Annotated in this window: 55 protein-coding genes (2 of these 55 cut by a window edge); 22 read left to right on the forward strand and 33 right to left on the reverse strand. The window is 59.7% G+C overall.

Translation table 11 applies throughout. From position 1 onward, the window contains the following. The 3 genes from I6G90_RS11950 to I6G90_RS11960 form a co-directional block, all read right to left on the reverse strand. Positions 1-1,030 carry the 5' portion of an NAD(P)H-dependent flavin oxidoreductase gene (locus tag I6G90_RS11950; protein WP_197927656.1) on the reverse strand. It extends 17 nt beyond the left edge of the window, so only the first 1,030 of its 1,047 coding nucleotides appear in the window; the start codon lies at positions 1,028-1,030; the stop codon falls past the left edge of the window. Next, entirely contained in the window at positions 1,027-1,305 is a 279-nt protein-coding gene (locus I6G90_RS11955; protein WP_197927657.1) for a helix-hairpin-helix domain-containing protein, read from the reverse strand. The genes I6G90_RS11950 and I6G90_RS11955 overlap by 4 nt, the downstream gene beginning before the upstream one ends. A 70-nt stretch (positions 1,306-1,375) precedes the next feature. Further along, positions 1,376-2,017, reverse strand: coding sequence for a ribonuclease T2 family protein (locus I6G90_RS11960; RefSeq protein WP_197927658.1), 642 nt, complete (start codon positions 2,015-2,017; stop codon positions 1,376-1,378). Positions 2,018-2,220: 203 nt separating this feature from the next. On the opposite strand from I6G90_RS11960, the gene I6G90_RS11965 reads away from it, so the two are divergent. Beyond that, positions 2,221-2,781, forward strand: coding sequence for a gamma carbonic anhydrase family protein (locus I6G90_RS11965; protein WP_005343397.1), 561 nt, complete (start codon positions 2,221-2,223; stop codon positions 2,779-2,781). A gap of 182 nt (positions 2,782-2,963) precedes the next feature. On the opposite strand, the gene I6G90_RS11970 is transcribed toward I6G90_RS11965, so the two are convergent. Both I6G90_RS11970 and I6G90_RS11975 read right to left on the reverse strand, forming a co-directional pair. Further along, complete coding sequence (locus I6G90_RS11970; protein WP_197927659.1) at positions 2,964-6,002, reverse strand: cytochrome c peroxidase; 3,039 nt, start codon at positions 6,000-6,002, stop codon at positions 2,964-2,966. 191 nt (positions 6,003-6,193) lie between these two features. Continuing rightward, positions 6,194-7,102, reverse strand: a complete 909-nt coding sequence (locus I6G90_RS11975) for an SAM hydrolase/SAM-dependent halogenase family protein (protein ID WP_058053288.1) — start codon at positions 7,100-7,102, stop codon at positions 6,194-6,196. Between the two features lie 198 nt (positions 7,103-7,300). On the opposite strand from I6G90_RS11975, the gene I6G90_RS11980 reads away from it, so the two are divergent. The 3 genes from I6G90_RS11980 to I6G90_RS11990 all read left to right on the forward strand — a co-directional run bounded on the left by I6G90_RS11980 (position 7,301) and on the right by I6G90_RS11990 (position 10,780). Continuing rightward, the gene (locus I6G90_RS11980) at positions 7,301-7,765 is read left to right on the forward strand and encodes a hypothetical protein (protein ID WP_058053289.1); all 465 of its coding nucleotides are present in this window, start codon (positions 7,301-7,303) and stop codon (positions 7,763-7,765) included. A 190-nt stretch (positions 7,766-7,955) separates the two neighbouring features. After that, positions 7,956-9,431, forward strand: coding sequence for a GGDEF domain-containing protein (locus tag I6G90_RS11985; protein ID WP_139409823.1), 1,476 nt, complete (start codon positions 7,956-7,958; stop codon positions 9,429-9,431). A gap of 98 nt (positions 9,432-9,529) precedes the next feature. Next, positions 9,530-10,780: a DEAD/DEAH box helicase gene (locus I6G90_RS11990; protein ID WP_197927660.1), complete on the forward strand. Its 1,251-nt coding sequence runs from the start codon at positions 9,530-9,532 to the stop codon at positions 10,778-10,780. A 296-nt stretch (positions 10,781-11,076) separates the two neighbouring features. On the opposite strand, the gene I6G90_RS11995 is transcribed toward I6G90_RS11990, so the two are convergent. Together I6G90_RS11995 and cphA are read right to left on the reverse strand one after the other, a co-directional pair. Further along, positions 11,077-12,351 carry a lipopolysaccharide biosynthesis protein gene (locus I6G90_RS11995; RefSeq protein WP_197927661.1) on the reverse strand — a complete coding sequence of 425 codons (1,275 nt, stop codon included), beginning with the start codon at positions 12,349-12,351 and terminating at the stop codon, positions 11,077-11,079. 228 nt (positions 12,352-12,579) lie between these two features. Beyond that, positions 12,580-13,344: a CphA family subclass B2 metallo-beta-lactamase gene (cphA, locus tag I6G90_RS12000; protein WP_197927663.1), complete on the reverse strand. Its 765-nt coding sequence runs from the start codon at positions 13,342-13,344 to the stop codon at positions 12,580-12,582. A gap of 657 nt (positions 13,345-14,001) precedes the next feature. On the opposite strand from cphA, the gene I6G90_RS12005 reads away from it, so the two are divergent. The 4 genes from I6G90_RS12005 (at position 14,002) to I6G90_RS12020 (ending at position 17,079) form a co-directional block, all read left to right on the forward strand. Continuing rightward, entirely contained in the window at positions 14,002-14,889 is an 888-nt protein-coding gene (locus I6G90_RS12005) for a hypothetical protein (RefSeq protein ID WP_197927664.1), read from the forward strand. Then, the gene (locus I6G90_RS12010; protein WP_197927665.1) at positions 14,879-15,322 is read left to right on the forward strand and encodes a hypothetical protein; all 444 of its coding nucleotides are present in this window, start codon (positions 14,879-14,881) and stop codon (positions 15,320-15,322) included. Before I6G90_RS12005 ends, I6G90_RS12010 begins: the two co-directional genes overlap by 11 nt. 275 nt (positions 15,323-15,597) lie before the next feature. After that, positions 15,598-16,506, forward strand: coding sequence for a hypothetical protein (locus I6G90_RS12015; protein ID WP_197927666.1), 909 nt, complete (start codon positions 15,598-15,600; stop codon positions 16,504-16,506). A 108-nt stretch (positions 16,507-16,614) separates the two neighbouring features. Beyond that, positions 16,615-17,079 carry a CesT family type III secretion system chaperone gene (locus I6G90_RS12020; protein WP_232254358.1) on the forward strand — a complete coding sequence of 155 codons (465 nt, stop codon included), beginning with the start codon at positions 16,615-16,617 and terminating at the stop codon, positions 17,077-17,079. 96 nt (positions 17,080-17,175) lie between these two features. On the opposite strand, the gene I6G90_RS12025 is transcribed toward I6G90_RS12020, so the two are convergent. Both I6G90_RS12025 and aguA read right to left on the reverse strand, forming a co-directional pair. After that, positions 17,176-18,879 (reverse strand): amidase, encoded by a 1,704-nt coding sequence (locus tag I6G90_RS12025; protein ID WP_197927668.1) that lies wholly within the window; start codon positions 18,877-18,879, stop codon positions 17,176-17,178. 269 nt (positions 18,880-19,148) lie between these two features. Then, complete coding sequence (gene aguA / locus I6G90_RS12030) at positions 19,149-20,246, reverse strand: agmatine deiminase (protein WP_197927669.1); 1,098 nt, start codon at positions 20,244-20,246, stop codon at positions 19,149-19,151. 155 nt (positions 20,247-20,401) lie between these two features. Between aguA and I6G90_RS12035 the strand changes: the two genes are divergently transcribed. Further along, the gene (locus I6G90_RS12035; RefSeq protein WP_197927670.1) at positions 20,402-21,355 is read left to right on the forward strand and encodes a LysR family transcriptional regulator; all 954 of its coding nucleotides are present in this window, start codon (positions 20,402-20,404) and stop codon (positions 21,353-21,355) included. Between the two features lie 106 nt (positions 21,356-21,461). Here the strand turns inward: I6G90_RS12035 and I6G90_RS12040 are convergent, their stop codons facing one another. After that, positions 21,462-22,028: a TetR/AcrR family transcriptional regulator gene (locus I6G90_RS12040; RefSeq protein WP_197927671.1), complete on the reverse strand. Its 567-nt coding sequence runs from the start codon at positions 22,026-22,028 to the stop codon at positions 21,462-21,464. A gap of 198 nt (positions 22,029-22,226) precedes the next feature. On the opposite strand from I6G90_RS12040, the gene I6G90_RS12045 reads away from it, so the two are divergent. Continuing rightward, on the forward strand, positions 22,227-23,264 hold the full coding sequence (locus I6G90_RS12045) for an alkene reductase (RefSeq protein WP_197927672.1): 1,038 nt from the start codon (positions 22,227-22,229) through the stop codon (positions 23,262-23,264). Between the two features lie 108 nt (positions 23,265-23,372). On the opposite strand, the gene rpoS is transcribed toward I6G90_RS12045, so the two are convergent. The 10 genes from rpoS to putP form a co-directional block, all read right to left on the reverse strand. Further along, positions 23,373-24,359, reverse strand: a complete 987-nt coding sequence (rpoS, locus tag I6G90_RS12050) for an RNA polymerase sigma factor RpoS (protein WP_111807174.1) — start codon at positions 24,357-24,359, stop codon at positions 23,373-23,375. A 45-nt stretch (positions 24,360-24,404) separates the two neighbouring features. Then, positions 24,405-25,475, reverse strand: a complete 1,071-nt coding sequence (locus I6G90_RS12055; protein ID WP_197927674.1) for a peptidoglycan DD-metalloendopeptidase family protein — start codon at positions 25,473-25,475, stop codon at positions 24,405-24,407. Between the two features lie 9 nt (positions 25,476-25,484). After that, complete coding sequence (locus tag I6G90_RS12060) at positions 25,485-26,066, reverse strand: YqaA family protein (protein ID WP_042656469.1); 582 nt, start codon at positions 26,064-26,066, stop codon at positions 25,485-25,487. Then, positions 26,063-26,680, reverse strand: coding sequence for a protein-L-isoaspartate(D-aspartate) O-methyltransferase (locus tag I6G90_RS12065; RefSeq protein ID WP_033138377.1), 618 nt, complete (start codon positions 26,678-26,680; stop codon positions 26,063-26,065). The genes I6G90_RS12060 and I6G90_RS12065 overlap by 4 nt, the downstream gene beginning before the upstream one ends. A gap of 7 nt (positions 26,681-26,687) precedes the next feature. After that, positions 26,688-27,434 (reverse strand): 5'/3'-nucleotidase SurE, encoded by a 747-nt coding sequence (gene surE, locus I6G90_RS12070; RefSeq protein ID WP_042656468.1) that lies wholly within the window; start codon positions 27,432-27,434, stop codon positions 26,688-26,690. Continuing rightward, complete coding sequence (truD, locus tag I6G90_RS12075; protein WP_197927675.1) at positions 27,415-28,473, reverse strand: tRNA pseudouridine(13) synthase TruD; 1,059 nt, start codon at positions 28,471-28,473, stop codon at positions 27,415-27,417. The genes surE and truD overlap by 20 nt, the downstream gene beginning before the upstream one ends. Further along, positions 28,473-28,949, reverse strand: coding sequence for a 2-C-methyl-D-erythritol 2,4-cyclodiphosphate synthase (gene ispF, locus I6G90_RS12080; protein ID WP_040097825.1), 477 nt, complete (start codon positions 28,947-28,949; stop codon positions 28,473-28,475). Before ispF ends, truD begins: the two co-directional genes overlap by 1 nt. A gap of 146 nt (positions 28,950-29,095) precedes the next feature. Next, positions 29,096-29,788 carry a 2-C-methyl-D-erythritol 4-phosphate cytidylyltransferase gene (gene ispD / locus I6G90_RS12085; protein ID WP_197927676.1) on the reverse strand — a complete coding sequence of 231 codons (693 nt, stop codon included), beginning with the start codon at positions 29,786-29,788 and terminating at the stop codon, positions 29,096-29,098. Next, the gene (gene ftsB, locus I6G90_RS12090; protein ID WP_058053304.1) at positions 29,781-30,098 is read right to left on the reverse strand and encodes a cell division protein FtsB; all 318 of its coding nucleotides are present in this window, start codon (positions 30,096-30,098) and stop codon (positions 29,781-29,783) included. Before ftsB ends, ispD begins: the two co-directional genes overlap by 8 nt. Positions 30,099-30,306: 208 nt before the next feature. Continuing rightward, positions 30,307-31,824 carry a sodium/proline symporter PutP gene (gene putP, locus I6G90_RS12095; protein ID WP_197927677.1) on the reverse strand — a complete coding sequence of 506 codons (1,518 nt, stop codon included), beginning with the start codon at positions 31,822-31,824 and terminating at the stop codon, positions 30,307-30,309. A gap of 325 nt (positions 31,825-32,149) precedes the next feature. On the opposite strand from putP, the gene I6G90_RS12100 reads away from it, so the two are divergent. After that, complete coding sequence (locus I6G90_RS12100) at positions 32,150-33,043, forward strand: VirK/YbjX family protein (RefSeq protein ID WP_197927678.1); 894 nt, start codon at positions 32,150-32,152, stop codon at positions 33,041-33,043. Between the two features lie 69 nt (positions 33,044-33,112). On the opposite strand, the gene I6G90_RS12105 is transcribed toward I6G90_RS12100, so the two are convergent. From I6G90_RS12105 to I6G90_RS12140, 8 genes are all read right to left on the reverse strand, one after another. Further along, a complete protein-coding gene (locus I6G90_RS12105) occupies positions 33,113-34,039 on the reverse strand; it encodes a L,D-transpeptidase family protein (protein ID WP_197927679.1) in 927 nt (308 codons plus the stop codon). Positions 34,040-34,225: 186 nt separating this feature from the next. Then, entirely contained in the window at positions 34,226-35,467 is a 1,242-nt protein-coding gene (locus I6G90_RS12110) for a mechanosensitive ion channel family protein (protein WP_197927680.1), read from the reverse strand. 143 nt (positions 35,468-35,610) lie between these two features. Further along, positions 35,611-36,810, reverse strand: coding sequence for an acetate kinase (locus tag I6G90_RS12115; RefSeq protein WP_042059110.1), 1,200 nt, complete (start codon positions 36,808-36,810; stop codon positions 35,611-35,613). Between the two features lie 318 nt (positions 36,811-37,128). Beyond that, entirely contained in the window at positions 37,129-37,599 is a 471-nt protein-coding gene (locus tag I6G90_RS12120) for a YhcH/YjgK/YiaL family protein (RefSeq protein WP_197927681.1), read from the reverse strand. A 314-nt stretch (positions 37,600-37,913) separates the two neighbouring features. Beyond that, the gene (locus I6G90_RS12125; protein WP_197927682.1) at positions 37,914-39,020 is read right to left on the reverse strand and encodes a 1-acyl-sn-glycerol-3-phosphate acyltransferase; all 1,107 of its coding nucleotides are present in this window, start codon (positions 39,018-39,020) and stop codon (positions 37,914-37,916) included. Between the two features lie 130 nt (positions 39,021-39,150). Next, positions 39,151-39,849 (reverse strand): aspartate/glutamate racemase family protein, encoded by a 699-nt coding sequence (locus I6G90_RS12130; RefSeq protein WP_042059117.1) that lies wholly within the window; start codon positions 39,847-39,849, stop codon positions 39,151-39,153. A gap of 125 nt (positions 39,850-39,974) precedes the next feature. After that, positions 39,975-40,565 carry a LysE family translocator gene (locus tag I6G90_RS12135; RefSeq protein WP_005335534.1) on the reverse strand — a complete coding sequence of 197 codons (591 nt, stop codon included), beginning with the start codon at positions 40,563-40,565 and terminating at the stop codon, positions 39,975-39,977. Positions 40,566-40,689: 124 nt separating this feature from the next. After that, complete coding sequence (locus I6G90_RS12140; protein ID WP_058052491.1) at positions 40,690-41,286, reverse strand: LysE family translocator; 597 nt, start codon at positions 41,284-41,286, stop codon at positions 40,690-40,692. 116 nt (positions 41,287-41,402) lie between these two features. Here I6G90_RS12140 and I6G90_RS12145 point away from each other — a divergent pair, with 116 nt between their 5' ends. The 3 genes from I6G90_RS12145 (at position 41,403) to I6G90_RS12155 (ending at position 45,108) form a co-directional block, all read left to right on the forward strand. Next, on the forward strand, positions 41,403-42,794 hold the full coding sequence (locus I6G90_RS12145) for an aminotransferase-like domain-containing protein (RefSeq protein WP_197927683.1): 1,392 nt from the start codon (positions 41,403-41,405) through the stop codon (positions 42,792-42,794). Between the two features lie 54 nt (positions 42,795-42,848). Next, on the forward strand, positions 42,849-43,316 hold the full coding sequence (locus I6G90_RS12150) for a hypothetical protein (RefSeq protein WP_182969718.1): 468 nt from the start codon (positions 42,849-42,851) through the stop codon (positions 43,314-43,316). A gap of 127 nt (positions 43,317-43,443) precedes the next feature. Further along, positions 43,444-45,108 carry a response regulator gene (locus tag I6G90_RS12155; RefSeq protein WP_197927685.1) on the forward strand — a complete coding sequence of 555 codons (1,665 nt, stop codon included), beginning with the start codon at positions 43,444-43,446 and terminating at the stop codon, positions 45,106-45,108. A 128-nt stretch (positions 45,109-45,236) separates the two neighbouring features. Here the strand turns inward: I6G90_RS12155 and I6G90_RS12160 are convergent, their stop codons facing one another. Further along, complete coding sequence (locus I6G90_RS12160) at positions 45,237-45,650, reverse strand: CBS domain-containing protein (protein WP_042059128.1); 414 nt, start codon at positions 45,648-45,650, stop codon at positions 45,237-45,239. A 154-nt stretch (positions 45,651-45,804) separates the two neighbouring features. Between I6G90_RS12160 and I6G90_RS12165 the strand changes: the two genes are divergently transcribed. The 3 genes from I6G90_RS12165 to I6G90_RS12175 are packed head-to-tail and all read left to right on the forward strand — an operon-like array spanning position 45,805 to position 49,017. Next, positions 45,805-47,715: an ABC transporter ATP-binding protein gene (locus tag I6G90_RS12165; RefSeq protein WP_182969720.1), complete on the forward strand. Its 1,911-nt coding sequence runs from the start codon at positions 45,805-45,807 to the stop codon at positions 47,713-47,715. Further along, positions 47,708-48,169, forward strand: a complete 462-nt coding sequence (locus I6G90_RS12170) for a DUF2390 domain-containing protein (RefSeq protein WP_042656454.1) — start codon at positions 47,708-47,710, stop codon at positions 48,167-48,169. The genes I6G90_RS12165 and I6G90_RS12170 overlap by 8 nt, the downstream gene beginning before the upstream one ends. After that, complete coding sequence (locus tag I6G90_RS12175) at positions 48,163-49,017, forward strand: 23S rRNA (adenine(2030)-N(6))-methyltransferase RlmJ (RefSeq protein ID WP_197927687.1); 855 nt, start codon at positions 48,163-48,165, stop codon at positions 49,015-49,017. The genes I6G90_RS12170 and I6G90_RS12175 overlap by 7 nt, the downstream gene beginning before the upstream one ends. A gap of 103 nt (positions 49,018-49,120) precedes the next feature. Here I6G90_RS12175 and I6G90_RS12180 read toward each other — a convergent pair whose 3' ends face one another. Continuing rightward, entirely contained in the window at positions 49,121-49,327 is a 207-nt protein-coding gene (locus I6G90_RS12180; protein ID WP_042059132.1) for a hypothetical protein, read from the reverse strand. Positions 49,328-49,518: 191 nt separating this feature from the next. On the opposite strand from I6G90_RS12180, the gene I6G90_RS12185 reads away from it, so the two are divergent. From I6G90_RS12185 to I6G90_RS12205, 5 genes are all read left to right on the forward strand, one after another. After that, positions 49,519-49,884, forward strand: a complete 366-nt coding sequence (locus I6G90_RS12185; RefSeq protein WP_197927689.1) for a DUF2061 domain-containing protein — start codon at positions 49,519-49,521, stop codon at positions 49,882-49,884. A gap of 188 nt (positions 49,885-50,072) precedes the next feature. Beyond that, on the forward strand, positions 50,073-50,669 hold the full coding sequence (locus I6G90_RS12190; RefSeq protein WP_197927691.1) for an MliC family protein: 597 nt from the start codon (positions 50,073-50,075) through the stop codon (positions 50,667-50,669). A 574-nt stretch (positions 50,670-51,243) separates the two neighbouring features. Further along, complete coding sequence (locus tag I6G90_RS12195; protein WP_197927693.1) at positions 51,244-51,600, forward strand: hypothetical protein; 357 nt, start codon at positions 51,244-51,246, stop codon at positions 51,598-51,600. A 142-nt stretch (positions 51,601-51,742) separates the two neighbouring features. Further along, on the forward strand, positions 51,743-52,576 hold the full coding sequence (locus I6G90_RS12200; protein WP_197927694.1) for a DUF2806 domain-containing protein: 834 nt from the start codon (positions 51,743-51,745) through the stop codon (positions 52,574-52,576). 172 nt (positions 52,577-52,748) lie between these two features. Further along, positions 52,749-53,234, forward strand: coding sequence for a GNAT family N-acetyltransferase (locus tag I6G90_RS12205; RefSeq protein WP_197927695.1), 486 nt, complete (start codon positions 52,749-52,751; stop codon positions 53,232-53,234). A gap of 124 nt (positions 53,235-53,358) precedes the next feature. On the opposite strand, the gene eno is transcribed toward I6G90_RS12205, so the two are convergent. From eno to mazG, 3 genes are all read right to left on the reverse strand, one after another. Further along, a complete protein-coding gene (eno, locus tag I6G90_RS12210) occupies positions 53,359-54,660 on the reverse strand; it encodes a phosphopyruvate hydratase (protein ID WP_042063085.1) in 1,302 nt (433 codons plus the stop codon). 88 nt (positions 54,661-54,748) lie between these two features. Further along, positions 54,749-56,386 (reverse strand): glutamine hydrolyzing CTP synthase, encoded by a 1,638-nt coding sequence (pyrG, locus tag I6G90_RS12215; protein ID WP_058052499.1) that lies wholly within the window; start codon positions 56,384-56,386, stop codon positions 54,749-54,751. Between the two features lie 141 nt (positions 56,387-56,527). Next, positions 56,528-56,804, reverse strand: partial view of a nucleoside triphosphate pyrophosphohydrolase gene (gene mazG / locus I6G90_RS12220; protein WP_197927696.1) — the final stretch only. 521 nt of this gene lie beyond the right edge of the window; the window shows 277 of its 798 coding nt (coding positions 522-798); its start codon lies beyond the right edge, outside the window — the gene reads right to left on this strand; it ends in the stop codon at positions 56,528-56,530.

Below are 56,804 nucleotides of genomic sequence, written 5' to 3' on the forward strand. Positions count from 1 at the left end.
CTTTGATCCAGCACGCCATCAGCTCGCTGGCGGGAAGATCCCGGCAACCCGATACATTCTGCCCAGCCCAGAGCGGAGAGAAGCCGCTGTCACCTGTTTTTTCGGCGGCAGCACGCAGCGGTGCCAGTGCGCCACTTGCATAGGGGAAGTGAGGGGCAAACTCCGAGAGCAGGCCCAGCTCACGCATCAGGCGGTTGACGATACCCCGCGCAGGGCGGCCACTGAACAGATTGGTCAGTGCCGTCTGCTGGCCTTGGGGCGAGTGGAGGACGGTGCGATGGAACGCCGAGGTGGTCGCTTCATGGCAGCAGAGAAAGGCGGTGCCTATCTGTACGGCACTGGCCCCCAGCGCCAGCGCGTTGGCGATCCCCTTGCCATCGACGATACCGCCAGCGGCAATCACCGGCAAATCGGTTGCCGCGAGGATCTGTGCCAGCAGGGTCAAGGTGCTCTGCTGCAAGGCGAGATCATCAGAGAGGAAGTGGCCGCGATGACCACCCGCCTCCAAGCCCTGGGCGATGATGGCGTCGGCGCCGTGGTGAGCGAGCCAAATAGCCTCCGCTACCGTGGTGGCGCTGGCAAATACCTTGGCCCCCGCCGCTTTCACTTGGGCAAGCAGCTCGGGAGCAGGCAGGCCGAAGTGAAAGCTGACCACCGCTGGTCTGAACTCGGCCACCATGGCGGCATGTTCCTCATTGAAGGGGGCACGACTTGGCGCCGTCGTAATAGCTGGGGGAGGTACGCCGAACTCGGCGTAGTAGGGTGCAAGGCGCAGCTGCCAGCTGGCCAGCGCAACGGGATCCGGCTCCCGTTGCTGATGACAGAAGAAGTTGATGTTAAATGACCCAAGGCCGCTTTGGGAAAGATGCTCCAGTTCGCTGCGCAGCTCCGATGACGTGAGCATGGCGGCAGGCAAGGAGCCCAAACCGCCGGCTCCGGTCACAGCCAGCGCCAGCTCGCTGCCTTGCACACCGGCCATCGGCGCCTGAATGATGGGATAACGCATTCCCAGCTCGGTAAAAAGGCTCATCCATTCACCCCGTTTGTCGCGTCCGCTGCCAGATGTGCGCGGGCCAGCGCAATGGCGCCGTCGATGGCACTGCGCGCCTGCTGGCTATTCTGCCAACAGGTCGAGCCCACTATGCTGGCCACCAGCTGGACGATATGGGTAGTATCGGCCTCGGCCAAGCTGGCCAGGGTATGGTAGCCAAGCTGTTCTAGCCGCCCGATAACGGTCGGCCCCACCCCTTTCACCCCGAGCAGCAGGGCCCGCTCTGTCGGGCCAAACCGGTTGTTGCCATCCATCTGTCAGACTCCTTTCCGATAGCCGTGCTTGTACATCAGGCCCACAAGGGGCCCGATGGTGAGTGAAGACTTAACGCACGCTGCGCAGCAGGAAGTCCGGCTGACCACAGGAGCGGCGCTCGCGCTTTTGCATCTCGGCGGAGCAGGTGACCGCATCCGACCCCTCTTTATTGACGCAGATGTAGATCTCCCGCAGAAAACGGCCACCATCGGCGCAAGCCACCGTAATGTTGTCGGGGGCCAGCCACTCGTTGGCGCTCGCCAGATCGGCCTTGAGCTGGAAGCTGCTTTTGCGCAGCGGCTCTTCCGGGGATTGATAGGCTGCCGGGAGCTTCACCTTCTGGTGCAAATCGCTAGCCAACTGATGGAAGGCCTGCTGGCTCAGGCCGGAGCAGGTGCCGTGCTTCTCCCACTCATGGCGATAGAGGAAACGACTGGGGTAGAGGTCGGCAAACTCGCTCTCCATATCGGGATCGAGCCGTTCGCGGGTGCAGTTGCTGGGGTAACCACGCTCGTACTGGGGCCAGAGACCGTGCAGCACAAAGCCCAGCTTGCGGGAACACTGGTCACGATCGGCCGGTTTGACGGCGCAATGCTCGGGCGACCAGGAGAGCGCCATGGCGTAATAGTCAAACTCCCCCGCCTCCCCTTTGGCCTGCACGGCCGAGGAGAGCAACAAACCACCCGCCAACAGGGCAATTATCTTCTTCATCTATATATGTCCATCTAATGCGACTCGGGATGACAGCCATGCTCCCATATTCTGACGGCGGGAAACAGCCATGCCGAGACGGCGCGCGACAAGGGTCAGACCAGTCAGGGGGTTTCACCAGAGGGCGAGCGGGGGTAAGCTGACCGACCGGTAGGCTCCTCGCCCACCACCAGATAATCCTCTTGGCAACCACAGGATGTAACATGATCCGCAAGAATCCCTCCGGCCATCTGCCTGTCATCGACGAATCCGCCTATATCGACAAGACCGCCATCATCTGCGGCAAGGTGATCATCAAAGAGAATGTTTTTGTCGGCCCCTATGCGGTGATCCGCGCCGACGAAGTGGATGCCAACGGCGAGATGGAACCCATCGTCATCGGCGCCAACTCCAACATCCAGGATGGCGTGGTGATCCACTCCAAATCCGGCGCTGCCGTCACCATCGGCGAATACACCTCCATCGCCCATCGCTCTATCGTCCACGGGCCGTGCGAAGTGGGGAACCGGGTCTTTATCGGTTTCAACAGTGTGCTGTTCAACTGCCATATCGGCGATGGTGCCGTAGTGCGTCACAACTCGGTGATCGATGGCTGCGATCTGCCGCCGGAGTTCTACGTCCCCTCCACCACCCGCATCAACCAGCAGAGCGATCTGACCCATATCCCGCGGGTTTCGGTCGATGCCGCCGAATTCTCCGAAGACGTGGCTCACACCAACATCGATCTGGTTAAAGGGTACAAGGCGCTCTCCAACGAGTTCTGATCCCTCTATTTCCAGCGGGTTTCGGTGGATGCCGCCGAATTCTCCGAGGACGTGGCTCACACCAATATCGATCTGGTCAAAGGATACAAGGCGCTATCCAACGAGTTCTAATCCCTTTCTTTATTACCAGAGAACAAAACGGGCGCCGAGGCGCCCGTTTTTCATCTGACTATATATGAAGGCTAGATGGCCCTGACGCAGGTGGCGGCATGGGCCTCATCCGCCAGATCCCACAGCGGGTCGCCAGTGCTCAGATCGAGCAGCGGCAGCTCACCAGTCTCGTTAGCAGTAGCATCGCTGCTCCAGTAGCGGTTGTAGAGCGGCCACCCCTGCTGCTGGAGCAACTGATCCGTCGTTCCATCCTTGTTGTAGGCGGCAAACAGCACCTCCAACTCGGCCCGGGTCGGCAGACGCCAGTCATCATGACCGCGCGCCACCAGCTGCTGGCAGTAATCCCGCGCCCGCGCCTGCCCCATGGTCACATACTCCAGCGGGAAGGGGTTGTAGTCGCCATCGCTGTCACTGCTCACACCGTCATAGGAGATGGACAGACGCTCCGCCTCGTCCTTGGTCAACTGGCAGACAAAGGCAAGCTTGCCCGCCACCAGCTCGGGTTGACGGCAGCCCCGGGCAAAATCGGGCTGGGCATCCACCACCTGCACCGTCACGGTCAACGTGTGACGAGCCGTGGTCGCCACCAGTCGTGCCGTACCGACCGCCACACCGCGTACCTCGCCCTGCGGACTCACGGTGGCGAACTCCGGCTGTTCGCTGCGCCACTCAACAGGCGCATCGAGCAGGCCGAGAGAGCCATCGCTCAGTTGCCACTGCAGTTGCAGAGGGAGTGAGCGCCCCACTTCCAACTGAGGCTGAGCAGGCAGCACCGCCAATCCGGTGATCACGGCTCCCACCGGGGTCGGATCATCCGCCTCACTCACCCCCAGCTCAGCGACCGTGGCCGGGGTGCGACGCGGCTCGGCCGAGGCGCTGCGCAAAAACTCGCCAATGGCATCGAGCTCGTCATTGCTGAGGCCAAGAGCATGCAGGTGATCGGAGGCTTTGGGGAAGAAGGGATCATATTGATCCGCACCGGTCGGGAAGCCGACCCCGCTGCTCCACTTGGTCACACCAAAGTTATACATGGCCACCACCCCCTGCACCGAGCCGCCGATACGCTGGGCCAAGATCGGGAAGATGCCGTTGTGCATATAGGGGCCGGTGAAGGCGACATCCCGCAAGCTGGGAGTCTTGAAGCGGCCGATGTCTGCCTTGTCGTGGGTCTGCAGGAAACGACCGCGATCTTCCAGCTTGCCGCGACCGTAATAGGTAAGCCCCACACTCTCGAACCCGTGCTGACTAAGCAGCGGGCCGGAGTGGCAGTTCATGCAGCGGCCATCGGTACGGTAGAGGTGCATCCCCCACAGCGCCTTGTCACTGAGCGCCTGACTATCCTCTTTGACGAAACGCTCAAAATCGCTGTCGCGGCTGATGATGGTGCGCTCGAAGGTGGCGATCGCCTTGGCGATCCGCTCCAGCGTGATCCCCTGATCGCCAAAGGCGGTGGTAAAAGCAGCCTGATAGTCGGGGCTGGCCTGCAAGCGGGCCAGCAGCTCGTCATGGCTCAGTGCCATTTCGATGGGGTTCTGGATCGGATGAAGCGACTGCTCCTCCAGCGTGGCGACCCGCCCGTCCCAGAACTGAGTCGAGCTGAAGGCGCTGTTGAGGATGGAGGGGGCGTTGCGATTGCCCTTCTGACCCAGATGACCGACCGATACGCTCAGGCCGTCGCTCCACCCCTTTTGCGGATCGTGGCAACTGGCACAGCTGATGTCCCGCTCCCTGGAGAGCTGCTTGTCGAAAAAGAGCTGCTGACCCAGCACCACCTTGGCCCGGCTATAGGGGTTGTCGACCGGGAAAGGCACCGCCGGCAGCGGCCCCAGTTCCTGCCATTCCACCCCGTCATCCACCCGGGCGGCAGGCCATTGGGACGATGAGCCGCTGTATTGGGCGCGCAGAGTCGCCATGTCTGGCATGCTGCTGTCGCGTACCACAGAGGGTCGCACCGGATAGGGTGCAAGCGCATACCAGAGCAGACTGCCCTCTCCCTCATCCAGCCAGGTTCGGGTCGCCAGCTGATAGAGACGGGGCAGACCCGCACCATCCTGCAGCCAGAGCTGGGTGGGCAGGGTGACAGCAAAGGTATTGGGATAGCGCCATGCCGACTGGTCACTGCTCAGCAGCCGCTCGAATTCGGTGAGGGTCGGCAGGCGCCAGTCGCTACGGCCACAACCGCTCGGCACCGCCGCCAGTTGTGCTTGGCTGGCAACCGTCAACGCACCGGTGTCACTGCCATAAAGCCAGTATTGGCTGCCCTTGACCCCGCTGACTGTGCGCACATCGTGCAGGCACTGCCAGGGACCGCGTGCCACCAGCTGTCCCAGCTCATCGAGGCGCAGCAGATCAGCCGTCTCCGGCTCGTCCGGCTGGCTGGGATTGGCGGGATAGAGCTGGGTGCGGGCGGACTGGATCTGGGCGCTGTTGCTGCGCTGATACCAGCTGCGTGCCTGCTTGTCATCGCGCAGGGCCAACAGCATCTGCCAGCTGTCGGCATAGTCGAGCACGGCACCCGGCTGGCGCTGGGCCAGCAGGAAAGCGGCGTAATCCTCAATGGCCGCCTGTTGTTGTACACGGATCTCCTCTGCCCTGCCCCACTCGGCCTGACTGAGGGAACCATCCCCGCTCTGATCCGCCAGCAGGAAGAGCGCTGTCTCCTCCTCGTTCAATCCCAGCCGCGGCACGCTGTTGCGGCGCGCCAGAGTGATCCCGGCCGAGAGATCCGCCACCCGCACCGATACCGCACGCAGCAGATAGCCCTCGTCGCTGCCAAGCAGCTCCAGCGGCTGATCCAGTTGCAGACCTTCAGGCAAGGTGATGCGGGTGAGCTGGCCCGGTTCGATGGCCTGTTGCACGCGGATCCCGGTGGCGACCTGTCTCACCTCGAGCTGTGCACCCGCCCCCAGCCGATCCGCCACATTGACCTCTATGGTCAGGGGCACCCGGGTATGGGTTTCTGGCGGAACTATGGGTGGCGTGACGGGCGGGTCGGTCGGCTTGACGACCGGCGGGGTCACCTCGGGTGAGGGGGCCACCGACGTATTGCTGTGATTGTCATTGCATGCGGTCAGGGCCAGCAGGCTGAGCAGTAAAAGGCTGGTTTTCATTCGTTATGGTTAGGTGGTCAGACAAGTGCGCGATTATCCAACCAAATACCAATCATTATCAATTGCATTCAATTAATATGCTTTTTGACAACAACTCCTTATCCGCAACTCCTTATCAGCCAATGAGAGAGGGCAGCCTCCTTAGCTGCCCTCTCTTGCTTCAAACCCGCTTGTCGAAAGCCCGACAATCTTCAGGAGCACTTCTTCAGGCTGATATGCCAGTTGGCGCCGGATTGCACCTGATGCTTGGCGGCGAAGCTGTCCATGTTCAGCGCCACCGACACCTGCAGCAGGCTGTTGAGGTAGACCAGCGGCTGGCCTTCCGGCACATCGCCGAAGCTGCTGACGTAAGGTGCCTTGCCGTCATATTTGACCGCATCCCCTTCGCTGATCTTGATACAGGCGTTATCCCCCTTGTTGATCCCTGCCTTGGTCAGCAGCGCATCGTCGATATTGGTCCAGACGTTGCCGTACTGCACATCGAGGATCGGGATGGTGCCCTTGAGGGTGCCATCTTTCTCGGCGACCGCAGGCTGATAGGGGATCTTCACCACCTCAGCGGGCAGCAGCGGGCCGACCTGCTCGTAGCTGATGGCACCGGAGGCGAGCCGTGCGCCGGTATAGGCGTACACATCGCGGCCGTGGAAGGTGTAGGACTTCTCGGAGCCCTTGAGGCGATTGCGCTTCTCGTCGATCTGGCGCACCGCCTCGATGCCAAAGTGCTCGGCCACCAGAGTCAGGGTGCCGTTATCCGGGGTGACGATGTAGTGGCCGCTCTTGGTCTTGAGCACCACAGAGTGGCGATCGGTGCCCACGCCGGGATCCACCACGCTGACAAACACGGTCCCCTTGGGCCAATACTGCAGGGTCTGGTAGAGGCGGTAGGAGGCTTCCCAGATGTTGTAGGCCGGGATCTCGTGGGTCAGATCATAGAGCGGCAGGGTGCGATCCACCCCGAAGGCGACCCCTTTCATGGCCGATACGGCGCCATCTTTGAGGCCGAAATCGGTCTGGATCACCAGCGCTTCGTTGGCGGCGGCGATGCCGCTGGCCAGCATGAGGGCGAGCGCGATGGCGCGGGGAGCGGTGCGAATATCCATATCTGAACTCCTGAATCATCTGAGGATAAGGAAACGGCAACAGCCATTTAGACATCCAGACTGCCATTGATAAATTTTTTTGCAAGGAGTTTGCACCAAAGTGAGGGGCGACTCGCAGAAATTGTGCTCGCCAAACGGCGACAGCGGGGGTATCAAAGGCAGAATGGGAAAACGTTTACAATACAGGAGCCCGGCACCATGACACAACCCGTACCCGAGATGATGACACTGCTGCTGGAGATTGGTGAACAGAGCAGTCAGGTCTGGCTGAGCCAGCCAGATGGGGCCCCGTCACACTACCCGCTGGCCTTTGGCACCCACGCCATCCAGCCCGGGCCGTTTCGCCATGCGCCGCCCACCCCGCTCGAACTGGAACGGGCCATCATGGTGGTGGAAGATGAGCTGATGCGCATCGCCCCGCAGATCCCGCCCGGCTTGCAGCTGACCCTGCGCAGCCAGCCGTCACTGGCCGAAGTGCTGGGGGATAACCAGCTCGACCGGGATCTGGTGGAGCAGGCCTTTGGCCAGCTCGCCGCCATGGCGGAAGGAGATCCCCTCGCCGCCAGCTTGCTGCCCCGCGACGAGCACGTTGCCGCCGTATTGCTGATTGTCAGGGAGTGGCTGCACCATCTGGCGAGCGAAAGCGTGCTGATCGTCGAATAGCTGACTGCGCCGCCACTCACCAGCGTATCCCCCTCGGGAGCAACTATCCGCCCATTGCCGCTGGCGACCCCGCAGTCGGCGATGAACGGCAGCGGCGGACTCTTCCGGACTTGCTTTGACGTATACTCCAGCTAATCTGGCAACCAGCCAGCAATATCACATCCCTTTCACTCTGGAGACGCCCCTCGCCATGGCTTGGCATAAGGTTAGAATCGAACACCCCAAACTGACGCTGCTGGGGGTAACCCTGCTAATACTGACCGGATTGGGCTGCGTGTTCTATTACACCTATCAGAGCCTGCGGCACGACATGAACCTCATCACCGCCAAGCAGAAGAACGTGTTCGACGTGTTCTACCAGCGGGCCAAGATCCTCGAGGTGGAGAACATCACCAGCTATCTCGCCTACCAGCGGTCGCTGGAGACTCCCGCTCACCTCGTTCGCAACGAGTCGAACACCAACTACCTCTATGGCTACGACCTGAGAAGCAAGCACCGCTTTGCCGATGTGCCGCTGCAATACCCGGCCGCCAATATCCTCAATACCTTCCGCTATGCCCTCTCCTATCCGGAGGTGATCAACATCTACACCATCTGGAACGACTACCGGCTGATCGGCATGGTGGCCGACAACAAGCTGCTGCCCGCCAGACTGGCGCCGATCAAGGTGGATCTGATGACACTGCCCGCCTGGTATCACTACTTCGGTTGCGCCAGCTTTGCACCCGGCCGCCCCTTCTGCAGCGCCGATGAGGCCTTTGTCTCCGATATCGGTATCGACAGCTTCAGCATGCGCAAAACCATAGTGATGAGCTTCCCCTTCATTCATCAGTCGGGGCGCAGCGGCTACAAGTACGGGCTGCTTAGCATCGACATCGCTGTCGATGAGGCGTTTCGGGATGTGCTGCACCCCTTCGATGCCGTCAACCCGACTCGTACCGACATCTCGTTTGAGGCTGCCGAGCCCTGCCTCCCCTGGCAGATCTGCCTGAGCAAACCCTTTATGCGCACCAAGGCAGGGGAAGATCTCTATCTGAGGTGGTCCTACTCCTGGCTCGATTTCATCCAGCTGGCCTTTCACGGCCCAGCGTTCAAGATCTATCTCATCATCATTTTGCTGGTGATGGTGGCATGGAAGCAGATCTATCAGCGGCTGCGCACCCTGGCCCATACCGATCACCTGACCCGCTTGCCACGGCGGGACATTCTCACCCAGAGACTGCTGCACGAGCACGACTACCTGATGATCCTCGACATCGACAATTTCAAGTCGATCAACGATCTGCATGGTCATAGCATCGGCGATGCCGCGCTCATCGCCTTTGCCCGCCACCTCAAGGGCAGCATTCGCAAGATCGATACCGCCATCCGCTGGGGCGGCGAGGAGTTTATCGTGCTGTTTCAGGGGATGGAGGATGACGAGATGATGATCCATTCGGCCGAGCGGCTGTTAAACGCCCCCTTGCAGATCCCCGAACTGCCGACCCCCATCACCTTCTCCGCCGGGGTGATCCGCATTCGCGACTACCTCACCGTCACCGAGGCGGTGCATCTGGCCGACGAGCTGCTCTACCACGTCAAACAGCACGGCAAACACAACATCGCCTGCTACGAGGGCAAAACGATCCGACTGATCCGCCCGTTGCCGGACGACGCAGAGGCATAGCCGCCTTCTGCCGATCCCCCTGCTTCTGTTACCATCGCGGCCACGATGATTGTGTCGTTGTGGCCGCTGGCCGCGATAACCCCCTACTGGTGCCTTCTATGTCCATTGCCTCCTTTGCCGAACTGGCCCTCTCCCCCCGTCTGCAGCAGACCCTGAGCGAGCTCGGCTATGCCGCCCCCACCCCCATTCAGGCTCGCGCCATCCCCGTCATTCTGGCGGGGCGGGATCTGATGGCGGGCGCCCAGACCGGCACTGGCAAAACCGCCGCCTTTGTGCTGCCGCTGCTGGAGCAACTGATGCAACACCCGGCAAGCGACACCGCCCGCCCGATCCGCGCACTGGTACTGGTGCCGACCCGCGAGCTGGCGGTGCAGGTCGCCGAGAGTGTGGCGCGTTACGGCCAAGGCACCGGCCTCACCAGCACCCTGGTCTATGGCGGGGTGAGTATTGCAGCGCAGGTCGACGCGCTTCAAGCCGGGGTGGATCTGCTGATCGCCACCCCGGGCCGCCTGCTCGACCATCTGCGGCAAGGGGCTTTAAGTCTGGCGGCGCTGCGCCATCTGGTGTTTGACGAGGCGGATCGGATGCTCGACATGGGCTTTATGGACGAGATCAAAGCCCTGCTCAAACAGATCCCGGCGGATCGCCAGACCCTGCTCTTCTCCGCCACCTGCGACGACAACCTGTTTGCCCTCTGCAAGGTGCTGCTGCGCGACCCGGAATTGATTGAAGTGGCGCCGCGCAACACCACGGCGGCCGAGGTGGAGCAACGGGTCTATACCGTGGACAGTGATCGCAAGCTGGCGCTGGTCGAACACATGCTGAAAGTAAAAGGCTGGGCACCGGCGCTGATCTTCAGCCGCACCCGTCAGGGAGCTGACAAGCTGGCCCAGCAGCTCGGCAAGGCGGGCATCAATTCGCTGGCCTTCCACGGCGATCTGTCGCAAAGCGCACGGGAAAAAGTGCTGCTGGAATTTCGCGCTGGCACCCTGCAGGCGCTGGTCGCCACCGACGTGGCAGCCCGTGGCCTCGATATCACGGACCTCAACTACGTGATTAACCTCGAATTCCCGTTTGTGGCCGAGGATTACGTCCACCGCATCGGTCGTACCGGCCGCGCGGGCAACAAGGGGCTCGCCATCACCCTGTTCAGCCCGGAAGATGCGCCGCTGCTGGAAAAGGTGGAAGCAGTGCTCGACACCCGCTTGCCCCAGCAGTGGTTCCCGGGCTTTGAGCCGGATCTCACCCGCTTTGAGCCCGAGCCGCGCCGCAACAGCAAGGCGGCCCAGAAGCAGCGCGCCAGAAAGCAGGCGCTGGCGGGCAATAAAGGTAGCAAGGGGAAGCGCTAACCCCAGCGCCAACCCCCAGGATCGGAAGATCCCCTGATGGGGTCTCTCTTGGCCACTGACAGGGTTCGCCAGCGGGAAAATGGTCACTATAAGCTGAATTTATGAGTTTTCCCGAAATGACCCAACTTTAGCTTATACCACTGCCCCCAAGGCCCATCTGACGGCCAAGAGCCAGATCCAGGCCGCCAGAGGCCATAAAAAGAGCACGCCCGATCGGGCGTGCTCTTTTTCTCAGGCGGTTCACTCCGACCGCTGGTTCCAGCCATTGTCACGCCAGCCAACAGGCGCAGCCAAACCTAGGGCGCCGCCGCCAGCTCCGGTGGCAAATCACGCAGGATCTGCCGCTCCGCCATAGTCGAGAGGATAAACATCACCAGATAACCGAGCCCCAGCGCCACGATAATCGCCACCACGTTGGCGGTGAACTCGGCCACCAGATAGTAGGCGGCGACCAGCGCCACTATGCCCGCCAGCCGGATCAGCAGGCTCTGGGTAAAGTGGCCATGAGCCTTGATATAGGCGAGCTGATAGCCGTTGAGCATCATAAAGATAAAGAAGATGGAGAAGTGGAACAGCACAGGCACCGCCCCCACGTAGTCGGCGGGGAAGAACAGCAGCACCAGCGGTTTGCCCGCCAGCAGCATCAGGCCAAAGAATGCCAGACTGACGATGGCGGAGAGGCGGAAGATCCAGCGCCGGATAAGCCTTATCTGATGGTGATCGCCATTGCGCAGATTGACCGCCAGCTCCGGCAGCACAAAGCGGTAGATGGGGAAGACAAACAAGGTGGTCATATAGGTGAAGATGGGGCGCACCACCACCTGAAAATCCCCCAGCTCATCGATGCTGAAGTGGCGGATGGTGAGCAGCACTGTGATGTAAATCATCAGGATGCTGGCCCCCGCCTCCAGCGAGGCGGTAAAGCTCTTCTTCACATAGCTCACCATCTCGGGGCCGAGCGCCACTTTGGCGAGCGGCTTGGTGGCGATGGCCCGGCGCCGCGAGACATACATATAACCGGCGATGGCGAGCGACGAGAAGGTCAGCCCGTAGAAAAGCGAAGGGAGCGCATCCATCCCCAGCCCGAAATAGCAGGCCATAAACAGCAGGCCATTGGCCAGCGGCTCCAGCCAGGTGACCCGGTTGGAGAGCTCATACATCCGGTACATGGCCACCAGATTGGTAAAATAGACCTTGAGCCCCAGCCCGAAGATCACCCCCACCAGTTGCAGATACTCCACCCGGATATGAAGCCCGTGCTTGATATAGGGGATCACCGCCCCCCAGGTGAGCAGCACGATGCCGATGAGGAAGTAGCGAAAGATATTGATGATGTCCCGATCGTTCTTGGTCTGGGAGTAGCTCACCACCATGGAGGAGCGAAAACCGGTCATCAGGATAAAAGAGAGGGAGATCAAATCCACCACGCTGTTGAACAGCGCCAGCTCCCCCTTGGCGACCCACTGCGCCAGCCACACCTTGAAGGCGAAGCCGATAACGATGCTGACCAGCGAGGCCCACATCCCGGTGATAAAGGCCTGCTTGAGGCGCGCGAGAGAGGCGTATTGCATAACGAAAATGGATAACTTTCAGGGAAAAGAGAGAAGGCCATCTTATGAAAGCCTCCCTCCCTTGAACAGCCTTAATCTCGACGCCCCCACGCCCGCAACAAGTGGCCGCAGAAAAGTCGCAACCACAAAACCCCCGCTCATTCCCTGCAAGCGGGCGTTTTGTGGTGTGCCGTTATGGCCGCTGCTTGCAGCAATGGCAAGGCTTGCAGGCGGTCTGTCATGCGGCGGTTATGACTGCGGCGCCGCCTTGATCAGCGCCTCGTAGTGATCAATCAGATCGGGGCCGTGCAGCGGCGAGTCGTGGCCGCCTACCACCGTCTTGATCGGCAACTTCATCGCTTTGAGTCGCTCAATGGTCTGCGGGTAGGCCTTCACATTGGCAAAGCTCAGGTTGCCCAGCTTCTCCTTGAGGATGCAGTTGCCATAGAGCACCTGCTCATCGGGGAAGTAGACAAAGATGCCGTCCGGCGTGTGGGCCGGGCCCGCGTAGAAGGCACGCACCTTGCCCTCTTGCAGCGTGAAGTCGCCATCGTGCACCACGTTCGGCAGCACCAGCGGCAGATCCGGATACTCCGGCAGCCCCTTGCGGGTAAAGGCGACAATCTCGGCCCAGTCGCTCTTCATCAGATCCCGGGTCTGGCGCGTCGCCACCACCTTGGCCCCGATGGACTTCCAGTAGGCGTTACCGCCCGCCCGGTCGGTGTGGTAGTTGGTGTTGATCACCTCCAGCACCGGCTTGCTGCTGACCCGTTTAATCAGCTTGTGCAGCTCGCGGGCGGTATCCGGCGTCCAGGTCGCCCCCACCACCGTCACCCCCTTGGCCCCGAAATAGACCATGGAGTTCTCTTTGACGTAGTAGTTATCCTCCACCACATAGACAGGGCCGCTCACCTGCTTGAGTTCGATCCCCGCCGCCCGCACGCTGCCACCCCAGAAACTCGCCATCAGCACCACGGCCCCGGCCAATCCGCACTTTATCCAACCTTTCATCATCTTGCTCCCTCGAACCAACCGCCCCTCGCCACCCCTGTGGCAAGCCGGGCCTTTTAAGCAGTGAGCAGAAGATACGGGGGATTTGTGAGGGGAAAATGAGGTTGTGTGAAGTCTGGGTGAAGTCAGGGGAAGGTCCGGAGAAATCAGCTGTGGCCTCCTATTCGCGAACGTCCGAATACACTTCGCTATTCGAACCTGCAACACAGATAGCGACCCCTCACCCTAACCCTCTCCCGGGGGAGAGGGGATGGCCCGTGCCAATTCCACGCTACTCATATTCACCCGCACCACAGAGCCAACACACAACCAGCGGAGCATATTTGCTCCCTTCTCCCACTCTTGATCACAGACAAGGGGAGAAAGGCCGGGGATGAGGGGGAGGTAACAATAAGCTCCATCATGTAGGGTCGATTAGCACAGCGTAATCGTCCGTTTACCGTGAAAATGATGATGGCAAGACTAGCAGGACACCATGGATATCAACGGCATTTCGGTAATCTTATTTCACGCTGGCCCAAGTACGCTTAGTAGCTATTCGCACTGAAGACCCTCTTGTTCTCCTCTCCACAATACCTCATTATGGCTACCGTGCTCATCCGGGTATCAATGTTTGGTCGTTGTTCATGTATACATCTAATGCTGAAATGGATTACGTTTATGCAAATAGAAAGTTCATACAAAAATAATATATGCTTGAAAATTGATTTTCAAAAAAACTCTGAAAAACCTCAACGGGTTTTTGACTCCATGAGTCTTCTAATTAGTAGCGTTGAAGAGTTCCACGAAAGTGTCTTACACGCAGTAGATACAGAAATCAGACCTTTCCTTCTATTATCAGATATTAATGAAGGATCCATAAAATCTTGGCTCACCATCAATATAGACGGTGAAATCCCTAATGAAAAGCAAAGTAAATTCATTGGGTTCATGAACTATTGTACAGAACGATTAATCACCTTTATAAAAGACAAAGATACTATAACAAATGTAGATGAATTAGACCCTCTTATAAATGAACTTCATAGAAAAGCCGATGAGCTTAGACTCGAAGAATTCCCGAATGTCTTTGACCTTAACAGATATCGATTGTTGAAATCTTATACATCCATCAGTGATGCATCAGGAAAACTTAATGCTCATGATGATATATATGTTTTAGCAAATGGGCATACTGTAAAGCTTAATAAAAATTTCAAACTGACAAAGGATGACATTGATTTACTAATCGTGGATTCAACTCGAAGCAATATAACAAAAGAAACTCTCATCATTAAAAAAGCAGATTTCATTGGTAACTCCATGTGGGATTTTATTAAAGGGAAAACAAAAATATCAGCTAAGATGCGTGTTCCTGAATGGTTGACAGAGTTTCATAATCGGAAGGTATTAGTGGCACCTGGAGATGGCCTATTATGCGATTTAGTTACTATTGTATTTTATGATAAATATGACAAACCTGTAGAGACAAAATATGAAGTAATCAAGGTGCACAACCCTGTAGAAATGCGGTTTTATAAACAGGGGAATTTTGACTATGAAGAATAATGTCTACTCAAATGCAAGAATAACATTGCTTTCCGAGTATTTGTTTATACTTTTGCCATTTATTGTTATTGGAATGGTAAAATTATACAAATCAAGTATGGGTGACTTTTTTGCTGCTGCAGATTGGAGTTTTGCATCTGCAATCCTATTCGGCCAAGCAATAGTGAAAATTGTTAGCGCTGGTGTTATCAATAAAAACTCCGCTTCGCCAAGAATAGTTTTGATAATTACGTTGCTTTTTATAATGGGGGTCACGCCATGCTTAATTCTTATTGCGATAATTTTATTGAACGATGCCAATTCAATTTACATAATGACCATTCAAGTAATCCTCTACATTGTTGCGACCTCTATATTCTTTTGGATTGGTTCAGCTGCACATGTAATGATTGATGAAGTATTCGAACAGAAGAAAGAAAACCCACCAGCATAGCGGGTGGGTTTGTTTTTGTTATTACCTGTCAAACTCGGAATATGTAACTCACAGCGGCAATCCCCCCAACAGCGGCCTCCGTGGCGGCACCATACGCTTGCTGCCATGGACTCAAAATCTGAGGCCACACTGCAACCGGCTCTCCTCTCACACACGCCAGCGCAGGCCAACCCCAAACTAAAATAGTGCAACCATGGCTAATAAACGGCGTTTTTACTGACGGGTATGATGCAGGCCAGATGTATCGCTTGTTAGTGAGATAAGGAACCAAGGTCATGGCTATTCATGGAGCTACCCCGGTGATGTTGAAGGCTATCGACAGTCTGCAGCTCGCCGACGTCAATCCCGGCAACAATCAGAAGCTTGCCCTTCATCTGGGTGAAGGCAAGGAGTACACCATTCATATCGGCAAGAGTGGGGATGTCTCCGTACAACGGGACCTGGCCCATTTAAGCACGCTGGGCCGCATCAAAAATGCGGTGATCGATTTCTTTAGCCGAGCCGCCACCAAGGGGGAGAGTGCACTCACCACCCGGGCCACTCAAATTCAGTCCGAGGTGCAGCGGCAGCTGACTGAGCTTGGCCAGATCAAGAAGCTTGTGCAGCAAGCCTTTAACCAGCCCATCAGCGAGTTCAAAAACGATGCCCAATATCTGAAGCCGGGCAGCGATCCCAAGACCGCGACTCTGGCGGATGTGACCGACTCAAACAAGAATCGGCTGGGTCTTGAGACCATGAGTGATTCCTCCCGGGAATTTGCCATGGAGCACTTCTCCAGTTTTATCAACGGGAGAGACGCCATCTTCGGCCTGCTGAGTTCCCGTGCCATCGAGCAGACCACTACGTTGTTCGCCTCGCTGAGCAACGATCCCAAGGCATTGCAAGAGGCATTGAAGGTGCAGAGTCAGGAGTCTGAGGTGTTCAACGCCAAGGTCAATGCCGAGTTCAATCGCAGCTTCGTCCAGCTGTTTGAGCAAAGAGCCAACGCCGAGCTGGACGCCCTGACCAAGGCAAACACCCGCGCCAACAAGACCTCACCGCTGGTCGAAGAGCGCACTGGCTCATCGGACGGGGAGAACGTCGCCGCCAAGATGAAGAAAAGCGTGCGCTTTAACGACAATCCGGTGAGCGATGTCCGGATGTTCGAGCTGGAAGAGGGCCGAGCACTCAATATCAAGGTGTAACCCTTGCCATGAATATGGATGACGGCCCGGCCCGCTCAGTGGCGGGCCGTCTCTTGGTGAGCTTGCCCTGCCCCTTCGAAGACGACCGGGCAACCGGACTGGAGTGTTGTGTTGGATATCTATCAGAAAATCGTGGCCGAGCTGTCGGTCGAGCCGCTGGCCTTCGATGAAAACGGCGTCTGCACGTTCGAGATCCAGCGAGCAGCAGAGGAGGCGAGCGCCCCCTTTGTGGTCAATATCGTGGCTCAGCCCGACGAAATGGCGCTGGTGCTCTCGGTGACCACGGCGAGCGATCTTCCCGAGCGCCTGTCGCGCGAATTGTTCCTGCGCTTTGGCGAGCATGCCCTCGCCCCCTTGCGCCATGACTACGGGGTCGGCATCTATCCGGGCACCGAGCGGGTATCGTTTTTCTCCCGGATAGCGCTGGGGAGCTATCGTCCGCAGCAGATCAGGGAGAGCCTCGCCGATCTGCTGGAGAAGGCCCACGAGTGGGAGGCCAGTTTGTCCCAAGATGAGCAGACCCCGCCTGTGACAAAAAGCGAGATGGGCGCGGGCCAGAACATCCGGGTGTGATGGCCAAAGCCAGAAAATGGACGAAAAAAGAGGGAGGCATGATGCCTCCCTCTCTCTTTGTCTCTGATCTAACAACTATCAGGCCCGCGGCGGCGATCATACCAACGGCGGCGTCCGTGGCGGCACCATCCGCTTGCTGCCGGTGGACTCGAAGGCCGAGGCGAAGCGCAGCAGCTTGTTGTCGTCATAGGCGCGACCGGCGAAGGTCAGACCCACCGGCATACCGATATCGGCCATCACCCCCATGGGGACGGTGACAGTCGGCACACCGAGATGGCGAATGGCGAGGTTGCCGTTGGCAACCCAGATGCCGTTGCTCCAGGCGATATCGGCGGAGGCCGGATTCACATCCGCGTCAGCCGGGCCAACGTCGGCCACAGTCGGGAACAGCACGGCGTCGAGCTTGAGCCCGTCCATCCAGTCTTCCAAGTCCAGCTTGCGGGTCTTTTCCAGCCCACGCAGGCCATCCGGCACTGTGGCGATCTCGTCCCAGGATTTCAGGCCGCGCTTGGCCATATTGACGTACTCATCCATGCCCGCCGCCAGATCGCCCTCGCGGTTCGGCAGGGTGCCCGGATCGTGGGGGAAGATCTGGGGGCCATCGACATCGGCCAGCTTGTTCAACTTGGGATCGCCGTTGGCGCGCAGGAAGTCGTCGAACGCCCAGCCGGAGAGCTCCCACAGCTCGTCGTTGAGAAACTCCGGACTCACGATGCCGCGATTGAACACGGTCGGCGCGCCGGGTCGGTCCCCTTCGCAGTTGGATACCAGCGGGAAGTCCACTTCGATAACCTCAGCGCCCGCTGCTTCCAGCGCCTTGCGCGCATCTTCCCAGAGGGCAATCACGGTCTCGCGGGTATGGATGCGCTGACCGGTCGGGCCGCCGATACCGGGGTTGTCGCTGGTGCCAGCCAGTTCATCCTTGTTGATAAACATGCGCGGCACGCCGAGGCGCTTGCCCTTTAGGGCATCGGCCTTGGCAGCCAGATCCAGATAGGAGGCCGGACGCACTTCGGAGGCCTTGGGCAGCTGCACCCAGGGCTGCATGCGCCACAGATCGCCACGGGTATCGGCATCGTCGGCCACTACCACATCCAGCACTTCCAAAAGATCGTTCATGGTGCGGGCATAGGGCACCACCACATCCATGGTCGGAGTCAGCGGCCAGTTGCCGCGCACCGAGATGACGCCACGGGACGGGGTGTAGGCACACAGGCCGTTGTTGGAGGCAGGGCCACGGCCGCTCGACCAGGTCTCTTCGGCCAGACCAAAGGCACAGAAGCTGGCTGCAGTGGCAGTACCGGCCCCGTTGGAGGAGCCGGAGGCAAACGGCGCGGTCAGGTAGTCGGCGTTGTAGGGGCTCTCGGCACGGCCATAGACGCCGCGCTGCATGCCGCCATTGGCCATCGGCGGCATATTGGTTTTGCCAAGGCAGATGGCACCGGCGGCGCGCAGCCGCTCAACGGTAAAGGCATCGCGCTGGGCCACCAGATCCTTGAAGGCCGGGCTGCCGGAGGCGGCGGTCAGCCCCTTGACCAGATAGCTGTCTTTGGCGGTGTAGGGGATGCCGTCGAGCGGCCCCAGGGTCTCGCCACGGGCACGGCGGGCATCGGAAGCCTCGGCCTCTTTCAGCGCATCGGGATTGGCGACCACCACGGCGTTGAGTTTGGTGGCAGTCTCGGGGCCGTTGTAGGCCTCGATCCGGGCCAGATAGGCCTTGACCAGTTCGACCGCTGTGGTGCGGCCTGATTCGAGCGCGGCACGCAGCTCGGCAATGGAAACCTCGGTCACTTCGATCATTTTGATCTCCTGTAAAAGGGTGACTGTTTGTCATGATGATCGCCGCATCAGCGCCTGCGACCATCACACCATCAAGAGATAAAACCCCACGGCGTGGGGTTTTGAATACTCACCGGAACCGGTTTGCGACCCGTCGCGAGAGGCCGTCAGTAAGGTGAAGAGCTGCACAGGAACCGGAGCGTATAAACATACGTGAGCCCTCGGTTTCACATAAGCGAACAGCACATAAGCCTTGATCACGGCCTCGCAGCAGGATCGTCATCCGGTTCTTATTTGCCTGAGGGGATCTGCTGGGTAATGCAGTGGATATTGCCACCGCCCAGCAGGATCTCGCGGGCCGGTACGCCAATTACGGTGTGATCCGGGAAGATCTCTTCCAGAATACGCTGGGCTTCGCCATCGGTTGCGGCATCCAGCAGCGGGTAGACGATGCGATCGTTGGTGATAAGGAAGTTCACGTAGGAACCGGCCAGACGGCCTTCTGCCTCGCGCGGCACACCGCTGCCGCTCTCGACACCAGCAGACTCTTCTTCGGTGCAGTAGAGCGGGCCCGGCTGGGGCAGCTTCCAGATTTTGAGCTTGCGCCCCTTGGCATCGACCGCCGCTTCCAGCACCTTGAGGGCGGCTACGGAGCGGGCGTACTGGGGATCGTTCTGGTCGCCAGTCCAGTGCAGAGCCACTTCACCCGGACGCACGAAGCAGCACATGTTGTCGATGTGGCCGTCGGTTTCATCCATGTAGACGCCTTCGTCCAGCCAGATAAAGCTGGTGACGCCGAGATAGTCGCGCAGGTGCGCTTCGATCTGCTCTTTGCTCAGGTGCGGGTTGCGGTTTTCGTTAAGCAGGCACTCGGCGCTGGTCAGGCAGGTGCCTTCGCCATCGACGTGGATGGAGCCCCCTTCCAGAATGAGCGGCGCGTCGTAACGAGCCATGCCGTGCTGGGCCAGCATCTGGGCTGCGACCTCTTCATCCTGATTCCACGGGTAGTAGAGACCGCCCTTGTGACCGCCCCAGGCATTGAAGCCCCAATCCACGCCACGGCACTCGCCTGCGGCGTTGGTCACAATGGTGGGGCCGGTATCGCGAGCCCAGCAGTCATCGCTGTTCATTTCGACCAGAGTGACATGAGCGGGCATGATGGCGCGAGCCTGCTCCATAAACTGGGCAGGCACCCCCATAAAGACCGGGGTGGCGCCGCCGATGGCATCCGCTACCTTGGCAAAGATGGGCTGGGCGAAGCGACCGGCTTCACGCCAGTTGTCCGGGCGATACGGCCAAATCATCCAGACAGCCTGCTGATGCGCCCACTCGGCGGGCATGGTGAAGCCGTCGGCGGCCGGCGTGGAATGAATGGTCTTGATGCTCATCGCAAGGCTCCTTGCATGGATTGAGGCCCCCATTTACGCCAAAACGGCGCGGGAATCCTGAAAAAATAACAGTGGGTCGCAGAGTAAGACGTTGCGCCCCCATCCATCAAATGAATAGGATGGATTGTCCCATAAACACGGCGAATAATCCCCCCATGAAACTGCACCAGCTCGACCTCAATCTGCTGCTCGCCTTTGACGCCCTGATGACGCAGGGCAGCGTCACTCGCGCCGCCGAAGCGCTCTTTATCAGCCAGCCCGCCATGAGCCACTCCCTTAACCGGCTGCGCACCTTTCTCGGTGACCCGCTGCTGGTGCGCACCCCGCAGGGGATGCTGCCGACCCCGCGCGCCCAGCGGCTGCATCTCGGGGTGCAGCAGGCGCTGCGGCTGCTGGAGCAGCAGCTCAGCGAAGAGGAGGAGTTTGAGCCGATCCATTCCAGACGCAGCTTCGTGCTCTGCACCACAGATTACGTGGAGTGCGTGCTGATCCCGCCGCTTATTCAGCGGCTCAGACGGCTGGCGCCTGGGGTCACCATCGAGATCAGGATCCTGCGCGACACCCTGCCCGAAGCCGAGCTGGCGAGCGGCGAGATCGATCTGGTGCTGGGGTTTGACGAGTACATGCAGGTGCCGGGGTATCTTGGCAAGGAGACCTGGCTCACCGAGCCGCTGGCCGGGCTGGTGCGCGCCGATCTGCCGATTGCCAAATCGGCCCACGCAGGTGCCGAGGATGATCCCTCTCAGTGGCAGGAGCGCATTACCTTGCAGCAGCTCATCGCCATGCCCCATGTGTTCCACTCGCCGCTGGGCACCTCGGAGGCGAGCCTCGACCGCTATCTGAAGAGTCAGGGCTTTAGCCGCACCATCTCGGTCAATAGCCAGAGCTATATGTCCGCCGCCGCCATCGTCAGCCAGAGCGATCATCTCTTGGTGTTGCCCAGCATGGTGGCCGAGCTGCTCGCCACCCACTGGCCGCTGAAAAGCCTGCCGCTGCCCGCAGACGTGCCGGATTATCACCTCAACTGCGTCTGGCACCCCGTACATGCCCAGCAACCCGCACTGGTGTGGCTGAAAGATTTGATGAAAGAGCTGGTGGGGCCGAGGTAAGGACGCTGCGTCTGGCACCAAAGGTTGATGGATAAACCCGGCAAGTGCTGAGACCAGAAACAACAGTGGCTCCCTCGGGAGCCGCTGTTGTTTCTGCGTTATCGCGTTACGCCCGCAGGGCCCGCATCAGCTGGGCGACCACGTCGTCGAGCAGGGGGCGATCGGGGCGGCACTGGGCGAAGGTGACCAGCCCTTGCAGGTTGATCAGCAGCAGGGCGGTGAGGGTGCGGATATTGCTATCCGGGGCCAGCTCGCCTTTTGCCTGTGCCTGTGTCAGCAACTCGGCCAGATCCTGCTCCAGTTCGCCGTAGATGGCCTTGACCCGCTGGGTCAGCTCCTCATCCTGCTCGCTCAACTCCATCATGGTGCGAGTCACCAGACAGGAGCCGCAAAGCGCCTCTCCCACAATCCCGTCGAGATAGGCAGCAAGGCCCGCCAGCGGGCTCGAGTTGTCGAGCAGGGCGCGGCGCAGGGTGCGTTTGCCATCGACATAGTGATCCACCGCAGCCAGCAGCAGGCCGCGTTTGTTGCCAAAGGCGCCGTAAATGCTGCCCGGATGCAGACCGGTGGCGGCCACCAGCTCCTGCATGGTGGTCTTGGCGTACCCCTTGGCGCGAAACGCTTCCATGGCATTTCGCAGCACCTCGTCCCGATCAAACTCGGCAATGCGCATGGTTCCTCCCGTGGGAAATGGCTCACCGGCAAGGGCAAAAAGACCCGCCGATAAAGAGTGGCTGGAAAGGGCGGCAAGTTTACCCCAGCCGCCCGCTCGGGCCAACCTTCTTGAACGCGCATTCAAAAAAAGCTTGCGCCCGACGCAAAAAACGTCTTGAATGCACGTTCAAGAATAACCCATTCAGGACACACTATCATGAATACCCTGTTTCAGCCGTATCGCCTTAATGACACTCTGACCCTGGCCAACCGCTTCATGATGGCCCCGCTCACCCGCTGCATGGCAGGCCCCGGTCTGGTGCCGACCGAGCAGATGGCTGCCTATTACGGCCGCCGCGCCGACATCGGCCTGATTGTTTCCGAGGCCGTCATCATTCGCCCCGACGGGCAGGGCTACCCCAATACCCCGGGCCTGTTCACCCAGGCGCAGATCGATGGCTGGAAGAAAGTGACCAGCGCCGTGCACGCCAAGGGCGGCAAGATCTTCGCCCAGCTGTGGCACGTCGGCCGCCTCTCCCACCCCTTCTTCCATCAGGCTGAAGTGCTGGCTCCCTCTGCCGTGGCGCACGAGGGCACCGTGCCCCGCATGCGCGAGCTGACCTATCAGGTGCCACGTGCCCTGACCGAGGCCGACATCGCCCAGCTGGTACAGGATTACGCCCAAGCCGGTGCCAACGCCATCGAGGCAGGCTTTGACGGGGTGGAGATCCATGGTGCCAACGGCTACCTGATCGACCAGTTCCTGCACCACTCCACCAACCTGCGCACCGACAATTACGGTGGCAGCCCGGAAAATATGAGCCGCTTCGCGCTGGAAGTGGTGGATGCCATCAGCGCCCGGATCGGCGGTGATCGGGTTGGTATTCGTCTCTCCCCGGGTGCCTATGTCCATCTGGCGGGCAGTCCGGAAGATCGCGCCGTGTTCGACTATTTGCTGGCCGAGCTCAATGAGCGCCCGCTGGCCTATATCCACCTCGGCATCTTCGATGACAACCTCACCTTCGATTATCTGGGTGGCCGCGCCTCCGACTATCTGCGCGCCCACTACAAGGGCAATCTGGTCGGGGTGGGCAACTACGACGCCGAGCGCGCCGCCGTGGCCATCGAGGCCAACCGCTTCGATCTGGTGGCCATCGGTCGTCCACTTATCGCCAACCCGGACTACCTCGCCAAGGTGAAGAAGGGCGAAGCGCTGGTGCCCTACGCCGACACCATGCTGGCCGAGCTGGTATAACCGCACCGCCATCGCCAGACGACAGGCAATAAAAAACGAGGGGAGCGATTGCTCCCCTCGTGCTATTCACTTGTTCAGCCGTTTGTTGTCAGCCGGCAGCCATCGTGATCAGGTGCGAAACAGCGCCTCGATGGAAAGCCCCTGGCTCAGCAGGATCTCCCGCAGACGGCGCAGCCCCTCGACCTGGATCTGACGCACCCGCTCGCGGGTCAGACCAATCTCGGCCCCCACATCTTCCAGCGTGGCAGGCTCGTAACCCAGCAGGCCAAAACGGCGTGCCAGCACTTCCCGCTGCTTGGGATTGAGCTCTTCCAGCCAGTGCACAATGCTGGCGCGCATGTCGTCATCCTGGGACTCCAGCTCCGGCCCCATGCCGCGCTCGTCGGAGAGCACATCCAGCAGCGCCTTGTCGCGATCGCCACCGATGGGGGTATCTACCGAGGTGATCTTCTCGTTGAGCTTGAGCATGCGGTTCACACTGTCCACCGAACAATCCAGCGCAAAGGCGATATCCTCGGCGGTTGGTTCATGATCGAGACGGTGAGAGAGTTCACGCGCGGTGCGCAGGTAAACGTTTAACTCCTTGACCACATGAATGGGCAGACGGATGGTGCGGGTCTGGTTCATGATGGCCCGCTCGATGGTCTGGCGGATCCACCAGGTGGCATAGGTGGAGAAACGGAAGCCGCGCTCGGGATCGAACTTCTCGACCGCGCGGATAAGACCGAGGTTGCCCTCTTCGATGAGATCCAGCAGCACCAGGCCGCGGTTGTTGTAGCGACGGGCGATTTTCACCACCAGTCGAAGGTTGGACTCGATCATGCGCTTGCGGGCGGCTTTGTCACCCCGCAAGGCACGACGGGCGTAGTAGACTTCCTCTTCGGCAGTGAGCAGCGGGGAAAAACCAATCTCCCCCAGATAGAGTTGCGTGGCATCCATCACCTTGTTCAGTTCCGGTGCCAGCAACTCATCGGAGATAGTCTCTTCCGCCTCGGCGACTACCTCATGCAACTCTTCTACTTCTTCTTCGTTCGATTCGGGTTCAGCGTCAAACTCTAACTCTGCATCCTGCATTACCAGTTGTTCTTGGCTCATGGTGTGTCTCCCTGACGTTACCAGAGTAAGACGGTCTCTCTGGGGTTAACGCTTTGGCAAATAGCTCATCGGATTGATCGATTTGCCTCGGTACCGGATCTCGAAATGCAATCGCACATCCGGCGCGTCCGTGCTACCCATGTTGGCAATGACCGAGCCCCCCTTGACGCTGTCCCCTTCCTTCACCCGCAACTCGTCGTTGTGTGCGTAAGCGGAGAGATAGTCATCATCATGCTTGAGGATGATCAGCTTGCCGTACCCCCTTAAAGCACTGCCAGCGTATACCACTTTACCACCACTGGCGGCGTAGACGGGTTGCCCCTTCTGGCCGGCTATGTCGATACCCTTGTTACCCTGTTCTGCAACAGAGAACCCCTCGACGATCCGGCCTTTTGCGGGCCAGTGCCAAGCAAGTCTCGACTGGGAGTTGTTTGTTTTTTGTTCTTTGGTCTGAGCGTATTCCTTCGGTGCCGCCGGAGCAACGGATTTCTGAGCGATGAATGGCGTGGTCTGACCAGAACCGCTCGGCTCAGCCAACGGACGCGGTCCGCTGCTCGGACGGCTCACTGCCACCGGCGTTACAGTTGCCGGACGAGTCGTAGCCACCATCTGGGTCGAACCACCGCCAGCGGTCTGGACGTTGAGTACCTGACCCGGCTGCAGCGCATAGGGGGCGCTCAGATTGTTGCTCTGGGCCAGCACCTGCGGCGTCATGCCAAACTGGCGGCCGATGCTGCTCAGGGTATCGCCGCGGCGTACTTCATAGGTACCGGCACTTCTGCTGCTGGTCACCGCAGAGCCCGATGCGTCGAGACGCAGCCGCTGCCCCGGGTAGATATTGTAGGGCGGACTGATGTTGTTGAGACTGGCCAGCGACGGCACGTCGTTGCCGGAGTTGAAAGCGATGGAGTAGAGGGTATCGCCCCGCTTCACCACATAGCTGCCGCCCTGAATGGGGGCGCTGAGCTGAGTGCCGCTCTGGCGAGCCGGAATGGTCGAGACGAACTGATCATCACCTACCCCATCCACCGGAGCTGCATTTTTACTGGAGGAGCAGGCAAGCAGCAGCCATGACAACACCACGACACTGCTTCCTTGCCAAATACGCGAACGCATAATGGATCCTTAACGACTAAACCAGAAATAGGCCACAACGGCCAGACCAATACAGAGCCAACCGAGCACATCCACGTAGTGCATCAGTTTGCGTTCCATCTTCTCGCCCCCCCAGCGCATCAGGCCCGCCACCAGGAAAAAGCGCATGCCACGACCGATGAGGGAGGTGATGATGAAGGGCAGCAGAGCCATTTGCAACAACCCTGCCGTCACGGTAAACACCTTGTAGGGGATGGGGGTGAAGCTGGCAATGAAAATGACCCAGATCCCCCACTGCTCAAACCAGTGGCGGGCGATCCCGATCTTGTCCTGATAGCCCACAGACTCCACCAGCGGCAGCACCACCGGATCCCACAGGGCATAGCCAAGGGCGTAACCGAACAGGGCACCCAGCACCGAGAAGAGGGTTGCCAACCCGGCGTAGTGCCACGCCTTGTGCGGCTTGGCGAGCGCCATTGGCGCCAGCATCACGTCCACCGGGATCGGCCAGAACACCGACTCGATAAAGGCGGTGATGGAGAGATACCAGGGGGCATGCTTGTGGCGGGCCCACTGCATCACCAGTACGTACAAACGGGAAAACAACTTCACTCAACATCTCCGTCAATCAGGGGAACAAAACGTACCGGCTCCAGAATACGGCTGGTCAGCTGGGAGCCGGATCGTTCGATCAGCTGCAGGGTCTGCTGGCTGTCACCCACCGGCAACACCAGTCGACCCCCTTCGGCCAGCTGATCGGTCAGTGCCGTGGGGATTTCGCTCGCCGCGGCAGTCACCAGAATGGCGTCATAAGGCCCCTTGTTGGGCCACCCCAGCCAGCCGTTGCCGTGCTTGGCCGAGACATTGTGCAGATCGAGCTGGCGCAGTCGGCGCCGGGCCTGGAACTGCAGCGACTTGATCCGCTCAACGGTATAAACATGCTCCACCAGATGGGCGAGGATCGCCGTCTGGTAACCGGAGCCAGTGCCAATCTCCAGCACGTGGGCCGGATCATTTTGCATCAGCAACTCGGTCATTCGCGCCACCATATAGGGCTGCGAAATGGTCTGGCCGTGGCCAATGGGCAGGGCGGTGTTGTCCCACGCCTTGTGCGCCATGGCCTCGTCCACGAACAGCTGGCGCGGCACTTTCGCGATGGTCGCCAGCACGCGAAAATCGCGAATATCCTGCGCAATGAGCTGATTTAACAGGCGCTGTACTATCACACCACCCTCATCCCTGCAGATCTAACCAGGCCCCCAGACCGGCGAGACTGTCATAGGCAGTCATATCGATGGTCAGGGGGGTAATCGAGACATAGCCCTGCTCGATGGCAGCAAAATCGGTACCGTCACCGGCATCCTGCTGACTGCCAGGCGGGCCAATCCAGTAGATGGGCTGGCCACGGGGATCTTCGGTGCAGATCACCGACTCCGCCCGGTGGCGATTGCCAAGGCGGGTGGTCTTGATCCCCTTGATCTGCTCGAGGGGCAAGTCCGGCACGTTGACGTTGAGGATCTGATCGGCAGGCAGGGGGTGTTTCATCAGCCCCTTCACCAGCAGGGCCGCATAGTGGGCCGCCGTGGCGAAGTGGGTCTTGCCCACCAGCGAAATGGCGATGGAGGGGTAGCCAAGATGGCGCCCCTCGGTGGCCGCGGCGACCGTCCCCGAGTAGATGACATCATCCCCCAGGTTGGCGCCGTGGTTAATACCGGCCACTACCATGTCGGGTTCAGGGCGTACCAGCTCATTGACCGCCAGATGCACGCAGTCGGTCGGCGTGCCCTTCACCGCATAGTAACCGGTTTCGCTGATACGGGTGACCCGCAGCGGTACTTCCAGCGTCAGGGAGTGACTCGCGCCGCTGCGATTGCGATCCGGCGCCACCACAATGACCTCGCCGCAGGCGCGCAGCGCCTCGCTGAGGGCTCGAATGCCCTCGGCATGCACACCATCATCATTACTGACCAGAATTCGCATCGGTCTGATTCCTGAAACCATGATCGGCCTCTTCGGCCAGCATTAACTCGCGCACCACGCTGGTAGCAAACGCCCCCGCAGGCAAGAAGAAGGAGAGGGTCAGTACCCCGCCATCCAGCTGCCAGCTCATCTGCTCCGGCTTGAGCAGCAGCGGACGGCGATCCTGATCCAGCCCTGCTTTCTCCAGCCCATCACACCACTCGGCGTAAGGGGCCAGTACCGCCTGTTCAAACTCGGCAGCAGCCCCCTGACTGGCCAGACGGCCACGACCCCACTGGGGGGCGGTGAGCTGCACGTCGCCGGAGGCAAGACGCGCTTCCAACTCGGGGGTCAGCACCTCTTCACTGAAGATGGAGTGGCTGCCCTTGAGCATCACGCAGTCACCGGCCAGCAGCTGGTGGGCCAGCCCCTGCTCGATGCGGGCGCTGACGATGGCGTTGAACAGCATGCTGCGGGCGGCAGAGAGGTAGAGGGAGCGCTTGTTGCGATCCTTGATCCGCTTGCCGGCAAACATCGCCTTGGCCGCTTCCAGGTTGTTGCCATCGCGGCCAAAACGCTGCTCACCATAGTAATTGGGTACGCCCTGCCCGGCGATGGCCTGCAGGCGCGCTTCCAGCCCGTCGGCCTGTTCCAGACCGGTGAGACGCAGGGTGAAGTGGTTGCCCTTGAGGTAGCCGACCCGCAATTTGCGGTTGTGACGCTTGGCTTGCAGGATCTGGATGCTGTCGCTCTCGATGACCGACAAATCCGGTTCCGCCTTGCCCGGCAGGTGAATGCCGAACCACTGCTCGGTCACCGCGTGGCGATCCTTCAGGCCCGCCCAGGTCACCGCATTGCGGTTGACCCCGGCCGCATCGGCCAGCAGACCCGCCACCCAGGCGGTGTTCTCGCCGGTTTTGCGCACCCGGACGAAGATGTGCTCACCCTCACCACAGGGCTCAAACCCGAGATCTTCATTGACCACGAAATCGGCGGCCTCGGCCTTGAGGATACCGCGGGCAGTGGGTGCCCCGTGCAGATAGGCAAGTTGTTCCAGCATTATTGTTTCACCAGTAGGACGACGGCTTCGGTGGCGATCCCTTCCTTGCGCCCCGTAAACCCAAGCTGTTCGGTGGTGGTCGCCTTGACGTTCACCCGGTTCAAATCACATTGCAGATCGGCGGCCAGCACGGCGCACATGGCGTCGATATGGGGGGCCATTTTGGGGGCCTGGGCGATGATAGTCACATCCAGGTTGCCGATGGCATAACCCGCTTGCTGTACCCGGGCAAACACATCCCGCAGCAGGATGCGACTGTCGATCCCCTTGAACTCGGCAGCGGTATCGGGGAAGTGGCGACCGATGTCACCGGCACCGATGGCGCCCAGCAGGGCATCGCTCACCGCGTGCAGCACCACGTCTCCGTCGGAGTGGGCAACCAGCCCCTGCTCGTAGGGAACCGGCACGCCACCCAGCATGCAGGGGCCAACCCCGCCAAATTTATGGACATCAAAACCATGACCAATGCGCATCATCAGCGGCAACCTCCCAACATGCTGAAACCAACCCCATCAATTTTGTGTACGTCCACACCATGTCCAATCCGGATCATGCTAACTCCTTGTTCGGGCCTGTTTGTTCGAGACACTCTGCTCTGAACGGTCTGTTCTGACTGAGGGGCTTATGCCTGCTGGCTTAAAAACAGCCCCGCCAGCGACAAGTCTTCCGGCCGGGTCACTTTGATATTGTCGGCGCGCCCTTCCACCATCCGCACCGCGAATCCGGCCCGCTCCATGGCGGAGGCCTCGTCGGTGATGATGGCGCCCAGCAGCAGCCCCTCCTCCAGTGCCCGTTTCAGGGCAAGGGTCGGGAACATCTGCGGCGTCAGGGCATGCCAGAGCTGCTCGCGCTCGACGGTGGCGATGATATTGCCCTCGCCATCAGAGCGTTTCATGGTATCGCGCACCCGGCTGCCGAGAATGGCGCCGCCGCAGCCCATGGCCGCAGCAATCAGCGCATCGAGATCGCCGTGGGTCAGACAGGGGCGGGCCGCATCGTGCACCAGTACCCACTCCCCTTGCGCCACATGAAGGCCATTGAGGACGGAAAAGGCGCGCTCGGCGCCTCCCTCAACCCGCACAATGCGCGGGTCGGCCGCCACGGGCAGGGCCTCGAACCAGCGGTCATGGGGCGCCAGCGCCACGATCACCTGGGCGATGGCCGGGTGTGAGAGCAGCCGCTCCAGGGTATGTTCGAGAATGGTTTTACCCGCCAGTTGCAGGTACTGCTTGGGGCAATCGGCCCCCATCCGGCTGCCGATACCGGCGGCAGGGACGATCGCCGTCAGGCCGGATACCCGGCTGGCATCAGTCATCGTAGGGCGCATCGTCCGGCACTGTCTCTTTGTCTTTCTCTTTGGGGATGATCCGGTAGAAGGTCTCCCCCTGCTTGATGTAACCCAGATCGTTGCGCGACAGCTCCTCGATGGCCTCGAGGCCAGAGGTGAGATCATCTATCTCGCGGTAGATGAGGTCGTTACGATCCTTGAGAGTCTGGTTGTCCCGCTGTTGCTGCGAGATGGCCTCCGACAGGTTCTGGTAATCGGATAGCCCGTTCTTCCCCAGCCAGAGGTCATATTGCAGTCCCCCCAGCAGGAGGATCAGGATCAGGGTGAATAGGCGCATGCACTGGGTCTCCTTCAGGCGGCCTAGTGTCCCATATTCGGTGCCAAGACAAAAGAAAGCGAGCACCGTCGAGCCCACGGCCGAACATAAAAAAGTGCCCAAGAGTGAATCAGATAGCACAAAGCCCCGCCAAACCGGTGCAAGGATGGCCAACCAGGGCGCTCCTTATCCGGGGGCGGGGCTCTCAATCAGAAAGCGATCGGGGGGATCAGTTCACCGCGACTGGCTCTCCCGCGCTCTCGGCCGGAGTGTTGTACTCCTCCTCGGCATCGCGGAAACGCTCCAGCATCGCTTTTGAGGGCGCTTCGCCCAGCAGGCTGCCCACCACGATGGCCAGCAGTGCGAACAGGAAGCCCGGGATGATTTCATACAGTCCCAGCCAGCCGAACTGCTTCCAGACGATGACGGTGATGGCACCGACCAGCATGCCAGCCAGCGCGCCGTTGCGGGTCATTCGCGGCCACAGCACCGAGAGCAGCACCACAGGGCCGAAGGCGGCACCGAAACCGGCCCAGGCGTAACTCACCAGCCCCAGCACCCGGTTCTCCGGATTCATGGCGACGGCGATGGCAATCACCGCGATCAGCAGCACCATCAGGCGACCCACCCACACCAGCTCACGCTGGGAGGCGCTCTTGCGCAGGAAGGGCTTGTAGAGATCCTCGGTAATGGCGCTGGAGCAGACCAGTAATTGACAACTTAGAGTGCTCATCACCGCCGCCAGAATGGCGGAGAGCAGCACACCGGCGATCCAGGGGTTGAACAGGATCTTGGAGAGCTCGATAAAGACCCGCTCCGGGTTGCCGGTCACCCCAGCTGCCACTTCCGGGAAGCGGGCAAAGTAGGCCAGCCCGAAGAAGCCGATGGCCACCGCGCCAGCGAGGCAGAACACCATCCAGGTCATGCTGATACGGCGGGCATTGGCCATGGAGTGGTGGGAATCCGCCGCCATGAAGCGGGCCAGAATGTGGGGCTGACCGAAGTAGCCCAGGCCCCAGGCCATCAGCGAGACAATGGCGATCACATCGAGATTCTTGAACATGTCGAGGTTGGTGGCGCTCTTGGCGGCCACTTCGATCATGGCGCTGTCCACCCCGCCGACGGCGATGATGACGAAGATCGGGGTCAGGATCAGGGCGAAGATCATCAGGGTCGCCTGCACCGTGTCGGTCCAGCTCACCGCGAGGAAGCCGCCGAAGAAGGTGTAGGTGATGGTGGCTGCGGCACCGACCCAGAGGGCGGTATTGTAATCCATGCCGAAGGTGCTCTCGAACAGACGGGCACCGGCCACCACGCCGGAGGCGCAATAGATGGTGAAGAACAGCAGGATCACCAGCGCCGAGAGGATGCGCAGCACCTTGCTGTGATCTTCAAAGCGGTAGGTGAAGTAGTCCGGCAGGGTCAGGGCGTTGCGGTTCTTCTCGGTATGTACCCGCAGGCGGCCCGCTACCCAGCGCCAGTTGAGGTAGGCGCCGATGACCAGACCGATGGCGATCCAGCTCTCGGAGATGCCGCTGACGAAGACGGCGCCGGGCAGGCCCATCAGCAGCCAGCCGCTCATGTCGGAGGCGCCGGCGGAGAGGGCGGTAACCCAGCTCCCCATCCGGCGGCCGCCCAGAATGTAGTCATCAAAGTTGCGGGTGGCGCGATAGGCAACGAAGCCGATCAACACCATTCCGAGGATATACACCAGGAAGGTGATTAACATGGGTGTGCTAGCTGTCATGCAAAACTCCGTTTTGTGTCATTTTCTGCCCGCTCTGGTGACGGGCTCATCCCTAAAAAACCGGCCTAGCTTAATCAGCCGTTCGCGCCAGCTCAACCACTTTTAACAAACACAAAACACAATAAAAACCTTTGCGCATCAAATCATCTGCCGCATCAAGAGGATGGCGCCAGATTTCCTGCCGTGACTATGTTGTCCATATCGCCGCGCTGGCAGCTATTGAGCGTTCTGTTTTCACATTTTGTTACTATCCATTTTTTACAAGCCTGCGCCCCGCTCCTACACTCCCCGCCCAGTCTCATCACACCAGCCAGAGGTCGGCACCATGTCATCTCATCTGTCACACCTGCGCACCCTCGCCCGCTACCTTCACCCGGTGGAAGAGTCGGGTCATCTCATCAGACGGGCCAAGTATGTGGGGCGTCTCTGGCTCAATCCCGGCGCCCGCGCCCTCTATCGCCAGCAGCAGGAGCAGCCGCTGCTGGCACAGGCGATCAGCCGCTTCCCCGATATTCTGGAAAAGCCGATCCACCCCTATCGCCACAAGGGGCTCAGCAAGCGCCTGCGAGCCGGGCTTATCAGCGGCCACTACCAGCAGCTGGCACGTCAGCTGCCGAAGGCGCAACAACTGGCAATCTACAGCGGGCACGGCCTGTTGCTGGCCCAGTGGCAGAGCGACAAGCTGACGGCACCGCTGACCCTGCAACTGGATTACCAGACCCACATGGGCAAAGAGGGGGAGATGAGCCTGACCCTCAAGCTGGGTGACGTGGCGCTCTATTACATGGCCCTCAATCTGCGCCCCGCACCGAATCCGACCCTCGAGATCTGCTCGCTGCAGGGCGGCAAGGGGCAGAGCGAGGAGATCAAGCAGGTCACCAAGGCGTGCGGCGGGCTGCGCCCCATGTCCCTGCTGGTCTATATGGCCGCCGAACTGGCCCGGGGGTTGGCGTGCAACACCCTGCTCGGGATCCGCACCCAAAGCCACGTCTATCAGAGCAGCAAGCGCACCGCCGATCGGGTCAAGTTCGACCTCGACGGCCTGTGGCAGGATCATCAGGGCTGCGTGCAGGATGACCTCTGGATGAGCCTGCCGCTGGAGGTGCCCCGCAAGACGCTGGAGGAGATCCCCTCCCGCAAGCGGGCCAGCTACAAGGCGCGCTACCAGCTGCTCGATCAGCTCGGCAGCGAGCTGCAGGCAAATCTGCTGCGACGCTGAGTCAGCGCAGCAGAAACAAAAAGGGCGAACAGCATGCTGTTCGCCCTTTGTCATGACGGGGATCGGTCCTTAGCGGTTGATCGCCATCGGCATGCCGTTACGCTGCTCCAGCGCCTGCTTCACCCGCTGGGAGTCGCTGTCGGCGTGAGCGATGAAGCGGGTCACCGCCGGAGTCATCGGCAGCGGTGCCGGCAGCTTGGAGTTGAACTCCTCCTCGCTGCGCGACAGCGGCTGGTGCACTTCCAGATAGCGGACGCCGTTCGGTTCGAGAGAGGCCTTGATCGGCTGGTTGACGAACTGGACGCGGGTACCGACCGGCACCTGCTTGAACAGGTACTCGATATCTTCGTTACGCAGACGCACACAGCCGTGGCTCACCCGCAGGCCGATGCCGAAGTTGGCGTTGGTGCCATGGATGGCGTACATCTTGCCGATGTAGAGGGCGAACAGACCCATGGGGTTGTCCGGGCCAGCTGGCCATACCGCAGGCAGGCTCTCGCCACGGGCGGCATATTCGGCATGCATCTTGGCGGTCGGGGTCCAGGTCGGGCCCGCTTTCTTGCGCTGCACGCTGGTCACCCAGTTTTCCGGGGTGTCGGTGCCAAGCTGGCCGATGCCGATGGGCAGCACTTCCACCACTTTTTTACCCTTGGGGTAGTAGTAGAGGCGCATCTCGGCCACGTTGAGCACCACCCCTTCTCGCGGTGCATCCGGCAGGATCAGCTGTTGGGGAATCACCAGCTTCTCGCCGGTCTGCACCAGCAGGGGATCCGCATCGGGGTTGGCTTCAGTCATGTTGGTGAGCCCCAGCTGGAATTTCGCCGCAATGGCCTCCAGCGGCTGGCCGTTCTCTTCGGCCGGGACCACGTATTCCAGATTTTCCCCTACCAGACGGCTGTTGGCCGCAGGCAGAGCATATTCAACAGCGAAAACCGGCGCAGCGGTCAGCAGCAGGCTGTAGCAGAGTGTTGCCACACTATTGCGAAGGAGCTTCATAACTTTCCCATGATGATGACTTGAAGTGACGTCTCTGGGCTGGCAGCTGATCAAGCGGGATCAGGGGCGCGAAGAGAAGGCCGCCATTTTTCTCCTCTGCACGGCAAATTTCAACTGACAAGTGGCGACGGGTCGATGATTAATATGCGGATTTTTCCGCGTCCCCGACCCGCCCGGTTTCCCTGTTTATCCCCGTTGCCAGCCACGCATGTCGTAACCTGTGGGAGATTGATGCAACCGCAGATGAAATTGCTCAATGATGGCGAAGATATGGTCGAAAATATCGGCCTGGATCCCTTCGTAATCGGCCCATGCGGTGGTCGCGGTAAAGCAGTAAATTTCCAGCGGCAGTCCATCTGACGTGGGCGCCAGCTGGCGCACCATCAGGGTCATGTCCTTGCGAATGCCGGAATGGGCACGAAGATAAGCATCCAGATAGGCGCGCAAGGTGCCGAGGTTGGTGAGGTGACGGCCGTTGATGGGGCAGCTCAGGGCATCGCTCAGCTGCTGGTTGTAGGCACTCAACTCCTGCTCCTTGCGGCTCAGATAGGGTGCCAGCAGTTGCGCCTGCTTGAGCTGCAACTGCTCCTCGGCCGTCAGAAAGCGCACGCTGGTCATGTCGATGTTGACGCTGCGCTTGATGCGGCGGCCGCCTGATTCGGTCATCCCCTGCCAGTTCTTGAAAGAGTCGGAGATCAGGGCATAGGTGGGAATGGTGGTAATGGTCTTGTCCCAGTTCGACACCTTGACCGTGGTAAGCCCGATGTCGGTCACCTCACCATCGGCGCCGTATTTGTCCATCTGCAGCCAGTCACCGACGCTCAGCATCCGGTTGGCGGAGAGCTGGATCCCCGCCACCAGCCCGAGGATAGGATCCTTGAACACCAGCATCAGCACTGCGGTCATGGCCCCCAGACCGCTGAACAGGAACAGCGGCGACTTGCCGAGCAGCAGGGCGATCATCAGGATGCCCACCAGAATGCTGCCTACCAGCTTGGCCCCCTGGAAGATGCCACGCAGGGGCAAATCCCGGCCCAGCCGGGTGTAGCGGCTCACCGACAACAGGCAGTCGAGCAGGGCGAAGAAGGCCAGCAGCAGGAACAGCAAAATCCAGAGCTGGGCCACCATCTCGATAAGCTTGAGGCTATCCGATTGACGGGGCAGCCAGATCTCTGCCTGACCGAGCAGCACGGCCCCCTGCAACACGAAGGCCAGCCGGTTGAAGAGGCGCTGTTGCAGTTGGGGCGGCAGCCAAACCTGCTTGGCCTTGCCGAGGATCCCCACCAGCCGGACCAGCAGCACCCGGTGCAGCGCCATGTGCAGCAGCAGCGAGGTGATGACGATAAAGCCCAGCGCGATCACCAGCGCCATCAGGTTGGTCACTTCCACCCCCAGGCCCGACAACCAGTTAAAAAACGCCTCTTTCATTGCTCTCTCCCGAACCGGGCAGCCCACTGGCTGCAAAAACAGTGGTGGTCAGGGTACCGCCCCCCTCCCCCATGTCAAATCGGCGAGCGCCAGAAACGACAACGCCCGGCACAGGCCGGGCGTTGTTTCAAAGCGAGGCTGACTTAGCAGACCAGGCTCAGGGCATCGCGGGCGATGACCAGCTCTTCGTTGGTCGGGATCACCATGGCGCAACGGCTGTCGGCGGTGGTGATGCGGCCTTCGCCACCCAGTACCGCGGCGTTGTTGGCCTCTTTGTCCACCTTGAAGCCGAACAGGGCCAGACGTGCCAGCACCATCTCGCGCACCATGGCGGCGTTCTCACCGATACCGCCGGTGAAGACAATGGCGTCCAGACGACCGTCCATCGCAGCGGCATAGGCACCGACATACTTGGCCACACGGTAGGTGAAGACATCCAGCGCACGCTTGGCACCGGCGTCGGTGGCGTAGTTGGTGGTGACATAGCGGCAGTCGCTGCTCGCTTCGGTCAGCCCCAGCAGACCGGATTCACGGGTCAGGGTATGGTTGATCTGCTCCACGCTGTAACCGAGCTGGTCGTGCATGAAGAACACCACGGCCGGATCGATATCACCGGAGCGGGTACCCATCGCCAGACCTTCCAGCGGAGTCAGACCCATGGAGGTGTCAACGGATTCGCCGTTCTTGATGGCGCAGACAGAGGCACCGTTACCCAGGTGGCAGTTGATGATGTTCAGTTCATTCAACGGCTTGCCCAGCTCTTTTGCCGCTTCTTCCGCGATGTAGCGGTGAGAAGTACCGTGGGCACCGTAACGACGGATACCGTGTTCGCGGTAGAGCTTGTGCGGCAGCGCATAGAGGTAGGCCTCTTGCGGCAGGGTCTGGTGGAACGCGGTGTCGAACACGGCCACGTTCTTCTCGGACAGCTGCGGGAACACTTTCAGCGCGGCACGAATACCGATCAGGTGCGCCGGGTTGTGCAGCGGAGCGAACGGAATGGCGGCTTCGATACCGGCGATCACGCCGTCATCAATGCGCACGGAGCGGGAGAACTGCTCGCCACCGTGTACGATACGGTGACCGATGGCTACCAGTTGCTCTGCAAGAGTCGGATCCTGCGGCAGGATGTGACCCACGATATGGTCGAGGGCCTCCTGGTGAGCGGCACCCGCTCCCAGCATGGCTTCGCCCTTGACCCCGTGGAGTTTCCATTTGATACGTGCATCATCCAGATTGAAGCATTCGGCCAGGCCGGACAGCATGTCCTCACCTGTTTCGGCGTCCATTACGGCAAATTTCAGGGAAGAGCTACCGCAGTTAAGGATCAATACCAACTTGCTCATGTTCTACATCTTCCTGTGCTTCGGCTTTATGCCGACAGTGTCGTGTCATCCAAAAGAGGATGGGATTCCCCTGCCGGGGGCTTATGGTCGCAGGAGGGTGCGCCCAATTTTTCAATTCTTGCGAGTTTCAACGCATCACTGGTGCGTGGCACTCGTTTCAATTCTTGGTTTTCACAGTAAACACGCATCCAGGGTGCGCATCACTGGTTTCAATTCTTGCGGGTCTCAACGCATTCAAGGGTGCGTGGCACTCGTTTCAATGCATGACGGGGCAAGCGGCCCGGCCGTGATCGGGTCTCTGACACCCAAGGATAGCGCTTAGCAGCTGGCCAGCAGATCCCGGTGCACCTTGACCACCAGCTTCTTCACCCTGGCGGGCTGGTTGAAGGTGCAGAGCGGACGGTGCAGTTCGCCCGGCCAGAAGATGGCGAAATCCCCCGGTTGCAGTGCCAGATAGCTGGTCTGCTCATCATCGACAAACCAGAGATCGGGATGGGGATGGTCGGCGCCGTCGCTCACGTAGTCGTGGGGGCCCACACCAATCCACTCTTCACCGCGCAGCAGCAACTGGATATCGAGATACTGCTGATGGAATTCGCCACGGCGATCCGCGGCTGGCTCGGTCAGATCCTCGCTCACCAGACAGAACAGGTTCAGGCCATCGATCTCGGTCTTGCCGAGCGGTGCGTCACCCCAGTGAGCCACGCTCTTCACCACCTCGGCTATGATACGGGCCAACGGGGCGGGCAGCGGCGTACGCTGCAGGGTGTTCAGGCTACCGGTGATCATGGCGTCTGTTTCCTGTTAGGTATATCTGGGCGGCATCTTTGCCAGCCAATGAAAAAGGACCTGTGACAGGTCCTTCAATAATGCCGTCTGCAATCCGTGCAAAGCGGTTTAGAGCGTTTGCTCATGTTCTGCTATGGGGGCACTGTTACACACTGGTACGCACCTTGCCAAGAGGCATAATCCCATTTTCATGGTGATCGTACCAGCTGAAACCATATTATTCACCACCCTTTCATCCTCGACTTTGACCAGACGCAAAAACGGGCGCATCAGCGCCCGTTTTTTTCGCAAAACCGTTTAACAACCGGCTTCATTCAAGCCTTTTCGGCGTTTTCCACCGGTTTGGCGTACATCGCACGCCAGATCGCCTTGTGCTCTTCCGGCACCTCTGACTGACGGGTCAGGAAGGCGGCCTGTTCGATGGTATTGGCCTTGCCGGAGACATCTGCCGCCAGATAGTTGCTGGGGAAGAGGCGGTAGCTGCTCCAGATCGCCTTGTCGATCAGCGCGGCCAGTTCGTCCGGATCGCTGAACCCTTCGGTGATGGGGGCGCCGAAGGAGACATGTACCCGCCCCTTCTGGCCGACGATACCGGCGACGATACTCTCGATATCCTCGAACTCGCCCTTCTCGTAGCAGCCGTTGACCGACTTCTCGTAGAGCTCGCGCGCCTTGGCCTTGTCGGTCGGATCCAGCTCATAGCTGATGCTGACCGGCACGATGTTGAGGCTGCGCATGTAGTCAACGAAGTCGATCTTCTGCTTCTTGCCGTCGACGTAGAACATCTTGAGGATGGCGGGATCGGTCTTGTCATCGCCATTCTTGGCACGCCCTTCCTTCTGGGCGATCCAGATGGAGTGCCCTTCGTGGACCGAGTTGCCGATATAGGCCGACAGTTCGCCCAGCACCTTCATCATCTCCCGCGGCCCCTTGGCGGAGCGTTTGACGATAAAGCTCTTGTTGAGTTTCATCAGCTCGGTGGCACAGGGCTTGCGCAGCAGGTTGTCGCCGATGGCGATGCGCACGGTATCGAAGCCATGGCTGTGCAGCCCCCAGTTGACGAACGCCGGGTCCATGGCGATGTCCCTGTGGTTGGAGACAAACAGATAGCCCTGCTCTTTCTTCAGATGCTCAATCCCAGAGAAGGTCACCCCCTTGGTGGAGGTGGCGATCATGCGGGACATATAGCGGGTGACCCCCATCTGGACCTGATGCACTGTGGTCACCTTTGACCACTTGCGACGCAGGAACAGGCGGATCAGCGGGCGAATGGCCCAGCCAAACCAGTTCATCAGGGAACCGAAACGATACTTGGCGATGGCGCCGATAAATTCATCATCCTGGATCAGCCGTTCGATGGCTGCCGGCACTTCTTCATCACGGTAGGGGCGAATATCCGCGAATCTATCTACTTCAATCACAATGTCAGCCTTGCATGCTAGGGAACCGCAGCCAACCCGCGTTGGCTGGGGAAAATTCAGGGCGCAATTTTACACGCTTTTATGGCAAGGGGTATGTGACAAGCAAGAATAGTGAGATCTGACCAGTTTATTAATCGGATGCCAAGGCCAGCGCGACTGCCGCCTCCGCATGGATGGCGGTGGTGTCGTAGAGCGGCACCGCCGCGCGGGCATCGCCCACCAGCAGGGCTATCTCGGTACAGCCGAGGATCACCGCCTCGGCACCAGCGGCCGCCAGCCCCGCGATAATGGCCAGATACTCGGCCCGCGATGCATCGCGAATGTCGCCAAGGCACAACTCGTCATAGATGATGCGGTGCACCCGCTCCCGCTGCGCCTCGCCGGGCACCAGTACCTCCAGCCCGAACTTCTCCTGCAGGCGCCCCTTGTAGAAATCCTGCTCCATGGTGAAGCGGGTGCCGAGCAGGCCGACCCGGGTTACCCCGTCAGCTTGCAATTTGGCCGCGGTGGCATCGGCGATATGGAGCAGCGGGATATCGATGGCCGCCTCAATCTCGGGGGCGACCTTGTGCATAGTGTTGGTGCCGATCAGCAAGAAATCGGCGCCACCATCCTGCAACTTGCGCGCCTCCGCCGCCAGCAGGCGGGCGGTGGCGGGCCAGTCACCGGCATGCTGCAACCGCTCGATAGCGGCAAAGTCGACGCTGTTGAGCAGCACCCGCGCCGAGTGCAAACCGCCGAGCTGCGCCCGCACCCCGCGGTTGAGTGCCTGATAGTAACTGACGGTGGACTCCCAGCTCATGCCACCCAGCAGACCGATACATTTCATAGGAACTCCTTTCATCCCAAGAGAGGGCCGTACCACGCCACCTTGCAGGCAAGGTCACGCAGGCGAGATAAAAAAGGCCCCGCAGGGCCAACAAGACAGCCGGTAAAGGCCCGGGTCAACCCGGGCTAAATCCAGATCATCCCGACACAGGCCGCCGTCGCCAGCCCCATGCCGAGATTGAAACGCCGCCAGCCCCGGGCGGTGCGAATGATTTGCCGCACCTGGGCACCAAAAAGCACCCAGAACGCCCCGGTGTAGAGGCCGGTAATGAAGAAGATCACCAGCACCCAGAGCGCGGAGGGCCAGTAAGCCTCCCCCGCCAGGGTGAAACCGCTGATGGCGGAGAGCGCCATCATCCACGCCTTGGGGTTGAGCAGTTGCAGCATGGCCCCCTGATGGGCGGGAATGAGCGGCCGGTTGCCCTCGGCCGGGCCGCTGGCGGTCGCCACCTTCCACGCCAGCCAGAGCAGATACGCCGAGCCGATGAGCTTGAGGCCATCGTGCAGCAGCGGCACCTTCTCGAACACCACACCAAGCCCCAGCGCGGTGGCGAGGATCATCAGATTGATCCCCCCCACCACCCCCACCAGCAGGGGAATCGTGCGGCGAAAACCCTGCGCCGCCCCGGCACTGGTGAGCAGCATATTGTTGGGCCCCGGCGTGCCGCAGGTAACCAGGGCAAACCCCGCCAGGGGCAGTAACCAGTTCAGATCCATCTCAACCTCTTGTCGATACAACGCGCCCGTTATGGGGAAAGCCTTCTAATATGCAGAGCCAACCCCGTGGCGACAAGTCAGAAATGCCTCTTTCTCGGCCCCTCGCCCATCAGCGCTACGCGGCTCAATACCAGAGCATCACCACGCAGAGCGCCGTCAGCAGGCCGAGGGAGCCGTTGAGCCTCCGCCAGCCCCGATCCGAGCTGATCCAGTTGCTCAGCTGATGGCCGAACAGCACCCAGACAAAGCAGACCGGCAGCGCCACCAGCACAAACACTGTCATCACCGCCAGCTGACTCGGCCAGTAACTGGCGCCGGACAGGCTGAACAGACTGATGGCGGAGATCCCCATCATCCACGCCTTGGGGTTCAGGAACTGAAAGCCCAGCCCCTCCAGCATGGTCAGCGGACGGGCACGTCGGGCCGGATCCCCGGGGGCACCGGCCACCGCGATACGCCAGGCCAACCACAACAGATAGAGGCTGCCGAAGATCTGCAAACCGAGCCGCAGCAAGGGCCAGCGCTCGAACAGGGGATAGAGCCCCAAGGCCAGTACCAGCTGCAACACCGGCTGCCCCACCCCCACCCCGAGCAGATGTGGCAGGGTGCGGCGCACCCCGAAGTTGGCGCCGGAGGCCGTCAGCATCAGGTTGTTGGGCCCCGGCGTACCGCAGGTGAGCACGGCAAAACCGAACAGGGTGACATACCACTCCATCGTCATATTGTGACTCCTTACTCGCCACATTGTATCGATACAATGTGTGCTATTTGGTTGTGAATAGGCTGAAATTCACGCTATATTGGGAACAAATTTGGATCAATGGATTTATTGTCACCATGACAATCTGGACCCCCGACCTGGCGGCCTTCGATGGCCCCCTCTACCTCAAGCTGGTCAAGGCGATCGAACAGGGGATCGCGAGCGGCGAGCTGCCCCCGCAGACCCGATTGCCCACCCACCGCGCCCTGGCGGATCGCCTGGGTGTCACCGTCGGCACAGTCACCCGCGCCTACGGCGAGGCGGAGCGGCGTGGTCTGCTGGCCGCCCGGGTGGGGCACGGCACCTGGGTCAAGGCGCGCGGGGTCAACGGGGCGAACACGGATCCCGCAAGTGAGTGGGTGATCCGCCAGGAGGAGGGGCATCGCATCGAGCTGTGGCAAAACCTGCCGGTGCAGCTGGATCGGGCGGCGATCATCCGCCCCATGCTGGGGGAAGTGGCGGACGGGGATCTCAACGCCCTGCTCGGCTACGACAAGGAGGCGGGACGGCCGGATCAGCGCCAGCAGTTCGTCGACTGGCTGACGGAGCAAGGGGTGGCCTGCAGTGAGGATCGCCTGCTGTTCAGCCACGGCGCCCAGCACGGCATCATGCTGGCGCTGCTGGCGACCAGTTGCGTGGGGGAGACCATCCTGTGCGAGGGGCTGAGCTACCCCGGCATGCTGGGCAACGCCCGCCAGCTGAAAAATCAGGTGGTGGGACTGGCGATGGACGAAGAGGGGCTGCAGCCCGAGGCGCTGGACGCCGCCTGCCGCACCCGCCGGGCCAAGCTGCTCTACCTCACCCCGACCCTGCAAAACCCCACTACCGCCATCATGAGTCTGGCGCGGCGGGAGGCCATCGTTGCCATCGCCCGTCGCCACGATCTGCTGATCATCGAGGATGACGTCAACGGCCTGCTGCCGGAGCCCCACCCGCAGCCGCTGGTCAATCTGGCACCGGAGCGGGTCATCTATCTGGGCAGTCTGGCCAAGATCGCCTGCGGCGGCTTGCGGGTCGGCTTCGTGCTGACGCCCCCCGCCCTGCGCAGCGCCTTCGCCCAGACCATGCGGCTGTCGAGCTGGATGGTGAGTCCGCTATTGATCGAGCTGGCCTGCAAAATGGTCACTCAGCGCCAGATCATGCCGCTCATCGCGCAGCAGCGGGAGATCCTCAAACGCCGTGGCGAACTGCTGCGCCACCTGCTGCCGACCGCCCGCTGGCAGCCGGGCAGCATGCATGCCTGGCTGCCGCTGCCGGAGCCCTGGCGCAGCCAGCAGTTTGCCGCTGCCGCCGATGCCCTTGACGTCGGCGTGGCGAGCGGGGAACACTTCGCCGCCGGACAGTTTGCCGCCCCGCAAGGGGTGCGCCTGAGTTTGAGCCAACCCGCCACCGACGCCCGGGTCGGCGAAGGGCTGGCCCGACTGGCGCAACTGCTGCAGGGGACGCCCCCCAGCAACCCCCTGCTATAGTCAGGACCAGCCGAGTTGACCGTCACTCTTTATCGTCATTGCCAAGGAGAAGCCATGCCCCCCATGAGAGTCGCCCTGCTGCTTGCCACCCTGCTGCTGGGTGGCTGCGCCTCGTCAACGACCCACCAGCAGTTGGGGGCGGCGCTCAATGGGCTGGAAGGGGAGTTGCAACGGCTGGAAGAGGAGCTGGCGGCCATGAACGGCCTGCACTATCAGAAGGCGATCGATGCACCGCTCAGTTTGCGCCGCTATCTGGGTGCCCCGCAGCCCACACCCGAGGGGCTGGTGCCGGTCAGCAGCAAGCTGGAGGATGGGCCGATCCTTCACTATCAATACCGGCTGCCAGCGAGCATGGCGACCCTGCCTCAGGACAACCTCTGCCAACGCTACGAATTTGAACTGCGCCATCTGGGCCGCCTCGGACAGCTCGATCTGAACTGGCAGGGTGCGAGAGGAGATGGATCTCGCCTGATCCGGCAGACCGAATGCAGCTTCCCGGCCAGCAGCGCACCAGTACAATAACTGTCCATCATGCGCCATCTATTGCCCTGCTGACTACTGTCAACTTTTCACTCGCCCAAAACTGGGCCTATGTGCGCCTTGGCTCTACCATGATCCATTCAATGGTCTGCTCAAAGGAAGTGCGTGCATGACGATACTGCTGCTCGAAGAGGATGCCCTGCTCCGTAGCGCCATCACCCGGGAACTGACCGAACAGGGTGTGCCCGCCGACCGGATCCACTACCACAGCCATCCGGGCCAGGAGCGCAGTGGCCTGCTGGCCCTGCTGCAACAGCAAACCTTCGACGCCATCATCTGTCAGCAAGACAAGCAACAGGGCCTTGAAGGGGCCCGGCTGCTGCACGAGGCACACTATCTCGGCCTGCTGCAACCCGGTTGCGTCTTGCTGCTGCTCGATGCCGATCAGAGCGAGCAGGAGTTTCTCCCCTCGGATCTCTACCTCTCCCTCTATCTGCCGCTCCCCTTCATGACCCGGCAGCTCGCCACCGTGCTCGGCCCGCTGGTGAAATTAAGCAGCCTGACCCGCACCCTGGCCGCCCCCATTCTGTTGCGGGAGTGGCAACTGGCTACCGCTCTGTGCGAAGACCTGCTGTTTCAGCGGGAACATCGCGAGCTGACCCCCTGGCTGGATCGGCTCAAGGGCTACCTGCTGCTGCAATCGGCCGAGCGGGTCACCACCGCCCAGCACTACGCCCTCTGTGCCAACGAGTATCAGGCGAGCTGGCCAAGGGCCGGGTTCTTCTACGCCATGCTGGGGCTCGGCAAGTTGCATAGCGCCCAGACCGACCTGCAGCGCCATCAGGCCAGGCTGCCCTCTGCCACCCGGCTGGAGCTGCGACTCGCCAGCCAACTACACCAGCAGCATTGGCTGGCCGCCTGGGAAACCATGGGGGAGCTGCAGCAGCTTCGCCCCCATCAGCCACGCTGGCATCAGCTGGCGATGCTGCTCGGGCTGGTGCTGCAAGATGAGGAGAAGGTGCTGGAGCAGGCCAACAGTCTGACTCTGCGCCACTTCAGCGAACAGCGCGTCCGGCTCGCCATCGACAGCTTTATGCTCAATGCCAGTCTGGCGGTACTGTGGCACGCCCCCTCCTGCAACCGGATCCGCTCCCTGCAACAGGAGTGGGAGCACCTCAAACGCACCGCCACGCTGGCCCCCCACGAATATGAGCTGCTGCAGGCGTTGATGCTGGGGCTGGATTACCGCTTCGACGAGGCGCTGATCCTGATTGCCCACCACCAACCGGACGAGGGAAACGACAACCACCTCGCCCTGCTGCTCGGCTTTGCGGTCAGCCAGTTCTGCGGGTTGCCGCACCACGCCCGGCGCTACCTGACCCAGCTGGCCCACTACCGCGCCAGAGTGGCGCCCCACCCGCTCACCCATCAGCTGTTCCACCATCTGGTGACCGAGCTGGGCCAGCGCCTGACGATGAGAGAGCAGCGCCTGAGCGAACTGCGCCAGCTGCGCCACAAGGCGATGCAGGCCAGCCAGTATCAGACCGCCCTGCAAGCTGGCTTGCAGCTGCTGGAGGAGTTCCCCGCCCTGCCCGGCGATGCCTGGCAACTGCTGGAGCTGCTGCAACACTGCTGGCCAGCGGGCATGGCCGCTCCCAGGGTGGCGCTGCTGGTCGACACGCTGGAGCGGCGCCTCAAACACAGTCCCGCGTTTCTCGATCAACATGCACAGCAGTATCACCGCACCCTGCACGAGATCCGCAGCCACCTGCAGCCGCACCTCTCCGCCAGTGGCCCCTCCTGCCTTATCGGGGGGCGACCCGAGTCGTCGTGAGCCAAACAGCACACTACCCGGCGGCGTCCGTGGTGCTCTATCAGTGGCGTTCAAATAGAGAGAGGGGAGCCTTGGCTCCCCTCTCTCTATGTTTGCTCTGTGTCAGCTGGTGGCGATGAACGGCGGGATCAATCCAGCGCGTCACTCTCCAGCGCCACTTTCAGAAAATCTTTCCAGCTGATGATGCCGACCAGAGCGCCATTCTCCAGTACCGGCAGGCAGGAGACCCCCTTCTCCAGCATCAGTTTGACGCCGTCGCGCACCGTGAGGTGAGACGCGATGGTGATGAGCTGACGACTCATGATCTGGTGGGCCCGCTTGGTGAGGGTTTCGGTGTCACGGTTCATCTCGGCCTCGGAGTCGAGATAGGGGCTGATGGCGCGAAACAGATCCCGATCCGAGATCACCCCCACCAGCTCGCCCTCCTCCAGCACCAGCAGGTGGCGAAAGTGAGCCTGCTCGAAGATATCCTTGATGACACTGAGTCGATCATCCATTGAAACGGTGGCGACTCGGGTCGTCATAATATCCCTGATATGCATGCTAACCTCCGGTATCCGAACTGGTTTCACTGTTATGGCATGTTTTTGCAGCGTCAGCCAGTGGCCAACCCTTCGCTACAGTGCAAATCTGCGTCATTTCACGTAAGATCCGCGCCAGTTTTTCTCCTCCATTTTGAGCAAGCAGATCCCACCCATGATAGTTGCCAGTCAAATCGAACTGATCCGCGGCGGCCGCAAGCTGCTGGACAACGCCTCCGCCACCATTCACCCCGGCCACAAAGTGGGTCTGGTGGGCAAGAACGGCTGTGGCAAGTCCACCTTTTTTGCACTGGTACGGGGCGAGCTGGCCATCGACAGCGGCACCTTCAGCCTGCCCGCTGGCTGGCAGATCGCAGGTGTCGCGCAGGAGACCCCGGCGCTCGACTGCTCGGCGCTCGAGTACGTGATCGACGGCGACAAGGAGTTCCGCTCGCTGGAAGCCCAGCTGGTACAGGCCGAGCAGGATGATAATGGCCTGCTGGTGGCCGAGCTGCACGGTCGCCTCGATACCATCGGCGCCTACAGCATTCGCGCCCGCGCCGCCGAGCTGTTGCACGGCCTCGGTTTCAGCGACGAGCAACTGAGCTCGCCGGTGCGCAGCTTCTCCGGTGGCTGGCGCATGCGTCTGAACCTCGCCCAGGCACTGCTGTGCCGCTCCGATCTGCTGCTGCTCGATGAACCGACCAACCACCTGGATCTCGATGCCGTCATCTGGCTGGAGAAGTGGCTCAAGGGCTATCAGGGCACGCTGGTGCTGATCTCGCACGACCGCGATTTCCTCGATTCGGTCATCAGTCGCATCATCCATATCGAGAACGGCAAGCTCAACGAATACACCGGCGGCTACTCCGACTTCGAACTGCAGCGCGCCGAACAGCTGGCCCAGCAGCAATCCATGTACGAGAAGCAGCAGCGCGAGATGTCCCACATGCAGGCGTATGTGGACCGCTTCCGCTACAAGGCCTCCAAGGCCCGTCAGGCCCAGAGCCGCCTCAAGGCGATGGAGCGGATGGAGAAGATCCTGCCCGCCCACGCCGATTCCGAATTCAGCTTCGAGTTTCGCGAGCCGTCGGCCCTGCCGACCCCGCTGATCGCCATGGAGAACCTCTCTGCCGGTTACGGCGACAAGGTGATCCTGGAGAAGATCAAACTCAATCTGGTACCGGGTTCCCGCATCGGTCTGCTCGGTCGCAACGGCGCCGGTAAATCCACCTTTATCAAGATGCTGTCGGGCTCCAACCCGCCGCTGTCGGGCAAGCTGGAGGTGAGCGCCGGGGTCAGCATCGGCTACTTCGCCCAGCATCAACTGGAGACCCTGCGTCTCGACGATACCCCGCTCGATCATCTGGCCCGCCTCGCGCCGGACAAATCGGAGCAGGAGCTGCGCAACTATCTGGGCAGCTTCGGCTTTCACGGTGACAAGGCGCTCGACAAGGTTGCCCCCTTCTCCGGCGGCGAAAAAGCGCGGCTGGTGCTGGCGCTGATCACCTGGCAAAAACCGAACCTCTTGCTGCTCGATGAACCGACCAACCACCTGGATCTGGAGATGCGCCACGCCCTGACCATGGCGCTGCAAGGTTTCGAAGGGGCCATGGTGGTGGTGTCGCACGACCGTCACCTGCTGCGTACCACCACGGATGACTTCTATCTGGTCCACGGTGGCCGGGTCGAGCCGTTCGACGGCGATCTGGACGACTACCACAAGTGGCTCGGCGAGCAGGAGAAAGAGGCCAATGCCAAACCGGCGGATGGCCCCGTCTCTGCCAACTCGGCTGTCGCGCGCAAGGATCAGAAACGGCGCGAGGCGGAGTTCCGGCAAGCGACCCGGCCCCTGCGTCAGAAGCTGGAAAAGCTCGAAGCGAGCATGGAGAAGCTGCAAGGCAAGCTTGGCGACATCGAGAGCCAGCTGGCCGACCCCGCCATCTACGAAGAGAGCGCCAAGAACAAGCTCTCCGAGCTGCTCAAATCCCAGGGCCCCCTCAAGGAGCAGCTGGAAGAGGTGGAGCTGGAGTGGATGAGCCTCTCCGAAGAGCTGGAAACCATGGAGCAGGCCTTCTTTGCGTGATGAACAGCTGATGGCCAGTGAGCGGGTCGCCGTCCACGAATTGCCGACGCCGATCGGCTTCTGGCACTGGAGCGGCAAGGTCTATGGTGAGCGCAGCCAGGATTGGCTCACCGTGCAGACGCAGGGGGGCAACGTCAATCTGGCGCTGTTGCTGCACCGGCTCGATCAACTCGGCATCGTGGTCGATCTGACCGACCTGCAACCGGCGCTGGTGCAGACCGAAACGGTGCTGACCCCGTGGCGCACCCTGCGCCAGAGCGCCAAGGCGCGGCTCGACGAGCAGGAGTATCAGTCGATGCTGGCCCATGAGCTGGAGCTGGAGCGGCTGCAACAGGGCGTCCTGTTGCAGACCCTGCGCAGCCTCTCCCTGTTTCGCGGCAACAGCCGCAATTTGTTGAACTATCTATCGTTACTGGGTGCCCAGCAGGGCCCCCTCAGAGATCTAATATGCTGAGCTACCGCCACGCCTTTCACGCCGGCAACCATGCCGACGTGCTGAAACACGCCGTTCAGGCCCTGATCATCGAGTCCCTCAAGAAGAAGGAGAAACCCTTCATCGTGCTGGACACCCATGCCGGTGGCGGTCTCTACGACCTGCGCGGCGACTGGTCCCAGAAGAAGGCCGAGTATGCCGACGGCATCGGCCGCCTGTGGGACGAGCGGGCCCAGTGGTCTGCCATGGCCCCCTATCTGGGGGTCATCGAGGAGATGAACCAGAACGGCGATCTGCACTACTACCCCGGCTCGCCAGAGCTCTCCCGCCGCCTCTCCCGCGAGCAGGACAAGCTGGCGCTGATGGAGCTGCACAACAACGAAGTGGACGATCTGCGCGCCAACATGGGCTATGACCCTCGCGTCGCCGTGCATCACCGTGATGGCTTCGAGGGGCTGATCGCCCTGCTGCCGCCGACCCCGCGCCGCGGGCTGGTGCTGATCGACCCGCCCTATGAGCTGAAGGAAGATTACTTCGCCGTGGTCGATACCCTGAAAAAGGCGCAGAAGCGCTGGGCGACCGGCATCTACGCCCTCTGGTATCCGATCCTCGGGCAAGAGGCGGACAAATCCCGCGACATGCTGCGCGCCATCAAGCGCGAGAACTTCGGCAACGTGCTGGTGGCCGAGCTGGAAGTGGCCGGTCAGACTGCCGACTGGGGCATGAATGGCTCAGGCATGCTGATCATCAGCCCGCCCTGGATGCTGGACGAGCAGATCGAAGCCTTCCTCAAACCCCTGTGTGCCAAGCTGGCACAGGGTGCCGGAGCTCAGTACAAGGTGGAGTGGCTCAACAAGGCCGAGGATTAATCCCCCGCCCCGCGGCGCTCACCGAGTTCAAAAGCAAAAGCCCCATCACGGGGCTTTTGCTATTGGTGCGGCCGGAGTGTGCAGCAGCCTGAACCTGCGCCCCCTAAGAGCGGGCAGGCAGATCCTGTTTCAGCGCAACCAGCAACAGGGCCAGCAGGCCAAAGGGCGGAAACAGGCAGAGCAGGGAGCAGATAAGGGTGACCAGCGCCGGATGCTCGCTCTTGCGGCGCGCCAGTCGCCAGGCGATGACGCCGACGATGATCATCAGCAACGCAATGAACTGGCCAAGCAGGGTGGCATTGATATTCATGAAAGATCCTTTTTCATGGGCAAGTGTGAAGAACCTGTACTTTATCGCCTTGGTTGCGATTGGCAACCGCTGAAGCGCACCAGCAACTCGCCCGTTGATAGGTTCTCTCTATTCTGGCAATAGATGAGAATAGTTTTCATTTAATCTCATTTCGGCGGATACTCTCACCATCAACAGAGGGAGCCGCCATCATGAAAAAGACCATCAGCTTTGCCATCCTGCACTTCGGTGTCGCCTTTACCGTGGCCTACCTGCTGACCGGTGAGCTGCTGACCGCCAGCCTGATCGCCCTGATCGAGCCCGCCGTCAACACGGTCGCCTTCTACTTTCATGACCTTGGCTGGCACAAGCTCAAGCCAAATCACAGCCTGCAGGCCAAGACCAGCAGCTTCGCACTGGTCCACTTCAGCGTCGCCTTCGGGGTTGCCTTCCTGCTGAGCGGCGAGCTGCTCACTGGCGGCGTGATGGCGATGATCGAACCGGCCATCAACACCGTGGTGTTCTTCTTCCACGAGCGGTTGTGGAGCGCCCGCAGTCAGCAACTGGCGCTGGCCTAAGCAACCGGGCAACCCGCCTCCCCCCTTTATCGCGGCCACAAAAAAACCGACATTCCGGCCAGGAATGTCGGGTTTTTCCCGCTTGGCAGCCATTCAGCAGCGCAAGTACGCTCGGCCCCCCTGCTGCATTGCCCTGTAGAGTGTGCTGTAGTAGGCCGATATTCCCTCTTATTTGCTGGTATCTATCGATGAACAAGACCCTGCTTGCCACCCTGCTGTTTGCCCCTCTGCTGGCCAGCGCCGCGACCCCCTCCTTTGACTGCGCCAAAGCCGCCGGGTCGGTCGAAACCCTGATCTGCAAGGATGCCGGACTGGCTGCCCTTGATAACGAACTGGCGGCCCTCTACCCCAAGGCGATTGCCGCGCTCTCTCCCGAACAGCTCAAGACCGAGCGCGCGATGCAGCGCGGCTGGATCAAGGGTCGCAACGACTGCTGGAAGGGGCAGGATCTGCGCCAGTGTGTGGAGGATAACTACCTGCTGCGGATCACCGAGCTGCAGATCAGCGGCGGCCAGCTGATGGTGCCGGCACCGGTCAACTACCAGTGTGGCAAGAGCGTCACTCTCTCCACCTACTTCTATAACGATGCCAAGCTGCCCGCCGCGGTGATCAACCTGAGCGAAGGCGACAAGCAGCAACAAGTGCTCGCCTATGAGGCCCCCAGCGCCAGCGGCGCCCGTTATGAAGGGCAAAACCTCACCTTCTTCACCAAGGGGGACGACGCCACGCTGGAGCGCTACGGCCAGCCAACCCTCACCTGCACAGAGACCCCGACCAAGGGTTGAGCCTGATACGGAGCGGCACGGCCGCTCCGCTTCTTTGAAATCGGATAACCAACCAGCGGCGAGCAACACAGGCCGCGCCCTCTGCACCACTCCCCGCCCACCTTAGCCTTCCCACTCAAGGGGCCCGCTATCCCACCAACGGGCACTCAAGCAGCCTTGATGATTAATTTGTTGATCTTGCTCGGGAATTGACCATCTATCCCTTTCACTTAGTCTGCCCGCCAGTAATATAGCCAATTGGCAACACACGCCTCATCGGAGTCTCCCATGAGCCATGCCAACCCAATCCCGTTGGTGAAACGCAGCAGACTGGAGGCTGAAATTCAGGGGCGGTAGCCATGCCAGCGTTTGCCATGGCCAACGTGCCACTGATTTTCTATACAGTCGTAATGGTTGTGTAAAAAGAAGAGGTCAATCGAATACGACCAGCTTCAGAGGCAGGCACTTAACTGATTAATTTAAAATATTATCTGTGGAATTTCGTATCGGACAGGAGTGGAGTTAGAAAGTAGGTGGTATTAATGTGTTAGTACCGCCTTCCATCTAATAACTGTTATGAGTGTATGGATCTCCTATGGAAAATGAACTCGTATTAGTGGCGCTGGATGCAGAGCAGATAGACAAAGCGAAAGACGAAAATGGGAAGCGTAAACAGATAACCCATGCGCTTGTCGTTGGAAACTACGGGGTGATGTTCGGTACTGAGAAGCAATGCATGAAGTATTACTCGGTCTGGAAGGATATCTTCAAGGACCTATTCGGCAAGAGCTATGAAACTGACCAGTACTATCTCACCACCTACAAAAGCTCCGGCAAAGTGGTGATGGACCTGATAGAAGAGTCAGATAGACGCAAACCCAAAATAGATTTCATCGAAGAAGCGATGAAGCGCGAGAAAAAAGGCTTTGGGGCCAAATTGTTTGGCCGCTAGCAAAACTAATAACCAGAAGTTGCAGTTCGTTCCGGCCTTGAAGGACCTACACCAACCCCTTTTCTCCGCTTCGCTACAAAAATGACGCCTCTGAACAATGGCGTTATAAATACTAGACAATCGATACTTGGTGGTAGTAACAATGACAGAAACTAGTCTTATTGACTTAAAAGCTCTATCTGAACCGGCATGTAAGTTGATTGATGCGGTCAGTAACACAATAGGTGTTTTATATGAGCCGACAAGAATTCGCCGAAAAGCTAGAGCTGAATCTGATTCGCTCGTTATTATGGCTAAAGGAGAGTCTGATGCACTTGTTATTAGGGCTGCTCGACGGATTTCAACACTAGAGACGCGTCGACAAGAAAATATCGAAGGCATAGTCGATAAATCAATTAGCTACCTTGATCATAATGATATTGCCGATGGTGTAACGTTAGATGCTGATTGGTTGTCGTTCTATTTTGATAAATGCCAAGATGTTTCTATAGAGAATGTCCAAAATCTTTGGGCTAAAATACTTGCGGGTGAGGTTTTGGAACCAGAAGCATGCAGTAGAGCTACATTGCTTGTCCTGCAATCTCTAAGTAACAATGATATAAATTTATTTAATCGTTACTGTCAGTTTCTTTTTCATGTCAACGGTGAGTTATTGCGTTTTAAATACTCGTCACTGAACAAACATATCGAAAGCAGAGGAATAAGAGAGTCTGATATTCGTCATCTTCAAGACCTTGGTTTGATACAACCTCAACAACAATTCCATTTTACCAAGAATGAGCGTTATCTAATTGAATATAGTAGTTATAAGTTTGCAATGACTTTGAATGGACATCGTGAGAATCGCACTGAGTTTCTAACTAAAGCTGGACGAGAGCTCTATCGCTTCATTGACATTAAACCATGTGAAAAATACTACGAGATCTTGTTAAGCAGATCGCAGTTGATGGCTCGTAAAGTAAAAGTGTTGGAATAAGTATTTATAATTGAAAATTTAATAACCCGTAGGTTCGATTAGCGAAGCGTAATCGGGCGTTCACGATAGAAATATTTCGTGATAGTGCCAGTTGCCTTCAGAGACCGACTTTCATCCGGTCTCATTTTCCACTTATATCTTTGCTGGCGTAACACCCGATCCAAGGAGATTTATGAAGCCTGACTTAACCGGCTCACGGATTGTACTGCGCACCATTGGCCCGCAAGATGCCGCCAATCTGTTCGAGATTTATGGCAGTCCACTGACCATGGAGTTTGCCTCTGATCCCTGCTTTACCACCCCTGCCATGGTGGCGCAGATGATGGCGAGCGTGGTGCGGCTGGAGCAAACAGGGGAGTCCCTTGAGTGGGCGATTGTCGAACGGGAGGGCAACAAGGTGATCGGCACCTGCGGCCTGCACAGTTTCAGCGAGGCGGGCCGCTGCTGCGAGGTGGGCTGTCTGCTTAATGCGGCCTATTGGCGCAGAGGGTTTATGTCGGAAGCGCTGGGATTGCTGTTCGCCCACGCCAGCACGCTGGGAGTCACCCGCCTCACCGCAGATATCGATGCAGATAACGTCCGCTCTATCGCCCTGTTTGAAAAGCTGGGCTTCCAGGCGCATGCAGGGCGCTATCAGCGCATGCTGCCCTTTGTCTGACCCGAGACCAGAGGCACTACGCCCTCGCCTCTCAGGCCGTTGTGGCAAGGATCAGGCATAAAAAAACCGGAACCCAAGGGTTCCGGTTTTTTTTCATTCCAGCCGAGGCTGGCAAACCAGCAAATTAAGCCTGGTTTTTAACTTCTTTCAGACCGCGGAAAGGAGCTTTGGCACCCAGAGCTTCTTCGATACGGATCAGCTGGTTGTACTTGGCAACACGGTCAGAACGGCTCATGGAACCGGTCTTGATCTGGCCAGCAGCGGTACCAACAGCCAGGTCGGCGATGGTCGCGTCTTCGGTCTCACCAGAGCGGTGGGAGATGACGGCAGTGTAGCCAGCGTCTTTGGCCATCTTGATGGCAGCCAGAGTTTCGGTCAGGGAACCGATCTGGTTGAACTTGATCAGGATGGAGTTGGCAACGCCGTTGTCGATACCACGCTTCAGGATCTTGGTGTTGGTTACGAACAGGTCGTCACCCACGATCTGGATTTTCTTGCCCAGTTCAGCAGTCTGGTAAGCAAAACCGTCCCAGTCAGATTCGTCCAGGCCATCTTCGATGGAGACGATCGGGAACTTGGTGGTCAGGTCAGCCAGGTAGTCAGAGAACTCGTTGGAGGTGAAGATACGACCTTCGCCTTTCAGGTTGTACTCTTTCTTCTCTGCGTCGTAGAACTCGGAAGCAGCACAGTCCATCGCCAGAGTGATGTCGGTGCCCAGCTTGTAACCGGCAGCAGCAACGGCTTCAGCGATAACTTCCAGCGCTTCGGCGTTGGATTTCAGGTTAGGAGCGAAACCACCTTCGTCACCGACTGCAGTGTTGTAGCCCTTGGACTTCAGCACTTTGGCCAGGTTGTGGAACACTTCAGCGCCCATGCGGACAGCTTCTTTCAGGGTCTTGGCGCCAACCGGCTGGATCATGAACTCCTGGATGTCGACGTTGTTGTCGGCGTGCTCACCACCGTTGATGATGTTCATCATCGGCAGCGGCATGGAGTAAACACCAGCAGTGCCATTCAGCTCGGCGATGTGGGCGTACAGCGGCATGCCTTTGGCAGCAGCAGCAGCTTTGGCGTTAGCCAGGGAAACAGCCAGAATGGCGTTGGCGCCGAACTTGGATTTGTTCTCGGTACCGTCGAGGTCGATCATGATCTGGTCAACAGTGGCCTGGTCCTTGGCATCTTTACCCAGCAGAGCTTGAGCGATCGGGCCGTTTACGGCTTCGAGGGCTTTCAGCACGCCTTTACCCAGGAAACGGCTCTTGTCGCCGTCACGCAGTTCCAGCGCTTCGCGGGAACCGGTAGACGCGCCAGACGGAGCGGCTGCCATACCAACAAAACCACCTTCCAGGTGAACTTCGGCCTCAACGGTCGGGTTACCACGGGAGTCGATGATTTCACGACCGATCACTTTAACGATCTTGGACATGTGTATTTCCTCAGGTTTCGTAAAAAAACAACAAAAATATGCCAAAAAAAGCGGCTGTGGCACAGGCCCCAACCGCATTTATTTTAAATTACTTCAAATTACGCTTCTGATACTCGCCTGCCGCCTTCACAAAACCGGCAAACAGAGCGTGGCCATCACGGGGAGTTGAGGTGAACTCCGGGTGGAACTGCGCGGCCACGAACCAGGGGTGATCCGGGATCTCGATGATTTCCACCAACTTCTTGTCGGCGGAGAGACCGGTCACTTTCAGACCTGCCGCTTCAATCTGCGGCAGCAGCTTGTTGTTTACTTCGTAACGGTGACGGTGACGCTCGTAAATGGTCGGGCTGCCGTACATCTGACGCACCTTGGAATCTTCGACCAGGTGGCAGAGCTGGGAACCCAGACGCATGGTACCGCCCAGATCAGACTTCTCGGTACGGGTCTCGACGTTGCCTTCTTCATCCACCCACTCGGTGATGAGGCCGACGACCGGATACGCGCAATCTTTCTTGAATTCGGAGGAGTGAGCCCCTGCCATGCCCGCGACGTTGCGAGCGAATTCGATCATGGCAACCTGCATGCCGAGGCAGATACCCAGGTAAGGGATCTTGTTCTCGCGGGCATACTGGGCAGCCAGGATTTTGCCTTCCACGCCACGCTCACCGAAGCCACCCGGTACCAGAATCGCATCCAGACCTTCCAGCAGCTCGAAGCCACGGGTCTCGATGTCCTGGGAGTCGATGTACTTGATGTTGACGGAGAGACGAGTCTTCAGACCACCGTGCTTGAGTGCTTCGTTGACGGACTTGTAGGCATCCGGCAGGGAGACGTACTTGCCGACCATACCGATGGTCACTTCTGCAGTCGGGTTGGCCTCTTCGAAGACAACCTGTTCCCACTCGGACAGATCGGCTTCTTTGCACTCCAGACCGAAACGCTCGGTGAAGTAGGAGTCCAGATTCTGGGATTTCAGCAGTGCCGGGATCTTGTAGATGGAGTCGACGTCTTTCATGGAGATGACGGCGCGCTCGGGCACGTTGCAGAACAGGGCGATCTTGGCACGCTCGTTGGCCGGAATGGCACGGTCGGAGCGGCAGATCAGCACATCCGGCTGGATACCGATGGAGAGCAGCTCTTTGACGGAGTGCTGGGTCGGCTTGGTCTTCACTTCACCGGCAGCAGCCAGGTAAGGAACCAGCGTCAGGTGCATGAACATGGCGTTGTTGCGGCCCACTTCGGCAGCCAGCTGACGAATGGCTTCGAGGAACGGCAGGGACTCGATGTCACCCACAGTACCGCCCACTTCGACGATGGCAACCTGATGGCCTTCGGCACCGGCAATCACCCGCTCTTTGATGGCGTTGGTGATGTGCGGGATAACCTGAATGGTGGCGCCCAGATAGTCACCACGACGCTCTTTACGCAGTACGTCGGCGTAGATACGGCCGGTGGTAAAGTTGTTGCGACGGGTCATCTTGGTGCGGATGAAACGCTCGTAGTGGCCCAAATCCAGATCGGTTTCGGCCCCGTCCTCGGTTACGAACACTTCACCATGCTGGGTCGGGCTCATGGTGCCCGGATCCACGTTGATGTACGGGTCCAGTTTCATGATGGTCACATCCAGACCACGGGCTTCCAGAATGGCTGCCAGAGAAGCTGCGGCAATGCCTTTGCCGAGGGATGAAACAACGCCACCAGTAACAAAAATATATTTGGTCGTCATGCTGAACCTGAAAGAAGTTTAGGGAATTTTAAGGGGTGCTTCGGGGATGAAGCAGGACGGGGAAACAGTATACCAAAAACCCCTCTCCCAAACAATGAGCAAAAATCTATCAGGCTCACCGCCCCCCCATCTTGCGCCAAATCAACTTTGCTCGGTTTCCTTGGCCCGATCCCAGGCAGCATCGAGCTTTTCGAGGGTGCAATCGGTCATTTTCAAGCCTTCTGCGGCGATAAACTGCTCAACCTGACGAAAACGACGTTCGAACTTGGTATTGGCGCCCCGCAGTACCTGCTCCGGATCCTTGCCCAGATGACGCACCAGATTGACGGTGGCAAACAGCAGGTCGCCGAGCTCGTCGCTCACCCGCGCCTCGTCCACATCGGCCATCAGCGCCTCTTCCATCACCTCGTCGATCTCT

This window comes from Aeromonas allosaccharophila (genome assembly GCF_016026615.1).
Classification (GTDB): Bacteria; Pseudomonadota; Gammaproteobacteria; order Enterobacterales; family Aeromonadaceae; genus Aeromonas; species Aeromonas allosaccharophila.

Coding starts and splice junctions, on each gene's coding strand:
- I6G90_RS11955 (WP_197927657.1), bottom strand. CDS start 1,305: ATGGATGGCAACAACCGGTTTGGCCCGACAGAGCGGGCCCTGCTGCTC.
- I6G90_RS11960 (WP_197927658.1), bottom strand. CDS start 2,017: ATGAAGAAGATAATTGCCCTGTTGGCGGGTGGTTTGTTGCTCTCCTCG.
- I6G90_RS11965 (WP_005343397.1), top strand. CDS start 2,221: ATGATCCGCAAGAATCCCTCCGGCCATCTGCCTGTCATCGACGAATCC.
- I6G90_RS11970 (WP_197927659.1), bottom strand. CDS start 6,002: ATGAAAACCAGCCTTTTACTGCTCAGCCTGCTGGCCCTGACCGCATGC.
- I6G90_RS11975 (WP_058053288.1), bottom strand. CDS start 7,102: ATGGATATTCGCACCGCTCCCCGCGCCATCGCGCTCGCCCTCATGCTG.
- I6G90_RS11980 (WP_058053289.1), top strand. CDS start 7,301: ATGACACAACCCGTACCCGAGATGATGACACTGCTGCTGGAGATTGGT.
- I6G90_RS11985 (WP_139409823.1), top strand. CDS start 7,956: ATGGCTTGGCATAAGGTTAGAATCGAACACCCCAAACTGACGCTGCTG.
- I6G90_RS11990 (WP_197927660.1), top strand. CDS start 9,530: ATGTCCATTGCCTCCTTTGCCGAACTGGCCCTCTCCCCCCGTCTGCAG.
- I6G90_RS11995 (WP_197927661.1), bottom strand. CDS start 12,351: ATGCAATACGCCTCTCTCGCGCGCCTCAAGCAGGCCTTTATCACCGGG.
- cphA (WP_197927663.1), bottom strand. CDS start 13,344: ATGATGAAAGGTTGGATAAAGTGCGGATTGGCCGGGGCCGTGGTGCTG.
- I6G90_RS12005 (WP_197927664.1), top strand. CDS start 14,002: ATGCAAATAGAAAGTTCATACAAAAATAATATATGCTTGAAAATTGAT.
- I6G90_RS12010 (WP_197927665.1), top strand. CDS start 14,879: ATGAAGAATAATGTCTACTCAAATGCAAGAATAACATTGCTTTCCGAG.
- I6G90_RS12015 (WP_197927666.1), top strand. CDS start 15,598: ATGGCTATTCATGGAGCTACCCCGGTGATGTTGAAGGCTATCGACAGT.
- I6G90_RS12025 (WP_197927668.1), bottom strand. CDS start 18,879: ATGATCGAAGTGACCGAGGTTTCCATTGCCGAGCTGCGTGCCGCGCTC.
- aguA (WP_197927669.1), bottom strand. CDS start 20,246: ATGAGCATCAAGACCATTCATTCCACGCCGGCCGCCGACGGCTTCACC.
- I6G90_RS12035 (WP_197927670.1), top strand. CDS start 20,402: ATGAAACTGCACCAGCTCGACCTCAATCTGCTGCTCGCCTTTGACGCC.
- I6G90_RS12040 (WP_197927671.1), bottom strand. CDS start 22,028: ATGCGCATTGCCGAGTTTGATCGGGACGAGGTGCTGCGAAATGCCATG.
- I6G90_RS12045 (WP_197927672.1), top strand. CDS start 22,227: ATGAATACCCTGTTTCAGCCGTATCGCCTTAATGACACTCTGACCCTG.
- rpoS (WP_111807174.1), bottom strand. CDS start 24,359: ATGAGCCAAGAACAACTGGTAATGCAGGATGCAGAGTTAGAGTTTGAC.
- I6G90_RS12055 (WP_197927674.1), bottom strand. CDS start 25,475: ATGCGTTCGCGTATTTGGCAAGGAAGCAGTGTCGTGGTGTTGTCATGG.
- surE (WP_042656468.1), bottom strand. CDS start 27,434: ATGCGAATTCTGGTCAGTAATGATGATGGTGTGCATGCCGAGGGCATT.
- truD (WP_197927675.1), bottom strand. CDS start 28,473: ATGCTGGAACAACTTGCCTATCTGCACGGGGCACCCACTGCCCGCGGT.
- ispF (WP_040097825.1), bottom strand. CDS start 28,949: ATGATGCGCATTGGTCATGGTTTTGATGTCCATAAATTTGGCGGGGTT.
- ispD (WP_197927676.1), bottom strand. CDS start 29,788: ATGACTGATGCCAGCCGGGTATCCGGCCTGACGGCGATCGTCCCTGCC.
- ftsB (WP_058053304.1), bottom strand. CDS start 30,098: ATGCGCCTATTCACCCTGATCCTGATCCTCCTGCTGGGGGGACTGCAA.
- putP (WP_197927677.1), bottom strand. CDS start 31,824: ATGACAGCTAGCACACCCATGTTAATCACCTTCCTGGTGTATATCCTC.
- I6G90_RS12100 (WP_197927678.1), top strand. CDS start 32,150: ATGTCATCTCATCTGTCACACCTGCGCACCCTCGCCCGCTACCTTCAC.
- I6G90_RS12105 (WP_197927679.1), bottom strand. CDS start 34,039: ATGAAGCTCCTTCGCAATAGTGTGGCAACACTCTGCTACAGCCTGCTG.
- I6G90_RS12110 (WP_197927680.1), bottom strand. CDS start 35,467: ATGAAAGAGGCGTTTTTTAACTGGTTGTCGGGCCTGGGGGTGGAAGTG.
- I6G90_RS12115 (WP_042059110.1), bottom strand. CDS start 36,810: ATGAGCAAGTTGGTATTGATCCTTAACTGCGGTAGCTCTTCCCTGAAA.
- I6G90_RS12120 (WP_197927681.1), bottom strand. CDS start 37,599: ATGATCACCGGTAGCCTGAACACCCTGCAGCGTACGCCGCTGCCCGCC.
- I6G90_RS12130 (WP_042059117.1), bottom strand. CDS start 39,849: ATGAAATGTATCGGTCTGCTGGGTGGCATGAGCTGGGAGTCCACCGTC.
- I6G90_RS12135 (WP_005335534.1), bottom strand. CDS start 40,565: ATGGATCTGAACTGGTTACTGCCCCTGGCGGGGTTTGCCCTGGTTACC.
- I6G90_RS12140 (WP_058052491.1), bottom strand. CDS start 41,286: ATGACGATGGAGTGGTATGTCACCCTGTTCGGTTTTGCCGTGCTCACC.
- I6G90_RS12145 (WP_197927683.1), top strand. CDS start 41,403: ATGACAATCTGGACCCCCGACCTGGCGGCCTTCGATGGCCCCCTCTAC.
- I6G90_RS12150 (WP_182969718.1), top strand. CDS start 42,849: ATGCCCCCCATGAGAGTCGCCCTGCTGCTTGCCACCCTGCTGCTGGGT.
- I6G90_RS12155 (WP_197927685.1), top strand. CDS start 43,444: ATGACGATACTGCTGCTCGAAGAGGATGCCCTGCTCCGTAGCGCCATC.
- I6G90_RS12160 (WP_042059128.1), bottom strand. CDS start 45,650: ATGCATATCAGGGATATTATGACGACCCGAGTCGCCACCGTTTCAATG.
- I6G90_RS12165 (WP_182969720.1), top strand. CDS start 45,805: ATGATAGTTGCCAGTCAAATCGAACTGATCCGCGGCGGCCGCAAGCTG.
- I6G90_RS12175 (WP_197927687.1), top strand. CDS start 48,163: ATGCTGAGCTACCGCCACGCCTTTCACGCCGGCAACCATGCCGACGTG.
- I6G90_RS12180 (WP_042059132.1), bottom strand. CDS start 49,327: ATGAATATCAATGCCACCCTGCTTGGCCAGTTCATTGCGTTGCTGATG.
- I6G90_RS12185 (WP_197927689.1), top strand. CDS start 49,519: ATGAAAAAGACCATCAGCTTTGCCATCCTGCACTTCGGTGTCGCCTTT.
- I6G90_RS12190 (WP_197927691.1), top strand. CDS start 50,073: ATGAACAAGACCCTGCTTGCCACCCTGCTGTTTGCCCCTCTGCTGGCC.
- I6G90_RS12195 (WP_197927693.1), top strand. CDS start 51,244: ATGGAAAATGAACTCGTATTAGTGGCGCTGGATGCAGAGCAGATAGAC.
- I6G90_RS12200 (WP_197927694.1), top strand. CDS start 51,743: ATGACAGAAACTAGTCTTATTGACTTAAAAGCTCTATCTGAACCGGCA.
- I6G90_RS12205 (WP_197927695.1), top strand. CDS start 52,749: ATGAAGCCTGACTTAACCGGCTCACGGATTGTACTGCGCACCATTGGC.
- eno (WP_042063085.1), bottom strand. CDS start 54,660: ATGTCCAAGATCGTTAAAGTGATCGGTCGTGAAATCATCGACTCCCGT.
- pyrG (WP_058052499.1), bottom strand. CDS start 56,386: ATGACGACCAAATATATTTTTGTTACTGGTGGCGTTGTTTCATCCCTC.